Raw genomic sequence first — 57,671 nt, forward strand, 5'->3', positions numbered from 1 at the left:
ACATTTCAATGACCTCTTTAGTGTTTTCGAACCGACTTTTGCCGGTTCTATTGTTTGACTTTTAATTTTTCGGTAAAAATTTACCGAAGTATTGTGTAAGATAGAACAATAAACGAAATAACCTTTATATTTTCTAATTTAAATTCTTTTTTAAGAGAATCATTATAGTTTTTACGAATAATACTTATCTTTGCATTATTATCTGATTCAATTATTTATGAATTAATTAAAAACGATGCAATTATGAGCAAAATGAAATTCATGGTTCTGTTTATGAGCCTCGCTATTATCTTAGGCGGTTGTGCCAGTATGAATAATGCTGGTAAAGGCGCAGCCATTGGTGGTGGTTCGGGAGCAGCGTTAGGTGCTATTCTCGGTGGCGTTATAGGAAAAGGTAAAGGTGCTGCTATTGGTGCAGCTATTGGTACGGCAGTAGGTGCCGGGGCCGGTGCTGCAATCGGACATAAGATGGATAAAAAAGCTGCAGAAGCTGCCAGAATAGAGGGTGCTCAAGTGGAAAAAGTGAAAGATGCCAATGGACTGGATGCTGTAAAAGTGTCTTTTAGCTCCGGTATTCTTTTCCCATTTAACTCTTCTGCGTTGAGTAATAGCTCAAAGAATGCATTGGCAGAATTTGCCACAGTGTTGAAAGAGGACCCGACGATTGACATTGCTGTGTTAGGCCATACCGATAAAGTTGGAAGTTACGAAGCCAATCAAAAGGTTTCCAATAACCGCGCATTTGCAGTACAGAAATATTTGCAGCAGTGCGGAGTATCTCCTTCGCAGTTTAAAGCAGTAAAGGGGATGGGCTATTCCCAGTACGACGAATCTAAAGCTGCCGATCAAAACCGTCGTGTAGAAGTTTATATGTATGCCAGTGAACAAATGATAAAGAATGCGGAAGCCGCTAATTAAAAAGTACCCGACATGTGTACAAGCAGCTGATTTTCTTATACCATTCTGGCAGTTCTTGATGTACCGTTTCAGGGTGGTTTATGTTAAGTCCGCTTAGGGTGGTTGTAGTGCTCAGTAACAAATTATATCAGAAGATAACCCACGTGGATGCACACGTGGGTTTTGTTTTATAAATACATAATATTGGGGGGGATAGGCTACGGCTAAGTATGAGTTTGGTACAACATTGCGATTTCATTCAGCAAGACTGTCGTTTCATATTGTCAAACAGAAAGAACCAGATTCTCTGATTAATGAATCTGGTTCCTGTTTTCCACTACTGAAAGAAGAAACTAAATCTGGAAGAAAAAGAAAAGCAATCAAGCGGACTTTTCACATCTCTCGATATAAGCCAATACATCCCCTTTCTTTACAGCTTCTCCCTGTTTCACGCAAACCTCAATGATGCGTCCGTTGAAATTTGCAAATATTTTGTCATAAGTGTTCCATGGCGTGGCAATATAACAGAAAACATCATCCGGGCTATATTTACGCCCTATCTCAGGAACCATAGAAGATGTTTGTACATCTATTTCCCAGATAATCTGACCATTTGCTACAGCAGTTATCGGTTCGGCCTTGGCACGCTTCAAACGTTTTACATCTTCATCCGAAAATCCTTGTTTGGCAAGAGCCGCATCTTTGGCACGTTGCAGATCTTCCTCAAAACGTTTTTTGGCAATTCCCGATTTATAATCACGATATTGGCGATCGTGCATTGCCAACTCGAACAACTCTTCATCATCCTGTCCAAAATCCCAACCGTTTTCTTTCATTTCTTTTTTATATTCATCCAACTGGTCAGGATAATTCTTTTGCGGATCTTCTTCTGTAAATTTATATCCTTTCGCTTCGGCCAATGCTATAATTTCAGGAGCAAGAGATCCGGGCAATCGTCCACTCTTGCCAAGAATCATGTCCCAAGTATGGTTGTCGATCATGCTCCAGCGTTCTTCTCCTTTTATAAGGGCCATGACATTCATTAAAGCCACATTTTTCACGTATTGGCTGAAAGGAGTCACTAAAGGAGGATATCCAAGCTTGGGCCAAACATATTCCACTTCATCAAACAGCATCACTAAAAGATCGTCAATGCTGAGCTCCGGCTCATTTTTACTTCTTAAAATCATGTTGATGCCGGAATGTACACCTTTCAAGTCCGCCATCATAGAGCCCATCATACCACCTGGCAAACCACTCTTCAACAATAAAGATGAAGTATGCTTATTGGTAGGATCCATAAAGTAACCCAGAAAGTCATCAATGAACTCCTGTGTCATGGCGCGTGCTTTCATATAGGCTTTCATATTAATTTCCGGTACTTGAAAACCGGCATCTTTCAACATCGCTTGTACAGATATTACGTCCGGATGAACTTTTCCCCATGACATAGGCTCCATTGCCACATCGATGATGTCAGCTCCATTTTCGCAAACTTCAAGAATAGAGGCCATCGAGAGGCCGGGACCGCTATGCCCGTGATATTGAATGATTATTTCCGGATATCGCTCTTTAATTGCTTTTGTCAGTTTGCCCAACATTTTAGGCCGGCCGATTCCGGCCATGTCTTTCAGACATATTTCCGAAGCTCCTGCCTCTATCAACTGAACAGCGATATCAGTATAATACTCTACGGTATGAACCGGAGAAAAAGTAATACATAAGGTTGCCTGAGGAATCATCCCTGCTTCAAGAGCGTAATGGATGGAAGGAATAATATTTTTTACTTCATTCAAACCGCAGAAAATTCGCGTAATGTCTACGCCCTGAGCATGCTTTACTTTGTACATCAGCCGGCGTACATCTGCCGGAACAGGATACATCCGCAAAGCGTTCAGCCCGCGATCGAGCATGTGAGTTTGAATCCCGGCTTCACGGAAGGGTTTAGTAAAAGCTCGGACTGCTACATTAGGGTTTTCGCCATACAACAGATTTACTTGTTCAAATGCGCCTCCATTTGTTTCTACACGGGCAAAACAGCCCATTTCGATAATTAGCGGAGCGATTCTTACCAACTGGTCAACACGCGGTTGATACTTTCCGGACGATTGCCACATATCCCGATAAACGAGACTAAATCTTATTTCCTTTTTCATAGCATAAATCAGAATGTTTTTTATACAATAAGGTTAACTAGTCTTCGCAAATATACAGAATCATTTGACATTATGATAAAAAACCGGGAAATATTTATAGAAAATGGAGTAACGAAATATCTCGATACTCCATTAAATTATATATCCGCGAATGTTGTTTTTACATAAAATCTTTCAGCTCTTGCTGTAAACGCTGACGAGTGAAAAATATCCGGCTTTTTACCGTGCCTAACGGTAAACCTAATTTTTCGGCAATTTCCCGATATTTAAAACCGGATGCGTGCATAGAAAAAGGTATTTTATATTCTTCTGGAAGCGAATGTATAATCCTGTACATTTCTTTAAAGTCATAAGCACCCTCGGTACTGTCAAATCCCGAGTTTTGTGGAAGGTTTAAATGATATAAATTGTCGGTCCGGTCTACATAGGTCTGATCGCGTATTATTTTCCGATAATTATTGATGAAGATATTTCGCATAATCGTATACATCCATCCCTTAAAATTTGTATCGGGCATGTATTTTTCTTCATTGTCTAAAGCTTTCAGAGATGTTTCTTGCAACAGATCGTTTGCCTCATCCCGATCGGCTGTTAGTTTATATGCAAAACGCAATAATTCATCTTGAACTCCAATAAGATCTTTTCTAAAACTTAAACTTTTCATATAGATAAGAGTTTATGGTTAATATTTTTTTCTTTATTTGTGCAATTTAGACATTTCATTACAATGCTATGGGGTAATTTTTATCATTTTTGAATAGAAAAGTTGTCAATTAGGGCTTATTATAGATTTTTCATTCATCTTGGAGTAAAAAAAGCATCTTTTTTATATAAAGAATTGTTATTAATATGTATATTTACTGAAACATCACAAAGATGGAAATAAAAATACAAATTCCGATATTGTTGTTGGTACTATGGGCTGGAATAGCATCGCTTCCGGAGCAAAATAAGAAAGAAAAAATAGAAGCCCAAAGAGAAGGTTGTCACGTTGGCAAACTACTAGATAAACGTCCTCACGGCATTACCAATGATTGGTCAGTATATTCTTCTTGTCATGCTTTATTCATTGGAAGTTAAAAATGATTTTCTGTTTTCTTATCTTCCATAGTACGGTCAGGCATACAATATCCTTTACGGGGGTGGGAAGGGGTTGATTTTTAATGCGCCAATAGAGAATTACCGAATGGCTATCGATCAGAAAGGCAATGCTGTTATAAAATTCTTCACCCGTAATTCGGAGGACCGCTACAATTTTATTATAAAGGTGTTTAATAATGGCTCGACAGCGGATTGACGCAACAATGCAAAACCGACAGGCTATCGGCTTTCGTGGAGAAATAGCCGTTAATGATCAATATGTCTGCTTATTTTATGTGTGCTTAATTAGACCGCGTCTTCTCCTCCCTTCAGAGTAGGCAGGCAAATGTGATATTTTACGGCCAGAATACGAGAAAGAAAAACCGTTATTCCGGTTATTATCTGACAAGCATACGATTCTAAATGTATTGCATCGCATATCCAATATGCCACTCCTCCGAGTATACATGCCATGGCATAAATTTCCTTGCGGAATATCAACGGAATTTCATTGATAAACACGTCGCGAATCACTCCGCCTGCAGATCCGGTCATTCCTCCCATGATTATGGCCACCCAGAAAGGATACCCCAACGCCAGACTTTTTCCTACGCCTACAACTGTAAAAAGGGCCAGACCGATAGTGTCGAAGATAAAAAAAGTATTGTTGAGACGTATTAACGAACGGCTAAAGCAAATCACCCATAGCAATGCCAATCCTGTACATATTAAATAAATGGGATTTGTCATCCAGCCGGGAGTGACATCGAGTAAGACATCCCGGATCGTACCGCCTCCGATGGCAGTAACAAACCCTACAACATACGCTCCAAACCAGTCGAAGCGCTTGGCAGAAGCCAAGCGAATACCGCTGATGGCAAAAGCAAATGTACCGATAAAATCCAGAAATTGAACGAATGTGAGCATATATTTGTTATTTTATGTGCAAAGTAACAAATAAATTCCGTAAGAAAATGTACATTTGCTTCGCGAAAAGTATAGAAAATATATGAAAATAACAATTGTTGCCGGGGCACGCCCCAATTTCATGAAGATAGCCCCCATTACACGTGCTATCGAAGCTGCGCGGGCGCAGGGTAAAACAATCTCTTACCGGTTGATATACACGGGTAAACGGAATGACACCAGCTTGGATGCATCCTTGTTTGCCGACTTGGATATGAAAGCCCCGGATGCTTATCTGGAAGTGGAAAGCAGCAATCCCATCAATTTGGCCGCCGGAATAATGATTGCTTTTGAAAAAGAGTTGACGGAGAATCCCACTCATGTCGTTCTTGTAGTCGATGATTTGACCGCAACCATGAGTTGTGCTATCGTGGCTAAGAAACAAGGTATCAAAGTAGCGCATCTGGTAGCCGGAACCCGTTCTTTCGACATGAATATGCCTAAAGAAGTCAACCGTATGATAACAGACGGACTATCCGATTATCTGTTTACGGCAGGAATGGTGGCCAACAGAAACCTGAATCAAACCGGAACGGAAAAGAAAAACGTTTTTTATGTAGGAAATATATTGATAGACAGTATACGTTATAATCGAAACCGCCTGTTGAAACCGGTATGGTTTTCAGTATTGGGGCTTCAGGAAAAAGAGTATCTGCTATTCACTCTCAATCGTCGAATAATATTGAATAATAAAAACAACTTGCGCCAATTACTGGAAGCTGTGGTCGATAAATCTGCAGGAACACCGGTTGTGGCGCCGCTTCACACCTATGTGCGCGACACCATTAAAGAAATAGGTTTCGAAGCGCCGAATTTTCATATTATGCCGCCGCAGAACTACTTGTTTTTCGGCTATTTGGTGAATAAGGCGAAAGGAATTATCACAGACTCCGGAAACGTGGCTGAAGAGGCGACATTCCTGGGTATTCCATGTATTACTCTGAACACATATGCAGAACATCCTGAGACATGGCGGATGGGAACCAATGAGCTGGTAGGAGAGGATCCCGAATCTTTGGCGCAGGCTGTCGACAAATTGATAAAAGGCGAATGGAAACAGGGCGAACTACCTGAGCGGTGGGATGGACGTACGGCAGAGCGTATTGTGCAGATACTGACGGAGCAATAGCAATCTGTTTGTTTTTCCGTAATAAAACTTAAAGAGAGTTTTATTACGGAACGATGAGTAAAAAACGTTATATAAACCGGAGGTAGTCGGAGTAATTTGCTAACTTTGTAAATCTACTGCGAACGTTATGAAACAATTATACTCTAAAATAACGATACTTCTTTTATTTATGGCGGTCGCTCTGAGCGCTTTGGGGCAACAGATAAAAGGAGTTGTCACCGATTCGCTGACCAACGAGCCGTTGATGTATATCTCCGTTTATTATCAGGACAAGCGGGAGGTAGGAACCATTACCGATATCAATGGAGAATATAAGCTCGGCGCCCGCAGAAGTGGAGAAAAGCTGGTCTTCTCTGCTATAGGATACAGCAGCAAGATTGTAAAGATCGGGGCGGGAAATCAAACTATTAACGTGAAGCTGGCTCCGGATAATGTGTTGTTGAAAGAAGTTGTTGTAAAGCCGCAAAAAGAAAAATATTCCCGGAAAAACAATCCTGCGGTGGAGTTCATGAAAAAAGTCATTCAACATAAAAAGGCCCAGATTCTCGAAGCCAACGATTACTACCGGTACGACAAGTATGAAAAGATGAAGATGTCCATCAACGACCTGACGCCGGAAAAGCTCGAAAAAGGGATATATAAAAAGTATGCTTTCCTGAAAGATCAGATCGAAGTGTCGGAAACCACGCAGAAACTCATCCTGCCCATTTCGGTTCAGGAAACGGCTTCGCAAACAATCTTCCGGAAATCTCCCGAAAGCAAGAAGACCATTATTAAAGGGCGCAACTCCAACGGCATCGAAGAATTCTTTTCTACGGGCGATATGTTGGGGACAGTGCTCAAAGATGTTTTTTCCGATATCAACATCTATGACGACGAAATCCGACTTCTGCAACAACGTTTTGTCAGCCCTATCGGAGTCAATGCCATTTCATTCTACAAGTTTTACCTGATGGACACATTGATGGTAGACAACCGGGAATGCGTTCACCTCTCTTTTGTTCCTCAGAATTCTCAAGATTTCGGTTTTACCGGACATTTATATGTATTGAAAGATTCTACTTATGCGGTACAGAAATGTACGATGAATTTGCCTAAGAAGACCGGAGTGAATTTCGTCAACCAAATGGACATTGTGCAACAGTACAAACAGCTCCCTAACGGCAATTGGGTGTTGGTCAACGACGATATGACCGTAGATCTCTCATGGAATACGAATAAATCCAACGGAGGGGTGCAAGTAGAGCGGGTGATAAAATACAGCAATTATAACTTCGATCCGATAGAAGCCCGTTTGTTCCGTTTCAAAGGTTCTGTCATCAAAGAAGCCGATATGCTTTCAAAGAGCGACGAATATTGGGCAAGCGTACGGGAAGTGCCTCTGACCAAGACGGAAAGCAACATGGATGTCTTCATCAACCGCATCGAGCAGATTCCGGGTTTCAAATATATCATCTTCGGGGCGAAGGCTTTGATTGAAAACTTTGTGGAGATAGGAGGAACCAAAGAGAATCCGAGCAAGTTCGATTTAGGTCCTATCAATACGATGATTTCGGGCAACTATATCGACGGAACCCGCTTTCGGTTGAGCGGAATGACCACAGCCCATTTTCATCCTCACTGGTTCTTGAGCGGATACGGGGCTTATGGCTTGAAAGATCGACGTTGGAAATACCGAGGCACGGTGACCTATTCTTTCAATAAACGGGATTACGTAGTGTGGGAATTCCCCAAGCATCATATTTCGGCTTCATATAGCTATGATGTGATGTCGCCGATGGATAAATTCCTGTTCACGGATAAAGACAACGTTTTTGTTTCGTTCAAAACCACTACCGTAGACCAGATGTCGTATATCCGTGACGCTACCCTTAATTACGAATTGGAATCGCAAACCGGCTTGGGAGTGAAAGCGATGTTCCGGTGGAGGAACGACGAGCCCGCGGGGAAGTTGGAATATTTACCCAACGTGGAAAATACCGTTCCCATTCATGACATCACCACTTGCGAAGCCAGCGTCACCCTTCGTTATGCGCCGGGAGAATCTTTCGTCAACTCAAAACAGAGGCGGGTTCCTGTGTCATTAGACGCTCCGATTTTCACTCTCAACCACACCATCGGCATCAAGGGTGTCTTAGGCGGAGAATACAACTTCAACCGTACCGAAGCAAGCGTATGGAAACGTTTCTGGCTGCCTGCCTCATGGGGTAAGATCGACATGAGCCTTAAAGCCGGCGCAGAATGGAATACCGTTCCTTTCCCGTTCCTGATTCTTCCGGAGGCAAATCTTTCCTATATTACGCAACGCGAAACGTTTTGCCTGATCAACAATATGGAATTTCTGAACGACCGCTTTGCCTCTCTTTCTTTATCTTACGATATGAATGGCAAACTTTTCAACCGCATTCCTTTATTGAAGAACTTGAAATGGAGGGAAATGTTCCGTATCCGCACGCTGTGGGGGAGCCTTACCGATAAAAACAATCCTTTCAAGAGCAATAACCCCGAATTGTTCCGTTTTCCTGCGCGAAACGGAGAATATACCAGCTTCGTGATGGATTCTAAGATTCCTTATATAGAAGGAAGTGTGGGTATCTACAATATTTTTAAATTACTACATATAGAATATGTGCACCGCTTTACCTATCGCGACAAGCCGAATATCAATAAGAACGGCATCCGGTTTATGGTATTGATGGTGTTTTAAAGACTTTTGATATGCAACCTCTTGCCGAACGGCTACGCCCTAAAACGTTGGATGAATATATCGGTCAGAAACATCTGGTCGGACCGGACGCGATTCTGCGGAAAATGATTGAAGCGGGGCGTATCTCGTCATTTATTCTTTGGGGACCTCCCGGAGTAGGGAAAACAACGCTGGCCCAGATTATCGCCAACAAACTGGAAACGCCGTTCTATACGTTAAGTGCGGTGACGTCGGGCGTGAAAGACGTAAGAGAAGTCATAGAGCGTGCCAAAAACAACCGTTTTTTCTCGCAAGCCAGCCCCATTTTGTTTATCGACGAAATCCACCGGTTCAGCAAATCCCAGCAAGACTCGCTTTTGGGCGCGGTGGAACAGGGTGTGGTTACCCTTATCGGAGCGACCACCGAAAACCCTTCGTTCGAAGTGATCCGCCCCCTTCTTTCGCGTTGCCAGTTGTATGTGCTGAAATCTTTGGAAAAAGACGACCTGCTCGAACTGTTGCAACGTGCGCTCACTGTCGACAACGTTTTAAAAACACGCGATATTCAACTGAAAGAAACGGATGCCATGTTGCGCTTTTCGGGAGGAGATGCCCGCAAATTACTCAATATTCTGGAACTTGTCGTAGAGTCGGAAGCGAAAGATCCCGTTGTGATAACCGACGATATGGTGACCGAACGCCTGCAACAAAACCCGTTGGCCTACGATAAAGACGGAGAGATGCACTACGATATCGTTTCCGCATTCATCAAATCCATCAGGGGAAGCGATCCGGACGGAGCAATTTATTGGCTTGCCCGGATGGTGGAAGGAGGAGAAGATCCCGCTTTCATTGCGCGCCGGCTGGTAATCTCGGCGGCCGAAGACATCGGTTTGGCAAACCCCAACGCTTTGCTTCTGGCAAATGCCTGCTTCGACACACTGATGAAAATTGGCTGGCCCGAAGGGCGTATTCCTTTGGCGGAAACAACGATATATTTGGCCACCAGCCCCAAAAGCAACTCTGCCTACACTGCCATTAACGACGCAATAGAGTTGGTGCGTTCTACCGGCAACCTTCCCGTACCGCTTCATTTGCGCAACGCGCCTACCAAGCTGATGAAGCAATTGGGCTACGGTCGGGAATACAAATACGCGCATAGTTACGAGGGGAATTTCGTAAAGCAGCAGTTTCTGCCCGATGATTTGAAAGAAACAAGAATATGGCACCCTCAAAACAACCCGGCGGAGCGAAAACATGCGGAACGGATGAAACAGTTGTGGGGAGAAAAATTTGAAGAATAACACTCAAAATTATAAGTAAGATAAACATGAAAATAGTAGTTTTAGACGGTTTTACCGCCAATCCCGGCGATTTGTCATGGGAAGCATTGAAGGTTCTGGGAGAATGTACGATTTACGACCGCACAGCCCCTGAAGAATTATTGGAACGTGCAGCGGAAGCGGAAGTTGTTCTGACGAATAAGGTGGTGATAAAGGCAAAGCACATGGAGGCATTGCCTGCATTGAAATATATCGGGGTATTGGCTACCGGATACAACGTCGTGGATGTGGCAGCAGCCAAGGAACGGAGAATCGTTGTCACCAATATTCCTGCCTACAGCACCTCGTCCGTAGCGCAAATGGTGTTCGCGCATATTTTGAACATCACACAGCGAGTGGGATACTACTCCGAAGAGGTTCATAAAGGGCGGTGGACCCAAAGTGCCGACTTCTGCTTCCGCGATACGCCGCTCATCGCTCTGCGCGATAAGAAAATCGGCTTGATAGGCTTAGGAAACACCGGATATACCACCGCCCGCATTGCTATAGGTTTCGGTATGCAAGTATATGCTTTTACTTCGAAATCTCCTTTCCAGCTGCCGCCCGAAATCAAGAAAAAAGAGCTGGATGAGCTATTCAGCGAGTGCGATATCGTCAGCCTGCACTGTCCGCTTACCGAAGAAACGCGCGGATTGGTAAACGCCCGCCGCTTGGCGCTTATGAAACCCACGGGCATCCTCATCAACACCGGTCGGGGTCCGTTGATCAACGAGCAGGACTTGGCCGACGCCCTCAACAGCGGAAAAATTTATGCCGCCGGCGTGGATGTTCTTTCTACCGAACCGCCACGTGCCGACAATCCGTTGCTGACGGCTAAAAACTGCTATATCACACCTCATATAGCATGGGCTACGACAGCAGCCCGTGAACGGCTCATCAATCTTGCCGTGGGCAATTTGCAGGCATATATCAACGGCAAGCCGGAAAACGTCGTAAGCAAATAGACTAATGTCCGTTGATTTTAGAAGATAGGAATTGCCTGAAAAAATCCCACTGAACTCTGAAATAAAAGTCTGCGGGAACTCTGAAGAAAACCCTGCCGGACTCTGAAAAAAAGCCCGTCGGACTCTGAAAAAAAGCCCGCGGGCTTTGAAAAAAAGGCGGCGGGCTTTGAAACTAAACACGGCGGGCTTTGAAATCAAACACGGCGGGCTTTTTTAAAAAGGTGGCAGACCTTTCAAACCCACACTGTGTGATTCGTTCGATATGTATTAATATATTACTATTTCAAAAGCATTTTTTCCGGAACGTTTTCGCAAATGTTCCGGATTTTTTTAAAGCATTGAAAACGACAAAAAGCCAAAATGCCACTATGACTGTATTTTTGTTCAACTATTTTTGCAATGTATTGCATATATTGCTCATTGATAGTCTTATACGCCCTTTTGTTTCATCTCGGGAACGATGTGTTTTATGCTACTCATTTCCGCCTGTTCACAACGCTTGTTAAACTGACAACAGGGAGAAGAAAGATGGAAAAAGAATCTGTTTGTGTAAGAAATATTCATAAACAATCAAGTCTGCTTGCCGTTGTCGATAAAAAACTCAGCTCAAGCATATTGTTTACTCCGGTTTTTGCCTATCTTTGTGAATATGAGAATACGAAATACTATATTCTTATTGATGATAAGCATGATTGGTTATGGCTGACCAAGTAGGGAAACCGACTTTCTTAAAATGCTGCAAACATGATAACAACGATTGCCCCTTGTGGAATGAATTGTGAATTGTGCCATTCACTCCAGAACAGAAAAAAGAATTGCCCCGGATGCAGGAAGAAACCAACCAACTGTGTCATTCAGAATTGTCAGCAAAGAGGAGTGTATTGTTATGACTGTTCCAAGTTTCCGTGCAGAAGGTTAAAACAACTGGATTTGAGATATCGGACAAACTATTCGATGAGTATGCTTGAAAATCTTGTCTATATTAAAGAATATGGAGAAACAGCATTCTTGCAACAGCAGAGAAAGAAATATACCTGCCCCGATTGCGGTAAACTCCGTACTGTACACCATGATTACTGCATCTATTGCAAACAAGATAAACGGAGCGGGAAGAGCGGGACAGGGATGAAAAAAACAAAAGAATAAAAGATGCCTGCTAAAGACAGTATCTTGGAAATAACCGACAGATTATTCTAAGAATATTTTAAACAAACAATTAAAGAAGAAGGCGGCAGAATATTGCAAACTTTCTCCATCCCCGTATCGTTTCGGTTCGAGTTCACCGTTTGTAAAACAGTCATAGTGGCATTTTGGCTTTTTGTCGTTTTCAAAATAACCTTTCCGTAGGCTGTATGATTCGATTATTAAATTGATAATCTTTTGAAAATCAAGCAAAAGAGCTGCCTAAACATCTTTACGAACGAGGAATATTACCCCATTTTCGGCCAAAAAACAGCGTAATGTGGCTTTATCGACACATTGCTTCTGCCAGGCTTCAAAAGCCGGGTGGGAGAGAGCCAAAGGAAACTTTTCCTACGTCTTTATTTTTAAGAAAAGATATGACGTAAATCCGCCCGGTCGCATATCGCGCCTATAAACAATGAAGGATTCTTTTCCGGAAGCAACGAAGCGTTTCGTCACGATTGGCGAGACGCCATGTGCGATATTAAATATTTTTTCCGGATAATCATAAACCACCCCAACAGAATCAATCCTTTGGCAATGGTGGTGACACAGACCGCCCACCAGATTCCTTCCACACCCATTCCCATGTTTACGAACAGAATAGCGAGCGGAATCCGCATATAATTGCATCCGATGCTGACAATAGCCGGAGGAACGGTACGCCCGAGACCGTAAAACACTCCCTGCATTGTAATCTCGAGCATCATGAACAATTGCGAATAACCGTCTATGCGGAGAAAAACTCCGCCCGCTTCGTAAGCGGCTCGCTCCGGCACGAAGATTGAGAAGACTTCGCTGCCGTAGCATACGAACAAGAATGTACAGAATGTGCCGAAAATACCCGTCATCCACAGGGTTGTCTGCCAGGCTTTAAGCACGCGGTCTGTTCTTCCCCCCGCGTAGTTTTGAGCAATGAAGGCACTGAGGGCGGTGGAAAAGCCTTGAGAAGTATTCCACGTAATCGCTTCAATCTGTCCTCCGGTGGTGAACGTCATCAGCCCTATATGCCCGCCCTGCTCGGACGCCGTGCGGCAAAGAAACATATTCACGAAAGCAAAAAGAGTATTTAATGCGGCAACGGGAAAACCCAATTTGAAAATACGATGAGCGTATTTCTTTTTGAGAGCGGTAAAAAAGGGGAATCGTCCCAATAGCACATCCCTGACGCGAAGCTGATAGATGAAGATCAACAACACAGTAGCTTCCGAAATCCATGTGGCATAAGCGGCTCCGTTTGTTCCCAGCTTAAGCCCGAAAATCAGCAAAGGGTCGAGAAGCATATTCAATACCAGTCCCGCGCTGCTGATATAAAAAGGAACTTTGCTTCGTCCCGCCGCATTGTAAATACCGGTGAAAGCAGCGGAGAGAAAGACGAAAGGCAATCCGGTGGAAATGATCCGCAGATACTTCACAGCGGCGGCGCTGATAGGAGCTTCCAGCTCGTAAATGCTGATGATGGGGCGGGCGAATATGAACAGCAAGCTGCCCAAACAAAGGGAAATAATTAATGCAAGCGTAATATTATGCGAAGCGAATTGCCGGGCGTCGTCCTGATTCTGCGCCCCGATAGATTGCCCCACACTTACTTCCGAACCGACTTTATTTAAAAGCGAGATAGAACCCGACATCCATGCCAGAAGACTGACGGAACCGATGGCGGCTACCGCCTCGCTGCCTATTCTTCCTACCCAAGCCATGTCCGTAAGGCTATACGCCATTTGAATGAACGATGTAGCCATGATGGGCATGGCCAGATTAAAGAGTTGTCGATTGATAGGACCGTACGTCAGATTCTTGATTCCTTGCATACAAATAATTTCTATTGTGAAAAAGTTTGCAAAGATACATAAAAATCCGGTTTTAACTATAGCTTATTCCGTTATTTCCGGCAAGCAGGAATAGAGCGTATCACACTTTATGTCTTATTTTGACTTCCGGTATTCCAACGGTGTCATTCCGGTCATCCGCTTAAAGAATTTGCAGAAAAAGGAGGAATTTGGAAAATTCAGTTCGTCCGAAACCTGATAAATCACATAGTTGCTGTGTTTCAGCAATACTTTGGCCTTGAGCGTGACGGAACGGTTTATCCACTCCATCACTGTCTGCCCGCTGGTCTGCCGGATAACGGTGTTCAGATAGCGCGGAGTCAGGCATAGCTTGTCTGCATAAAAAGCAACGTTGCGCTCCGTACGGCTATGGGCATTAGCCAAAGAGATGAAGCGCCGGAATATTTCTTCCCGCCGTGTCATGCAATTGCTGCCCGATTGATTTTGAGGACGGGCAATGTGTTCGATATGATGCAACAATCCTTCCAAGAGATGTTGAACAACCTCTTTGTGAAACTCTTTATTCCGGACAATATTCCATATTAATGTAAAGAAGTCTTGGATAAGTATCCATTCTTCGGCTGTCAATAACAACAAAGATTGGGGATACTGCTGAAAAAATAATTCAGAAAAGTTTTCTCCATCTGTTCTGAGAAGGAAATCACCGTTAAAGGCAATCATCTGCGCTTCGAAGTCCGGTGAGACTTTAATTAATTGGGCGATAGAGTCTGGCGGCACGAGAAACAAATGATTGGATTGAGGCTGATGTTCCAACAGATTGAGAGAAACATGAGCCGAGCCTTGTCGCACCAGAATAATACGCGCTCCTATAATGCGATAGAGTTGTCCGTCAGTGAGAAAGGTTTTCGTCCGGTTAAGGTTTTTGATAAAACCGAAATCAGAGTTGATGAAATGTGTTTGACCATGCTGGGGCATTTGCATCTCTTCAAATAAACGAAGACTTAAATCCAAAGGTTCTTTTTGTTTCATGCTTCCTGTTCTTTCCTGCAAAGATAATAAAATAGCAGCTATTTAAGGGATTATATCTTTTTCTCGAACTAATAGAGCATTTCTGCCAACTATCGGAATATGGTTGTGCATCGGGAACACTTACCTTTGCATTGTAAAAAACTAATTGAAGATATATGAAAGAAATCATGTTCAGTTTTTTTCTTTGGCTACCCGTTGCCGGAACGTATGCCCAAACAACTTTGGACGAATGCAGGCGCAAAGCGCAGGAACACTATCCGTTGGTACGCCAGTACAGTTTGATAGAAAGGGCAAAAGCATACAATATAGAGAATGCGTCGAAGGGGTATTTGCCCCAATTCGCTTTTTCGGCCAAGGCAACTTATCAAAGTGACGTTACGGAACTGCCGCTGAAGATTCCGAATATCGACATGAAAGGAATTCCGAAAGACCAGTACCTCGTGATGCTGGAGTTGCAACAGAATGTTTGGGACAGCGGGAAAATACGGATACAGAAGAAGCAGGCGGCAGCAGAGGCCGAGATAGAACGGCAAAATGTAAATGTGGAAATGTACGCTTTGAATAGCCGGATAAACCGCCTTTTCTTCGGCATTTTGTTGTTGGACGAACAGTTGAAACAGAACATCTTATTGCAAGAAGAGTTGAAAAGGAACGAACAGCAGATAACAGCCTATCGAAAATACGGTATTGCCAACCGGTCCGATCTGGATGCCGTGAGCGTGGAACTGCTGAACACACGCCAAAAACAAATGGAGCTTTCGACTTTGCGTGCGGCTTATTTGAAAATGTTGTCGCTGTTCGTAGGAGAGGAGCTATTGCCCGAAACGGTTTTAGAGAAGCCGGTACTTGTAAAACCTTTTTCGGACACGGAAGAAATTTACCGGCCGGAACTTTTGTGGTTCGATGCTCAGAAAAACGGAATCCATGTACAGGAAAAAGCGTTGAACATAAGACATCTTCCGCATTTAAGCCTTTTTGCGCAAGGCGCTTACGGAAACCCCGGACTGAACATGCTGAAAAACAAATTTTCTCCTTTTTACGTGGCAGGGCTCCGACTCGTCTGGAATTTCGGAAGCCTGTATACGTTGAAAAACGACCGCAAACTGATATCAGACAGATATCGGCAGATAGACAACAGCCGGGATGTTTTTCTTTTCAACACCCGCTTGCAAATGGTACAACAGCGGCAGGCAATCCGTTCGCTGGAACAACAAATGCAAGATGATGATGAGATCATCCGCCTGCGCGGTAATATCCGACGGTCGGCCGAAGCCAAAGTAGCTAACGGCACACTCACGGTAACGGAGTTATTACGCGAGTTGACTGCCGAAAGCCTTGCCCGGCAAACGAAAGCATTGCACGAAATCCAATGGCTTATGGCTATTTATGAATTAAAACATACGACCAATCATTAATATTTTCGGATTATGAAACAAACCTTAAAAGCCGGAATCCGGGGAACGGCATTTTTAATGTTCTTTGCTTGCGGCAATAAAACACCGGATTATGACGCCACCGGAACATTCGAGGCTACGGAAATAGTTGTTTCCGCCGAAGTTACCGGTCGATTGCTCCGCTTGGATGTGGAAGAAGGAGCCCGGCTGCAAGCGGGTGAAGAGGTCGGTTTGATAGACACAGTGCAAATCTATCTTAAGAAGCTGCAACTCGAAGCGGGAATGAAATCGGTGGAAAATCAACTCCCCGACTTGCCTAAACAGATTGCCGCCATCAAGCAGCAAATTTCTACCGCCCGCCACGAGAAAGAGCGAGTGGAGAATCTGTTGGCGGCAGGCGCTGCCACTCATAAGCAGTTGGATGACCGGAATGCCCAAGTCGAATTGCTCGAAAAGCAGCTTGCTGCACATGAGTCTACGCTGAGAAAGAATGTGAACAGCCTGACGGAACAAGGAAATTCTGCGGCTATTCAGGTAGCGCAGGCGGCAGATTTACTCGAAAAATGCCATATCCGCGTCCCTGTGGGCGGAACGGTTTTGTCAAAGTATGCCGAAGCCGGGGAATTGGCGGCAACGGGAAAGCCGTTATTTAAGGTAGCCGAAATGCAGCGTATGTATCTGCGGGCTTATGTTACTTCGGAACAGTTGTCGCAGGTGGCGTTGGGTGACAGTGTGAATGTGTATGCCGACTATGGAGGATCGTGTCAAAAAGCTTATCCCGGCGTGCTTGCATGGATTTCCGAGCGGGCGGAATTCACTCCCAAAACCATCTTGACAAAAAATGAACGTGCCAACCTTGTATATGCCGTAAAAATAGCGGTAAAAAACGACGGAGAATTGAAAATCGGAATGTATGGGGGAGTAGTGTTCCGGTGAACGGGAATAAGACAAAGAGTCAAACGCAGAGTTTTGATGGTATGGATAAAAAAGAAACAATAGTAGTTGTCAGGGATATCTGCAAAAGATACGGAGAATTAGAAGCGTTGAAAAATGTTTCGTTCTCGGTGAAACGCGGAGAAATATTCGGACTAATCGGTCCGGACGGAGCCGGTAAGAGCACCTTGTTCCGCATTCTCACCACATTGTTGCTTGCAGATTGCGGAGTAGTGGAAGTAGATGGATGCGACACAGTAAAAGACTATAAAAAAATCCGTACACGAATAGGATATATGCCCGGACGTTTTTCGCTCTATCAAGACTTGACGGTGGAGGAGAATATTGAATTCTTCGCAACCCTCTTCCACACTTCGGTTCAGGAGAATTATCAACTGATTAAAAACATTTATGAGCAGATAGAACCTTTTAAAAAAAGAAGGGCAGGAGCCTTGTCGGGCGGAATGAAACAGAAATTGGCGTTAAGCTGCGTGCTGATTCATAAACCGAGAATTCTCTTTCTGGATGAACCGACTACGGGAGTCGATCCCGTATCTCGCAAAGAATTCTGGCAGACGCTTCATTATCTCCGTGAAACGGGCATTACCATCATCGTGTCTACTCCCATTATGAACGAGGCCCGGCAATGCGACCGGATAGCTTTTATCAATCATGGAGAAATTGAAGGCATCGATACGCCCGAACATGTGCTCCAGCAGTTTTCCGCTATCCTTTGTCCGCCACCGTTAGATCGAACAGATATTAAGTGTAATACCGCTCCTGCAATTGAAGTGGAGCGACTGACGAAACGTTTCGGCGAGTTTACGGCCGTAAACCATATTTCTTTCCAGGTAAACAAAGGCGAGATTTTTGGTTTCTTGGGAGCAAATGGTGCAGGAAAGACAACTGCCATGCGCATGCTTTGCGGCTTAAGTCGTCCGACTTCAGGTGTCGGTAAAGTTGCCGGTTTCGATATTTATCGGCAAACGGAACAAGTGAAAAAACATATCGGCTATATGAGCCAGAAGTTTTCGTTGTATGAAGACTTGAAAGTATGGGAGAATATTCGTCTTTTCGGTGGAATATACGGAATGAGCGATATGGAAATAAAACGGAAAACCGATGAGATGTTGGAATATCTGGGCTTTCGGGCAGAACGGAATGTTGTTGTGAAAAGTCTGCCGTTGGGCTGGAAGCAAAAGCTGGCTTTCTCGGTATCGATATTCCACGAACCAAAAATCGTTTTCCTAGACGAGCCTACAGGAGGTGTAGACCCTGCTACCCGACGTCAGTTTTGGGAGCTGATTTATCAGGCTGCCGATCGGGGAATCACAGTATTCGTTACTACGCATTATATGGATGAAGCCGAATATTGCGACCGGATATCTATTATGGTCGATGGGGAAATCAAAGCACTCGATACGCCTGCCAATCTGAAGAAGCAGTTCGGCGCAGATACAATGGATGATGTTTTTCAACAACTGGCCCGTCATGCGGTACGAAAAGCAGATTGAATTATGAAGCAGTTTATGGCTTTTGTGAAAAAAGAGTTTCATCACATATTTCGCGATCGGCGAACTATGCTGATATTGCTGGGGATGCCGATCGTACAAATCATATTGTTCGGTTTTGCTATCCGTACGGAGGTGAAAAACGTGCGAATGGCAGTGCTAGATCCTTCGAACGACGTCGTGACTCAAAAGATTATAGAGCGGCTGAAGGCTTCGGAGTATTTTAACATAACGGAGAACATACACTCTCCGCAGGAAATGGAAACTGCTTTTCTGACGGGCTGCATAGATATGGCTGTGGTCTTTGGACCGAATTTTGCCGAAGGCTTATATACAGGAGATGCGAGATTGCAGTTTGTAACGGATGCGACCGACCCGAATATGTCGACAGCCCAAACAAACTATGCGGCAGGCGTTGTGGCAGCAGTGCAACAAGAAATGCTGTCTCCGGATTTGACGATGTCACGATTGACTCCGAATATCAAATTGCTGTACAATCCTCAAATGAAAAGTGCCTACAATTTTGTTCCGGGTGTAATGGGATTGATTCTGATGCTGATTTGCGCAATGATGACGTCCATTTCTATCGTGCGCGAAAAAGAAACGGGTACTATGGAAGTTTTATTGATTTCCCCCATCCGTCCGTTGTTTATTATCATAGCGAAAGCCGTACCTTATTTTACGTTGTCGTTTATCAATCTGCTGACGATATTGTTGCTTTCTGTGTTTGTGTTGGAAGTGCCGGTAGCCGGCAGTTTATTGGCGCTCGTCATGATATCCTTGCTCTTTATTTTCGTCTCTTTGTCACTGGGATTGCTCATTTCATCGGTTACACGCACTCAAGTGGCGGCAATGCTCGCTTCAGGACTGGTATTGATGATGCCCACAATGGTTTTGTCCGGAATGATTTTTCCAATAGAAAGCATGCCTTGGGTGCTCCGGGTCATTGCGAACATACTTCCTGCACGTTGGTATATCGAAGCCATACGGAAGTTGATGATTCAAGGGGTATCGGTGATGGAAATATATAGAGAAATCGTTGTCTTACTGGTGATGGCAGGTATATTGATTACTATAAGTATAAGGAATTTCAAGTATCGCTTGGAATGATGAAGTGTATCTATATTCGAAGAGAGATAAGCTATGATTAAGTTTCTTATAGAAAAAGAGTTCAAGCAGCTGTTTCGCAACACGTTTCTGCCGAGGCTGATTCTGCTTTTTCCTTGCATGAGTATGTTGTTGATGCCGTGGGCTGTAACCTTGGAAATAAAAAATATCCGGCTGAACATCGTAGATCATGATTGCTCCGCCTTTTCGCGGCAGTTAACGGACAAGATTGCGGCTTCTGCTTATTTCCACTTGACAGAACTGCCTTCTTCATATGCAAAAGGTTTGCAGCATATTGAATCGGGAACGGCAGATATAATCATGGAGATACCCCCAAATTTAGAACGAGATTGGATGAATGGTAGAGAAGTTCGCATTCTGATAGCAGCCAATGCGGTGAATGGGATGAAAGGAGGAATCGGTAGCTCTTATTTGGGCTCCATCATTAATGAATATGCTGCCGGATTAAGCTCAAAACATCCGAGGGAAAATTTTATTGGCGCGTCCCTTCCTTCTATCCGGATAAGTACACAGTCGTTGTTTAATCCGCATTTGAATTACAAACTCTATATGGTTCCGGCATTGATGGTTATGCTGCTGACTCTGATCTGCGGTTTTCTGCCGGCACTGAATGTCGTCAATGAAAAAGAAATCGGAACTATTGAACAGATCAATGTTACGCCCGTGCCGAAATTCATTTTTATTCTTGCCAAGTTGTTGCCGTATTGGCTGGTAGGTTTTGTTGTGCTTACCATCAGTTTCGGACTGGCATGGCTGTTCTATGGAATTGTTCCTGTGGGTAACTTTATAACTATTTACTTCTTTTCCCTTATTTTCGTATTCGCAATGTCCGGATTCGGACTTGTCATCTCTAATTATTCGAACACATTGCAGCAATCTATGTTTGTTATGTGGTTCTTCCTTTTGATTCTGGTATTGATGAGCGGGTTGTTTACCCCTGTAAGCAGTATGCCTGAATGGGCACAAATGATAACGGTATTCAATCCTCTGAAATACTTTATGGAAGTGATGCGGATGGTGTATTTAAGAGGAAGCGGAGTTTTCGAATTGATACCGCAATTGATTATATTACTACTCTTCGCTACAGGGTTTAATATATGGGCAGTAATAAGCTACCGGAAGAACCGATAAATCTATTGGGGCAGTTCGATATCCCAATATAAACGGCCGTATCATTGTCGGCATGTAACTTTCATTTTTAAGGTATATAAGTTCATAGCTAAAGAAAGAGGGACAAAGATGCGTTTTTACGTTCCTTGTCCCTCTGCTTCTTAATTGGTTACGCTTTTATTTTACTTCGATTCGCTTTTCCGCTTTCTTCACAGCTTCTTCTGAAAGTTTCGGCAATTGGATGTTCAACACTCCATTTTCTACAACAGCAGAAATATTCTCCTTATCTACATTATCGGGCAGAATCATAGTCTGTTGGAACTTCGAATATGAGAACTCGCGACGCAGATAGCGACCGTCTTTCTCCTCTTCCTTGTTTTCGACCTTTTTTTCCATAGTAATGACGAGGTTGCTCTCCTCATCAATGCAAACATTGAAGTCTTCTTTCGTCATGCCGGGAGCAGCCAATTCGACCTTATACTCTTTTTCTGTTTCGAATACATTGATAGCGGGCGCGGTTGCATTGGCCCTCACCATCCAATCGTTATCAAAGAAATCGTTAAAGATACTTGGTAACCAACCTTGATTTTTTCTTACAGGCATCATAATTTACTCTCCTATCTTTTAGTTAAACATTCTTTCCATTAAAAGAGATGCAAAATATGTGCCGGCAGTGTTTTATCGTAACAGATTGACTATTTGGCATCTTCGTATGAAAAAAATGCTCGAAACATGACAAAATGTACGTTTTCATTCGTTTTAAACAAGAAAGACGTTTGTTTATCTATTTATTGCCAATAAGTTTAAATCTTATCCGAAGTGTCTTCTCGTCTTCATTATAGTCATAACTGATAATTTTGAAAGTTCCAATCTCGGAGGTGTTTTCCACGTGTAACCCAATGCAAGCGCAGGCGTCATAATTTCCAATCCGCACGATGCGCAACATCCGGCAGGCATCGGCAGGCAATTTGCTTAAATCCACCAACTCTTTGGCTTCATCATATGTCACAAACTCCGTATTAACCGGCAGATTTCTTTTGATTGCTTCATTCACACTGTCCTCAATATTTTGTATCTGTTCGGGAGTAGGGCAGGAAGGAAGCTGGTAATCGCATTTGCTTTTCTTTCTTTCGATATGGGCGTTCCGTGAACGCGGACATCCGAAAGCCCGTACCATAGTTGCATTCAACAGATGTTCTGCCGTATGCATGGGAGGATACTCTTGTTTATTATGACCGTTTAGAATTGTTTTTTGCTCCATATGATTTTATCTTAGTATATGCCAAATGTAGTATGGGCATAAAAAAAGGAGTACCGCTGTACTCCAACCTTTGTTAACCTTAAATCTAATACTATGAAAAACACATTGCAAATGTAGGCACTTTTCCGAAAACCGCAAACTATACAAGCGAAATAATGTGTTTTATAACATATATTAAGAGGGGTGGGGTATTGTTCTATGTTTATTAATAATTTATCCCCATTTTTCTTTCATCAGATCTTCCAGTTTCAACAATTCGTCGCGATATTGCGCCGCTTCGATGAACTCCAATTTCTTAGCCGCTTCCTGCATCAGCTTGCGGGTACGCTCAATACTTTTTTCCATTTGCGCCTTATTCATGTATTGTACGATCGGATCGGCAGCGATATTCGGTGCGGCGGGTTCGACATAAGCACGTTTCTCTTTGGGAAGCTCGCCGGATTCCGCATCCGTATGTCCGAATACAGCCAGATTACGTGCCTTTTTAATTTGTTGCGGAGTAATACCGTTGGCTTCGTTGTACGCCAATTGTTTCTCGCGCCGGCGATTGGTCTCGTCGATGGTTAGCTGCATACTCTCGGTTATCTTATCGGCATACATGATGACTTTCCCGTTTACATTACGCGCGGCACGTCCGGCAGTTTGCGTCAACGATCGGTGCGACCGGAGGAAGCCTTCTTTGTCGGCGTCTAAAATGGCGACAAGCGAAACTTCGGGCAAGTCGAGCCCTTCACGCAGCAGATTCACACCAATCAGTACATCGTAAATTCCTTGACGCAGACTATCCATGATCTTCACGCGCTCCAGTGTGTCCACATCGCTATGGATATAGTTGCATCGCACGTCGTGATTCAAAAGATATTCGGTGAGTTCTTCGGCCATGCGTTTGGTCAGTGTGGTGACGAGTACCCGTTCTTCTTTTTCGATCCGGAGTTGAATTTCCTCCATCAAATCGTCTATTTGATTCATACTCGGACGGACATCTATGACAGGGTCGAGCAATCCGGTTGGACGGATAACCTGTTCAACAATAATTCCTTCCGATTGTGCCAATTCATATTCCGCCGGCGTGGCGCTGACGTATATCACTTGTTTGGCCATTGCCTCGAACTCTTCGAACTTCAGCGGACGATTGTCCATCGCCGCAGGCAATCGAAACCCATACTCCACAAGATTCGTTTTGCGGGCGCGGTCTCCTCCGTACATGGCGCGTATCTGCGGAACACTCACATGGCTCTCGTCGATAACGATCAGAAAATCGTCAGGAAAAAAATCGAGCAGGCAATACGGACGGGTTCCCGCTTCGCGCCCGTCGAAATAGCGCGAATAATTTTCAATGCCCGAGCAATGTCCCAACTCCCGAATCATTTCCATATCGTACGTGACACGTTCGTACAGCCGTTTCGCTTCATATTCCTTGCCGATAGACCTGAAATAGGCTACCTGTTTGGTCAAATCATCTTCAATCTGATGAATGGCGCGAAGGGTCGCTTCTTTCGTTGTCATGAAAAGATTGGCGGGATATATTTTATATGCCTGAAAAGGAGCGACGGTAACACCGCTTACGGGATCTACCTCCTCGATGCCGTCAATCTCGTCACCCCAAAAAGTCACCCGAAGCAAATGGTCGGAATATGCCAGATAGATATCCACCGTATCTCCTTTCACACGGAAATTTCCCCGATTCAGGTCTATATCGTTTCGTGTATACAAGCTATCTACTAACCGACGCAGAAAAACATTCCGGTCGAGCATACGCCCGCATTCGATTTCAATGACATTATTATAGAAGTCGGCAGGATTTCCCATACCGTAGATACAGGAAACCGAAGAAACGACCACCACATCCTTTCGCCCCGAAAGCAGGGCCGAAGTAGCGGCGAGCCGCAATTTGTCAATCTCGTCGTTGATGGCAAGATCTTTCTCTATATACGTATCGGTACTCGGCAAATACGCTTCCGGCTGATAGTAATCATAGTACGAAACATAGTATTCTACCGCATTATTCGGGAAGAATCCTTTAAATTCACTGTACAGTTGCGCAGCTAATGTCTTATTGTGACTTAAAATCAACGTCGGCTTATTAATATTGGCAACAACGTTGGCAATGGTAAATGTCTTTCCGGAACCGGTAACGCCCAACAATGTCTGCCCGGGAATGCCTTGACGTATTCCTTCAGTCAGTTGGGCTATCGCTTCAGGCTGATCACCGGTAGGTTTATAGGCTGATGTTAATTCAAAATTCATAGTCAATCGTTGAAAAGAAGGACAATATTCGGTAAAATAATCGATATAACAAATCATTTATCCAAATAAATCCTTTACTTTGCAGGATATTCAAGTCAGAAAATAATTTTGTACCACTAATAAAATACAGCGGAAAACATGATTTGGAATGAAGCGATTGAATGCATGGATCGTGAAAGTCTTCGTAAAATTCAGGACATACGTCTCAGAAAGATTGTAGAATATGTATATCAGAACACTCCTTTTTATCGGAGAAAGATGCACGAAATGGGATTGACCCCGGATGATGTACAATCGATTGACGACATCACAAAACTTCCCTTTACCACGAAACATGATTTGAGAGAGAACTATCCGTTTGGCCTTTGCGCCGTACCCATGAGTCAAATTGTTCGTATACACGCTTCTTCCGGTACGACGGGAAAGCCTACGGTAGTGGGGTATACCCGCAAGGACTTATCATCGTGGATGGAGTGTCTTTCGCGAGCTTATACGGCTTATGGGGCCGATCGCTCGGATGTTTTTCAGATTTCTTACGGATACGGATTGTTTACAGGTGGGCTGGGCGCACACTCAGGCGCCGAAAATATCGGAGCCTCAGTGATTCCCATGTCCAGCGGCAACACGAAAAAGCAAATAACTTTGATGCATGATTTCGGTGCCACGGTACTTTGCTGTACGCCTTCGTATGCTCTTTATCTGGCAGACGCTATCAAAGAGTCGAAGTTGCCCCGCGACGACTTCAAACTGAAAATCGGAATTTTCGGCGCGGAACCGTGGACGGAGAACATGCGCCGTGAAATTGAAGATAAACTTGGAATCAAAGCATACGACTTATATGGACTTAGTGAAATAGCCGGTCCCGGAGTGGGATATGAATGCGAATGTCAGGAAGGCGCTCATTTGAACGAAGATTATTTTTTTCCCGAGATTATAGATCCGGACACTTTACAACCGGTTGGTCCCGGAGAAACAGGCGAACTGGTTTTTACTCATCTCAGCAAGGAAGGCATGCCGTTATTGCGCTACAGGACACGGGATTTAACTTCTCTGAATTATGAAAAATGTTCTTGTGGGCGGACTTTGGTACGCATGAACCGAATTTTAGCACGCAGCGACGATATGTTGATTGTTCGGGGAGTGAATGTTTTTCCCACCCAGTTCGAATCGGTAATTCTAGAGATGGAAGAGTTTGAACCGCACTATTTATTAATAGTAGACAGAGAAAACAATACGGATACAATGGAACTGCGTGTAGAGATACGTCCCGATTTTTATTCGGACGAAATCAATAAAATGCTTGCGCTGAAGAAGAAACTGAGCGATCGTTTGCAAAGCGTGTTAGGATTGGGAGTAAAGGTGAAATTTGTGGAACCTCGAAGCATCGAACGCAGTACCGGAAAAGCCCAACGGATAATAGATAATAGGAGACTTTAAATGTGAGAAATAAAATCTAAATAGTTTAAGATCATGGTAGCAAAACAACTTTCTATTTTCCTGGAAAATAAATCGGGAAGGCTGACGGAAGTAACCGAGGTGTTGGCAAAAGAAAACATCAATCTTTCCGCGCTGTGTATTGCCGAAAATGCCGATTTCGGCATTTTACGGGGAATAGTATCCGATCCGGATAAGGCATACAAAGCTTTAAAAGAGAACAATTTTGCGGTAAATATAACCGATGTGATTGGCATTAGTTGCCCGAATATTCCCGGTGCTTTGGCCAAAGTGTTGAAATATCTTTCAGCTGAAGGTGTTTTCATAGAATACATGTATTCGTTTGCGAGCAATCATGTAGCGAATGTAGTGATCCGCCCGAGTAATCTGGAGAAATGTATTGCCGTGCTGAAAGAGAAGAAAGTAGACCTGCTGGCGGCAAGCGATTTGTACAAATTATAGCTTGCTTTGTGATCTATGTTTTGCTTTATCGGTCCATTTCTTTCGTCGTTTAACGCCTTTTATGTATTAAAAAAGGTAGATTAATTGGTTAATTCCCGACGAATAAGTAACTTTGCGCATTATTTTTTAATAGAATGAAGAAGAATATCCTTATAGTTTTGCTTGCAGCAGCCGCTCTGACTTCCTGCGGAGAGTATAATAAATTGCTGAAAAGCACTGATTATGAATATAAGTACGAAGCTGCCAAAAATTATTTCGCGAAAGGACAGTACAATCGGTCGGCTACTCTGCTTAACGAATTGATTACTATTCTGAAAGGAACAGACAAAGCAGAAGAATCGCTGTATATGTTGGGAATGTGTTACTACAATCAAAAGGATTATCAAACTGCTGCTCAAACATTTATCACTTATTACACTACTTATCCGCGAGGCACTTATACCGAATTGGCTCGTTTCCATGCGGGGAAATCGCTATTCTTGGATACTCCCGAACCGCGGCTCGATCAAACAAGCACTTATCAGGCCATTCAACAATTGCAGATGTTTATGGAATATTTTCCGGGAAGCAGCAAAAAGCTGGAAGCGCAAAATATGATTTTCGCCTTACAGGATAAATTGGTGTTGAAAGAACTTTATTCTGCGCGTTTATATTACAATCTGGGTAATTACATGGGTAATAACTATGAATCGTCTATCATTACTGCCCAAAATGCGTTGAAAGATTATCCTTACACCGATTATCGCGAAGAACTTTCTATTTTGATCCTCCGTGCCCGCTATGAAATGGCGGTCAATAGCGTAGAATCCAAGAAGCTTGATCGCTATCGCGAAACAATAGACGAATATTACGCTTTCAAAAATGAGTTTCCTGAAAGCAAATACCTGAAAGAGGCTGAAAAAATTTTCAGAGAATCGAAAAAAGTAACTAAAGACTAATTTTATTATAGATTTATGGATTACAAAAAAACAAATGCTCCCACAACGACGGTAACCCGTGATATGATGGATCTCTGTGCTGATACCGGGAATGTATATGAAAGTGTTGCCATTATAGGTAAACGGGCCAACCAAATCAGCGTCGAGATAAAAAGCGATTTGTCAAAGAAATTGGCAGAATTTGCTTCCTACTCGGATAATATGGAAGAAGTGTTTGAAAACAGAGAGCAAATCGAAATTTCCCGTTATTACGAAAAATTGCCGAAACCTACGTTGATTGCCACCCAGGAATATATTGAAGGGAAAATCTATTATAGAAATCCGGCGAAAGAGAAAGAAAAACTTCAATAACTTATTGTTTTTGACAAAAAATGGAAATAGTCAAGTAAGTAGGAGGAATGCTTATTCCGCTCCTTATTGCTTGGCTATTATTGTTTAACTTTACTTATTCATATATAAATTATGATTCAACGAATTCAAACAGTTTATCTATTAATCGTCACAGGAGCGCTAATTGCGGCGATGTGTCTGCCTATGGGATATTTTACAGATACGATGGGGGAGCATGTCTTTAAACCTCTGGGAGTAGATATGCATGATTCTTTTCAATCGACTTGGGGCTTATTCGGTATTTTGGCGCTTAGCGGTATCATAGCCTTGGGGACTATTTTTCTATATAAGAACCGTATGCTCCAAATTCGCATGACTATTTTCAACTCTTTGTTGTTGGTAGGTTATTATATTGCCTTTTTTGCTTTTTATACCGCATTAAAAGATAATGCCGGCATGTTTCGCATCGGATGGGCTCTCTGTCTCCCGCTTGTTTCGATTATTCTGAATATCTTGGCGATTCGTGCCATCGGGCGCGATGAAGTAATGGTGAAAGCCGCAGATCGCCTACGATAAATGCGTGTTCGTTTATCTATTGACAAAGGAGAGACTGTTCGAAAAGTAATCAGAAATAATTTTTCTTTTTGTCACAACCTTTTCATAATATTGATTGAGTATTCAAGCTAACCTTTCGGACAGTTCCTCTTTAATTTATTTTTTATCGTGCCTGTTTTTTTATACTTTTGGGTACTTATGCACGGAGAAATTCGAGCATTCTTAGTTGGGGCGGGTTTATTCGGGCGTTATTTCAAATCAAACAGATAAGTAATTTTCACACTGATTGTCCCGTGCGCAGCACGGGAGAAGTAATCTTTCTTGGTAGTGCTGTAAAAATCGGATAAAGCAAAGTAGTAACGCCCTTCGAGCAACAGATTGCCGGCTTTCTTTGTCTTAAGCTCTATACCTCCGCCACCGACGATTCCATAGTCGAACTTATTGTTGATCTTACCTCCGTATACGGCTTTTTGAGTATCGGTCAGAGTATTCATATCTATATTTTGTTTTTCTTCCGATTCTCCGATCAAGAATCCAATCTGAGGTCCCGCATGGATAAAAAACTGCAATCCTTTTTCATGACCGAAAGCCAGATGCGCAAGAAAAGGAACGTCTATGTAGCTCATTTTGCGTGTATATCCCCGTGTAGCATCTTTTACCGTTTGTCCTTTTTCATTTACAGTTTCAAACAATTCATCCCATCCGCGTTGCGAAAAGTTTACTTCAAGCTGCGCGCCGCAAATCATCGAGAAATATTTCTCGGAAATATAACGCGCGGTAACTCCGCCGGTCATTCCCAACAATGTCTTTTGCTTGATGGTAGGAGTGAAGAAACATTTGTTTAAATTAAGACCTCCGTTTACACCCACGGAAAAGTTATGGCGAAGTTCACCTATCTGAGCAATACTTGGAAGTGTGAGAACCGTCATTAGAATGAAGGCAATCAAAAGCGATTTCATTTTTATCATACTCGTCTTTCTTATTCGAAGTCAAGTTTTACTAATTCGAAATTTCTGGTGAAATGAATGAAGAATACTTTTTTATTGATAAATCCTCCCCAATTATTCACCCGTTCAAATTTAAATCCTGTTTGAATAGGTGTCAGATTCATTTTATCGAGATTTTTCTCCAATTCCGACCCATACCTTGTCAAACCTTTCAGGAAAAAGAATGCCGTATCGAAGCCAAGCATCCCGTAACTGGGATATTTACTCGCTAAATCTTTACTGTACCATTTATGATAAGCGTTTGTGAATTGTACGGCAGCAGGGAATAAAGTATTGGTATAGAAAGACGAATAAAAATACACATCCAGTTCAAAGAAGCTGTCCAAATGGTCGCGGGTGTAAGTTTGCCATTCCGGATAGCCGAACAAATGTATGTTTTGCTCCGTAGTTTCTCTAACCAGCAACGTCAGCTGCGGAAGAATCTTTATGAGTGTGATATTGCTTCCTGATGTCGGTATGAAAATATTCTCCTTATTTTCACGAACGGCAGCTTTAAGCGTGCTTTTATCGGCATTTTCACTGACAAAGCTCATCGTTACTCCTTTATTTTTCAAATCTTGCTTCATGCCGCTGATGAAATCGGCTTTTTCCTTGTCATCATTGGCTGCTTCCATGAATATGACGTGAGCATTAGGAAACTGACGGGTAAAATGTTCGTAAACCTCCGAATACAAATAAGATTGAGGCGTATTGATCTGATAGACGAGAGGATTTTTGAAAACTTCTTGTCCTCTGGAAGAGAAAGGAATCACAAGTCGGATATTATTCTTTTGGGCAAAAGCAGACAAAGGCTTGATTTGCTGCTGATGCATAGGACCGAATATGACATCCATCCTTTTCATCTCTTCTTTGGCCAGAATCACATTCAACGAAGAAGTCTCTTTACCGCAATCGTATACATACAAATCTATGGAAGTTCCGGTGCGTTTCAGGCTATCTATCGCCATCAGGAAACCTTCGTAATATTCCACCATTCGCTTGTCTTCCTGAAAAGGTAGCAGAACAGCCGCTTTTATGGTGGAAATTTCCCGAGGAGTTTCTCTATTTTCACGGAAAAGCTCGCTATTGCTTGGAGGAGTGGCAGGCTGACTCTCCGATTGAGAGGGATTTAGCAAGGCAGCACCCGGATAAGGAATACAAAGAAACTGTCCTTTTTTCATTCCTTCTTTCAATTCCGGATTGGCGGCAATCAACTCCTTTTCGCTGATTCCGTATTGACGGCTTACACTGAAAATCGTTTCTTTACGTTTTACCTTATGCATATCCTTGCATCTCGACTGCACCGGACCTTTAATCGGTTTACTTGCCGGCAACTCTTGTTTAACGGAGACCGCATCTTTCTCCAGCGGGATACGTATGACTTGCCCGATACGGAAATTCTCGGCGCTTAAGCCCGGATTGGCATCGCAAATGACCTTCGCCGACACGCCATATACGGTCGTCAGTTTATACAGAGTTTCTCCGGCTTGGATGGTATGAAACGTTTCTCCTTGCTGTATCTCCTTACCTTTGGGAATTTTGATAGTCTGTCCGGCGTATATTTTATCTTCACATCCCGGATTCAAACGGATGATGTCGGTTGTAGTGACGTTATACATACCGGATATGGAATATAAACTCTGACCTTTTTCGATAGTATGCAAAAAGTAAGATTGATTCTCCTGCGCATACCCCATCGTATATGAAATGCTTATAATTAGCAAAAGCAAGGATATTCGACTGATTAGTTTCATTAATTTATAACGGTTAGTTCTTTAAATTAAGAAACAAAGGTACGAATAAATGTATTATATCTTCATAAGTTTTGAGTTAAGAAAATAATATTGTGCTTTTTTAGGAGCATATTTCATGCGGAAACATTAATTTTGCAGCATTTATGAAAGAAAAGAATATGCAGGAAACGGAATATATCAACGTGTACGGGGCGCGTGTGCACAACTTGAAGAATATCGATGCGGAAATACCTCGCGACAGTCTGACGGTGATAACCGGATTAAGCGGCAGCGGTAAGTCTTCGTTGGCATTCGACACGATATTCGCCGAAGGGCAGCGTCGCTATATCGAAACTTTTTCGGCGTACGCCCGCAACTTTCTGGGAAATCTGGAACGCCCCGACGTGGATAAGATCACGGGATTGAGTCCGGTGATCTCTATCGAACAGAAAACGACGAATAAAAACCCGCGTTCTACGGTGGGCACTACGACGGAGATATACGATTATCTTCGTCTGCTTTTTGCCCGCGCCGGTATAGCGTATTCTTATTTGTCGGGCGAAAAGATGGTGAAATACACCGAAGAGCAAATCATCGAGCTGATTTTAAATGATTATAAAGGCAAAAAGATATTTTTACTCGCTCCATTGGTGCGTTCGCGCAAGGGACATTACAAAGAGTTGTTCGAACAGGTACGCAAAAAGGGTTACTTGTATGTCCGTGTAGACGGGGATGTGCGTGAAATAACGCACGGCATGAAAGTCGACCGGTATAAGAATCACGATATCGAGGTTGTAATCGACAAACTGGTTGTAGCCGACAAGGATGATAAACGTTTGAAACAGAGCGTGGCAACTGCCATGAGACAGGGAGACGGTCTGCTGATGATTCTGGATGCTCAGACCGAAAGCATCCGCCATTACAGCAAACGTCTGATGTGTCCTGTCACAGGGTTGTCTTATCGCGAGCCTGCGCCGCACAATTTTTCTTTCAACTCTCCGCAAGGGGCCTGTCCGAAATGTAAAGGATTGGGCATAGTCAACCAAATCGATATAGATAAAGTGATTCCCGACCGGGAGCTTTCCATTCATGAAGGAGCGATAGCCCCCTTGGGAAAATACAAAAACACAATGATCTTTTGGCAGATTGCCGCTTTGCTCGAAAAATACGACGCCGGATTGAAAACTCCTGTAAAAGAGCTTCCGGAAGATGCGCTTGAGGAAATATTACACGGATCGGACGAACGTATTAAAATTAAGAACTCGCTGATAGGGACATCTTCCGATTATTTTGTGAGCTATGAGGGCATTGTGAAATATATCCAGATGTTGCAAGAGAAAGACGCCTCGGCTACGGCCCAAAAATGGGCGGAACAATTTGCCAAGACGACTGTTTGTCCCGAATGCAAAGGAGCGCGCCTGAATAAAGAAGCGTTGCACTTCCGCATTCACGACAAGAACATCAACGAATTGGCAAATATGGACATCAATGAATTGTATGATTGGTTGATGAACGTCGATGCTTTTCTCTCGGATAAACAAAAGAAAATAGCCGCAGAAATACTGAAAGAAATCCGCACGCGCCTGAAATTTCTGTTGGATGTGGGGTTGGATTATCTGGCTTTAAACCGGAGTTCCGTAAGTCTTTCCGGAGGTGAAAGCCAGCGCATACGACTGGCGACACAAATCGGCTCACAATTGGTCAATGTGCTCTATATTTTAGATGAACCGAGCATCGGGTTGCACCAACGCGACAACCTCCGGTTGATTCATTCTTTGAAAGAACTCCGCGATATGGGCAACTCCGTTATTGTGGTGGAGCACGATAAAGACATGATGTTGGCGGCCGACTATATAATCGACATGGGCCCTAAAGCCGGACGACTCGGAGGAGAAGTTGTTTTCGCCGGTGTTCCGCAAGAAATGCTGAAGACAGATACTATGACTTCGCAATATTTGAACGGAAAGATGAAAATAGAGGTTCCCACCAAGCGTAGAAAAGGAAACGGCCTGGCAATACGGCTAAAAGGGGCGAAAGGGAATAATCTGAAAAATGTGGATGTCGAATTCCCGTTAGGCAGATTGATCTGTGTGACCGGAGTGTCCGGCAGCGGAAAGTCTACCTTGGTTAATGAAACATTACAGCCGATTCTTTCACAGAAATTCTACCGTTCGTTGCAAGACCCGCTGGAGTATGACTCCATTGAAGGTATAGAACATATAGATAAGGTGGTGAATGTCGATCAATCGCCTTTAGGCCGTACTCCACGCTCCAATCCCGCTACCTATACCGGTGTGTTCTCCGACATCCGGAACCTGTTTGTCGGCCTGCCCGAAGCGAAGATTCGCGGATATAAACCGGGACGTTTCTCTTTCAATGTTTCGGGAGGGCGTTGCGAAGCCTGTTCAGGAAACGGATATAAAACCATTGAAATGAATTTTCTCCCCGATGTCTACGTGCCTTGTGAGATTTGTCACGGCAAACGTTACAACCGAGAAACGCTGGAAGTACGTTTCAAAGGAAAATCGATAGCCGATGTGCTCGATATGACCATCAACCGTGCCGTCGAGTTCTTCGAGAACGTTCCGCAGATCCTGAACAAAATAAAGGTTCTGCAAGATGTCGGATTGGGTTATATCAAACTCGGGCAATCGTCTACCACGCTTTCCGGCGGAGAAAGCCAGCGTGTGAAACTGGCAACGGAGTTGGCAAAAAGAGATACCGGCAAAACGCTTTATATACTCGACGAGCCCACTACAGGACTTCATTTTGAAGACATCCGCATACTGATGGGAGTACTTAATAAATTGGTTGATAAAGGGAATACGGTGATTGTAATCGAACATAACCTCGATGTCATCAAAATGGCGGACTATCTAATCGATATGGGACCCGAAGGCGGAAAAGGCGGCGGTGAAGTATTAAGTTTCGGAACACCGGAAGAAGTGGCAAAAAGCTTGCAAGGATATACCCCGAAGTTTTTGAGGGAAGAGATTGGAGGTTGATTAAAAAACTATTATACGAACAACGAAAATGAAAATCAATAAAACGAATGCCGCCCGCTTGCTCGACAAGGCCCAAATTCCTTATGAACTTATCGCTTACGAAGTGGATGAAAACGATTTAAGCGCAGTGCATGTAGCTGCCGGTTTGGGAGAGAACATAGAACAAGTATTCAAAACGCTTGTGTTGCATGGTGATAAAAGCGGTTACTTTGTATGCGTTATTCCCGGAGAGCATGAAGTCGACCTGAAACTTGCCGCCAAAGTATCCGGAAACAAAAAATGCGATTTGATTCCTATGAAGGAGCTTCTTCCACTTACCGGATATATACGCGGAGGCTGTTCGCCTATCGGGATGAAAAAACATTTTCCCACATATATTCACGACACTTGCCTTCGGTTTCCACACATCTATGTAAGCGCCGGTGTACGGGGATTACAGATAAAAATATCTCCGGGTGATTTGATCAGGGAATCGAAAGCGGAAGTCTGCCGCTTGTTTGAATGACAACTTTTGTTGATAATTGCTGAATAATTCAGGAAAAAGTATATATTTGCAGGAAATAATCATTTTTATTAATCTAATATTTATTTTTATATGTTTGAAGGACAACCGAAAGGTTTATATGCTTTGGCTCTTGCCAATACCGGAGAGCGCTTTGGCTATTACACAATGCTTGCTATCTTTACACTCTTTTTGCAAGCAAAGTTTGGCTATTCGGCCGCTGAAACTTCTACCATTTTTGGATCATTCCTGGGCGCTGTGTATTTCATGCCGCTTGTCGGGGGTATTTTAGCGGATAAGTGCGGCTATGGTAAGATTGTTACAATCGGCATCGTAGTGATGTTTGTCGGTTATTTGCTCTTGGCAATTCCTACGGCTGCCAATTCTACCGGAAAAATGATGATGTTGGGGGCTCTTTTCCTGATAGCTTGCGGTACCGGCTTTTTTAAAGGTAATTTGCAAGTAATGGTAGGTAATCTTTATGACTCGCCTGAGTACAGTTCAAAAAGAGACACGGCTTTTAGTTTGTTCTATATGGCTATCAATGTGGGCGCTTTGTTTGCTCCTACAGCTGCGACCAAAATGACTAATTACGTGCTCTCCGGCGCCGATTTTACATACAATGCGCAGATTCCTTCATTGGCACATCAATTTCTGAACGGCACAATCAAGCCGGAAGGAAGCGCCGCTTTGGAAGGATTGAAAGCAGCGCAGGGATTCACCGGTGATATGGCTTCATTTTGTTCGACCTACATTGAAAAGCTTTCTGAAGCTTATAATTACGGTTTTGCTGTAGCATGTATTTCATTAATTGCTTCTATGGCTATTTACCTTGGTTGCCGGTCAATGTACAAACACGCCGATTATAACTCCAAACAAGCCAAAACATCCAACAACCATAATGAACCGGAACTGACTCCCGAACAGACGAAACAGCGTATTGTTGCTTTGCTACTTGTTTTCGCGGTGGTTATTTTCTTCTGGATGGCATTCCATCAGAACGGTTTGACGATGACATTCTTTGCGCGCGACTATACGACTCAATATGTTACCGGAATAAACCGTATCGGTTTTGATGTATGGAACCTTGTTCTCATCATCATTGCGGTATATGGATTGTTCTCTTTGTTCCAATCTAAAACCGGAAAGGCTAAAGTTATTTCCGGAGTGGTTGTATTGGCCTCGTTGATCATATTGGCAGGAAGTTATTATGCAATGGATGACACCATAGAAATTCTGCCGCAAATCTTCCAACAGTTCAATCCATTCTTCGTAGTTGCCTTAACGCCGGTATCTTTGGCTGTATTTGCTCATCTGGCAAGTAGAAAGAAAGAGCCTTCCGCTCCTCGTAAAATCGGTATCGGTATGGTAATTGCAGCCTGCGGTTTCTTAATTCTGGCGATAGGATCGATAGGATTGCCTACACCTACCGCGATAGCTGCCAAAGGAATCGACCCCGATACATTGGTTTCTCCCAATTGGTTGATATCCACTTATCTGGTATTGACATTTGCCGAGCTGTTGCTTTCTCCGATGGGAATCTCTTTTGTATCTAAAGTGGCTCCTCCCAAATATAAAGGAATGATGATGGGGGGCTGGTTTGTGGCCACAGCCATTGGAAACTATATGGTTTCTATCATCGGCTATCTGTGGGGTGACATGCAACTTTGGATGGTATGGAGCGTATTGATCGTATGCTGCTTGTTGTCCGCATTGTTTATCTTCTCGATCATGAAGAAGCTTGAGAAAGTTGCTTAACTGAAATAGTTCGTTATATAGAAAAGGCGGTAGCAAGAAACAAATTTGTTACCGCCTTTCTCTATATAAACCGTTATGCTTATGCTTGTATGTTTTCCATTTTCATAACCTGATTGTTCATATGGCGGGATAGGCGTATCTACTCAGAATATTAATTGTTCTTAAAACATAGTACTATGTTATACATGGTACTATTGAAATATATATTTTTGCTGAACAAAATTTGAATAATATGAATATAGAAAATGTAAAGTCTCAGATGCGAAAGGGGTTGTTGGAATATTGCATCCTGTTGTTGCTCCATAAAGAACCGTTTTATGCCTCGGATATTATTCAGAAACTGAAAGAAGCCAGGCTGATTGTGGTAGAGGGAACCTTATATCCATTGTTAACGCGTTTGAAAAATGACGATTTATTGAGTTATGAGTGGGTGGAATCGACACAAGGTCCGCCGCGCAAATACTACCGGCTGACTGCGAAAGGAGAGGAGTCTTTGTTGGAGTTGGAGCTTTCGTGGAAAGAATTGAATGAAACCGTGAACCATATTGCAAACAGATAATCTGAAAAAAGAAATAACAATGAAAAAGACACTGACTGTAAATTTAGGCGGAACAGTTTATCACATCGATGAGGACGCCTATCGTTTGCTGGATAATTATTTAAACAATCTTCGTCTGCATTTCCGGAAACAACAGGGGGCGAATGAAATAGTGGATGACATGGAAAACAGAATCTCCGAACTCTTCTCGGAGAGAATCTCCCTGAGCAAACAGGTGATAACTGTATCCGATGTGGAGGAAGTCATCGCACGAATGGGAAAACCGGAAGATCTTGCAGATGCCGAGAGCGGAGATGAACCGGGAGAAAATCCGAAAGAAAAGGGGAAAAGACAGAATAACGACCGTTCGGGCGGCAGCAGGCGCTGTTTTCGCGATCCTGACAATAAAATGTTGGGCGGTGTAGCCGCAGGCCTGGCCGCTTATTTGGGGTGGGACGTTACGGTGGTGCGCCTTTTAATGATTGCTTTAATATTTCTTCCTTATTTCCCGATGGTCATTATCTATCTTGTATGCTGGTTGCTTATTCCCGAAGCACGCACGGCTGCCGAGAAGTTGAGCATGCGGGGCGAAGCCGTCACGGTAGAAAACATCGGTAAGACCGTTACAGACGGGTTTGAACGGATGGCGGACGGAGTAAATAACTATATGAGATCAGACAAACCGCGTACGCTTCTTCAGAAGATAGGGGACGCTTTCGTAGCGGTGGTAGGATTTATACTCAAATTATTCTTAATCGCTCTGCTGATTGTCTGCTTTCCTGTACTGTTCGTATTGGCTATTCTTTTTGTCGCGTTGGTGATAGCCATTATCTCCATAGCGATTGGCGGCGGAGCATTGTTGCTCGAATGGATCCCTACGATTAACTGGGAACCTTTGGCTTCGATATCTCCTATAATGACTGTAGTCGGCACCATGGGAGGAGTACTTTTTATAGGTATTCCATTGGTCGGACTGGCTTATTCCATTCTTCGCCAGTTGTTCCATTGGCAGCCGATGGGAAGTGTGCTGAAATGGTCGCTGTTCATACTGTGGGTGACGGGATTGGTACTTTGCATCATTAACTTGTCCGCTTTAGGATGGCAACTGCCGTTGTATGGATTGCATCGGGTATGACAATAGCGCTTTTCCATGAAATTTTCCGTTTTGAGAATCATTCTTTTTCATTATGTTTGCAGCATAATGATGTATGAATAGAAAAAGTAAGCATGGGCGAACATATATGTTTCAGAAGAAATGAGCGTTTGGCCACGGTAAATCCTTATTGGAGAGGAAATCCCGTGGTACGCGGACGTTATTATAACCGGCAACACCGCTATCGTCCCGGCATGGGTAGTGTGTTGAAATGGCGTTTGTCTCCGAATCCGCAACGAAAAGAGAAGAAGAACACCAAATGGAATCCGAAAGTCTGCTATCTTCATTCATTGGATTCCGCCACCGGAAATTGCCTGATATGGCTCGGACACAACTCTTTTTTCCTTCAATTGGCAGGAAAAAGAATCATGTTCGATCCTGTATTCGGGAATATTCCTTTTGTACGCAGAAGGAGCGAACTGCCCGCAAACCCCGATATTTTCACGGGAATCGATTATTTGCTGATAAGCCACGATCATTTCGATCATTTGGACAAACGAAGCGTTGCCCGCTTATCGGCAAACAATCCGCAGATGAAACTGTTTTGCGGATTAGGCACCGGAGAACTCATAGAAAGTTGGTTTCCGCAGATGGAAACGATACAAGCATGCTGGTATCAGCAGTTGGAAGACGAGTCGTTGAAAATCACTTTTTTGCCCGCCCAGCATTGGAGCAAGCGTTCGATGCGCGACGGAGGGCAAAGACTTTGGGGAGCGTTTATGCTTCAGGGTGATGGAATTTCGATATATTATAGCGGCGATACGGGATATGCGGCTCATTTCAGTGAGGTTCCCGAGTTGTTCGGACCGCCGGATTATGCTTTGTTGGGAATAGGCGCGTATAAACCGCGCTGGTTCATGCAACCCAATCATATATCTCCCTACGAATCGCTCACAGCGGCGGAAGAGATGGACGCGGGACTGACCATCCCCATGCATTACGGAACATTCGATTTGTCGGACGAGCCTCTGCACGATCCTCCGCAGGTTTTTGCCGCCGAAGCGAAAAAACGAAAAATACGGGTAGAGATTCCTTGTTTGGGCGAAGTCGTCAAACTGAATAAAAGAAAATAAAGCTATTCAAGAAACCCGGCTTTGCAGACAGTTCTCACGGATGAGAAAATGATAAACCATAACCGAAAGAAATAAAAAGGGCCGTATCACACTCTGTTCGGAGTGAAGATACGGCTCTTTTTATTGTTCGTGAAGGCGCAAACTACGTTTTCTTTCAAACATTCATGAAGAGCGTTTTATTTTTTCAGCCATTTGTCGAGCCATTCGAAGAAAGTCCGTTGCCAGAGGATGCCATTCTGCGGTTTCAACACCCAGTGGTTTTCGTCGGGATATATCAGCAATTCCGCCGGAACTCCACGCATGATGGCCGCATCGAAAGCCGCCATCGCCTGATTGGCAAGGATACGGTAGTCTTTCTCGCCATGGATGCAAAGAATCGGAGTGTCCCAACGGTCGACAAAGCGGTGGGGTGAGTTGGCAAACGTGCGTTGCGCCACCGGATTCTGCTTTTCCCAGTACGCGCCACCCATGTCCCAGTTGGCAAACCATTTCTCTTCTGTCTCCAGATACTGCATTTCCATGTTGAAAATACCGTCGTGAGCAATGAATGCCTTGAAACGCTTATCGTGATGTCCCGCCAGCCAGTAGACGGAGAAGCCGCCGAAGCTGGCGCCCACGCACCCCAGACGGTCTTTGTCCACATACGGTTCTTTCGCCATCTCGTCGATTGCAGTGAAATAATCTTTCATGCACTGGCCGCCGTAATCGCCGCTGATCTGTTCGTTCCATTCTCTGCCGAATCCCGGCAAGCCGCGGCGGTTGGGGGCGACAATGATATAATCGTTGGCTGCCATGATCTGGAAGTTCCAACGATACGACCAAAACTGGCTTACAGGGCTTTGGGGACCTCCTTCGCAGAATAAAACCGCAGGATATTTCTTGTTCGGATCGAATTTCGGAGGATAAATCACCCAAGTCAGCATCTGTTTGCCGTCAGTCGTCTTCATCCATCGCGGTTCTACCTTACCTGTCTCCAGTTGGTCATAAATAGCTTTGTTTTCTTGCGTGAGTTGGGTAGTCGATCCGTCCGGCCCTATCGTATAAATCTCGTCCGCCATACTCATCGAATGTCTTTTGGCGATAAGTTTGTCGCCGCACAAAGCCACTCCTTCATAGTCATACATACCGGAAGTGATGGATTTCACCGAATCGTTTGTCAGGTCGATCGCGCGGATATGCGTTTCGCCGTGCCATACGCCCGTGAAGTAAATCGTTTTCGCATCGGAACTCCACACAAACGCGTCTACGTTCGACTCGAAAGCTTTGCTCGCAAAACGCTTTTCTCCGGTCGCCAGGTCCATGATAAAGAGACGGTTCAAATCGGCCTCGTACCCGTCGCGCTCCATACTCTGCCATGCGATGTATTTCCCGTCGGGAGAATAAGAAGGATTCGTATCGTATCCCTTGTTCTCTTCGGTAATGTTCCGGGTCTGTTTCGTCTTCAAGTCGTAAATGTAAATATCGGAATTGGTAGACACGGCATATTCCAGTCCGGTCTTTTTGCGGCAGGTGTAAGCCACCTCGTCCGAAGAAGGGTTCCAAGCCAGTTGTTCGACACCTCCCCACGGGCGCATCGGACTTTCGTACGGTTCGCCTTCGAGAATATCGACTACATTTGAGATTTTATCGCCATCGAAATCAGCGACAAAAGGATGCGGAGCGCCCGTTACCCATTCGTCCCAATGCTTATACATCAGATCGGTGACGATGATGCCCGTAGACTTCGGCAAGTCGGGATATTTATCGGCTGTGGTCTGCTTCGTTTTCACCTGTGAGACAAACAGCAACTTTCTTCCGTCGGGAGAGAATTTGAAACCCTCGATATCTTTGTCGTAATCGGTTAGTTGCCTGCGTCCCGTTCCGTCGGGATTCATTTCATAAAGCTGGCTGCTTCCGCTATCGTTGCTCAGGAAAGCGAGCTTGCTGCCCCCTTTGATCCAGGCCACCTCATTCTCCTGATAAACGGTGCGCGTGATTTGCCGGTTATCCGTTCCATCGGCATTCATCACGAATATCTCGCGGTTGCTTTTGTTCTCGGCGACACTGTAATAGGCCACCGTATACGCTACTTTCTTCCCGTCGGGCGATACCGCCAATCCACCGATCCGTCCCATAGCCCAAAGAGCTTCGGGAGTCATGCGCCTGCCTTCGATCTTGATATCCGATTTTCCGATAAGCACCTGGCCTTCTTCTGTTTTGCCCGCGTCTTTTGTTCCGCCGCAGGCAGCCAATAACATTGCTGCCGACATCATAAATAAATTTGCTTGTCTCATATCATTTATTAAAATGTTTATTTGCTTGCGAAGATAATGAAAAAAGAACAAAAAGCAATCATCGGGCACAACAGTCGGGGGAGATAATAAGGAACGGTTGCTGAGCGGGAGCATTTTCATGCGGATACAGTTTGAAAAATGGAGAAAACATCATATCCGCCGCAGTTTCTGCACGGTATATACAACGTATTATCCACGTTTTAAAGCAACCCGCAAGAAGTCGCGAAAAAAGCCCGCCGCCTTTAAAAAAAACACGGCGGGCTTTGAAAAAAAGGCGGCGGGCTTTGTAATCAAACACGGCGGGCTTTTTTTCAGAGGCCGCCCGTGTTTTTTCAGATGCCAAAGCCTTTCCGAGAACCGCCAGTTTCTCTTGAGAAACATATTTCTCCGATTCATTATAAAATACCTGAAACGCTGTGGCAAGAATCTGCCGTATGCAAAAATAAACGGAAAAGAATCTATGGCAGTTCGTTCATTTTTCGTATTTTTGCATCCTGTTTTGAAATGGAAAAACTTAAATAAAAAAATATAATGGCAAAAGAACTGAAAGATCTGACCAAACGTAGCGAGAATTATTCGCAATGGTACAACGATTTGGTAGTAAAAGCAGACTTGGCAGAGCAATCTGCCGTGCGCGGCTGTATGGTGATTAAGCCTTACGGATACGCAATCTGGGAAAAGATGCAACGACAACTGGACGACATGTTTAAAGAAACAGGGCATGTGAACGCTTATTTCCCCTTGTTGATTCCCAAATCTTTTTTAAGCCGTGAAGCGGAACATGTAGAGGGCTTCGCAAAAGAGTGTGCGGTGGTGACACACCATCGCCTGAAAAGTTCGCCCGACGGCAAAGGCGTCGTGGTAGACCCGGAAGCTAAGCTCGAAGAAGAGCTGATTATCCGCCCTACATCCGAAACCATCATCTGGAACACGTATAAAAACTGGATCAATTCATACCGCGATCTTCCCATCCTGTGCAACCAATGGGCCAACGTGATGCGTTGGGAGATGCGCACCCGACTGTTTCTGCGCACTGCGGAATTTTTATGGCAAGAGGGACACACCGCCCATGCTACCCGTGAAGAAGCGGAAGAAGAGGCAAAGAAGATGCTGCATGTGTACGGTGAATTTGCCGAAAAATACATGGCTGTGCCGGTTGTAAAGGGAGTAAAATCGGCCAATGAACGTTTTGCCGGAGCATTGGACACGTACACCATCGAAGCGATGATGCAGGACGGAAAGGCTTTACAGAGCGGAACTTCCCATTTCCTTGGACAAAATTTCGCCAAAGCGTTCGATGTGCAGTTTGTCAACAAAGAGAATAAACTGGAATACGTATGGGCTACTTCATGGGGCGTATCGACCCGCCTGATGGGTGCCCTGATCATGACACACTCCGACGACAACGGTTTGGTATTGCCTCCGCATCTGGCGCCGATTCAGGTAGTGATTGTTCCTATCTACAAAAACGACGAACAGTTGAAGCAGATCGACGCAAAAGTTGAAGGAATCGTGGCGCGCCTGAAAGCGTTGGGCATATCCGTGAAGTACGACAATGCCGACAACAAACGTCCCGGCTTTAAATTTGCCGACTATGAGCTGAAAGGTGTTCCCGTGCGGCTTGTCATGGGAGGACGCGACTTGGAAAACAACACGATGGAGGTAATGCGCCGCGACACTTTGGAGAAGGAAACGGTGACTTGCGACGGAATAGAGGCTTATGTAAAAGACCTGCTTGAAGAAATTCAGGCGAATATCTATAAAAAGGCGCTCGACTATCGCAATTCGCGCATCATCAGCGTAGATACTTACGAAGAGTTTAAAGAAAAAATCGAAGAAGGAGGATTTATTCTGGCGCACTGGGACGGAACTTCCGAAACGGAAGAAAAAATAAAAGAAGAAACCAAGGCGACCATTCGTTGCATACCGTTCGATTCGTTTATCCCGGGAGACAAAGAACCGGGTAAATGTATGGTGACAGGCAAACCTTCGCCCTGCCGCGTAATCTTCGCCCGCTCTTATTAGGAACAGCATCGATATAAAGGACGACCGCACGGACCGAAAACCTGCGGTCGTTTTTTTGTTTTTTATCTGCACAACGAAGGTTGCGAGTGTCGCTGATTCTTACGGAGACTATCGCTCTCTTTTCTTTTTCGTTTTTGCTCCTTCGGAGGCAACACTGTCTGTTTTCATTTCCGGCTGAAGGCCTTCGTGCCGTTTCCGCTTGTTCCGGAGCTTCCATTTGTTCCAGAAGAAAAGGTCGCTCCATTTATTGAAATCTTTCTTATACATGATTCCCACGCCTTGCGTGGTGAGGTTGGTTTTCGTATAATAGCGGTCGTTGGTCTTGTTATAGCCTTTCAGCCGGATATCACCGGAACGCGTGATCAGCCATTCCGCCTCAAAATCACCCACGAAGTTGGTATTTGCCAGCGGATTGTCGCGGTAACCGAAATTACCGTTAATCAACAGCCGGTTGTTTAATAACTGCCCCGACAAGATGCCTTCGAATTCCACATCCGTCCAACCCTTGTCACCGGTACTCAAATTGGTTCCTATATTCCAGTTGTTGGTTTCGAAAATCCGCGAAAGAGCATTGTTCAGTTGCCCGGAGAGGGTGGAGGAAAGAACGGAAGTCATCACGTAAGCGTTTTGATTTTCCCGCCGGACGTCTTCCGTATAGAATTTGCCCACACCCAGCAAATACAGGATTTGCATGTTCATCTGTTCTTCCGTGCTGATGTAGTTGCGCACCAACGACTGAATCTCGTCCCTCTCGTTCGGAAGTTCGATACCCAGCTTTATCGTGGGCTGAAGCAAGACGCCGCTCAAATTCATCATGCAATTCACCCGTACATTGGGTTGTTGAATAACGGTGGAGGCATCGGGTATCAAGTCATTCAAAGACGCCGAGTTTACCGTGTAAGAAGCCTGAATATCCATGTTCGCGTCAAGGGGGGGGCCATTGAAGTTTATCGTACTGCCGTCTTTTATCACGAAGTCCTTCCGTATCACGTCTTGCAGGCTGAATTTATAAACTCCCTGACTGATCCGGTAGTTGCCGAACATTTTCACGTCTCCCTTATTATAAAATTCCGTGCGAATGTTTCCCGTTCCTTTTCCGGTAATATAGTCGCCGGCTATCGGGTCCATGACGATCCGCACAGTGGCGTCGGGCGTTACATCGGCCAGAATATTCAGCCAGATGTCTGTATCTTGTTCCTTTTCAGACAGTTGCCGCTTCAATAATAAATCATCGTAATCGTCTGTCTGAACAGAGTCCCGGACAACACGGCGAAGTGTTTTATCTACAAACTTGATGAACTGACTGTTGGCAGCCGACGCTACATTTCCGTTAATATAGGTGAAGGAAGTATTCCGGTCTGTAGTCATCGCCACATTAACGTCGAGCCCTTGCGTCGCATTCCCCGTCAGCATGGCGTTTCCCGTACCGTATATTGTGCCGTAGAAAGGCATGTCGGGAGATTCTTTCGTATTCATCACCAACATATTGTTGGCCTGTATTTCAAAACGATAGCTCAAGTCTTTGAAATGCTGAAAGCGCAAATAGCCGTTCATTGTTCCCTGATGACCTTCCACATCGGCAATCCGCATGTTTTTAAACGTCAATCCGGTAGGGGCGAGATGAATCGTGTCATTGATGGCGAACCGTGTATTCAGTATATCAAACTTCATAGAAGCATTCGTCATGACAGCTCCATCGAGATTCAAGCCTTTGAATTTTCCATAAAAGTGTACTTTGCCGGTTCCTCTTCCTTTGATATCGTTTGCGATAGAACTCATATAATATTCGAGAAACTTCAGGTTCAGCTCATGGGCGTCAATATTCAAATCCAGTCCGCTTTCCGGTTTCAACGGATAAATGATGCCGCTGACACGGGATGGAGAATCGGCCATATCGCGAATGGAAGCATCCAGCAGGATTCCTCTTTTTTCATTATCCCATCCTCCGTTAATATCGGCATCTCCCAACCGCCCCTGATTAAGTGAGAAGTTTTTTACAAACAAACGCGCGTTTATCACCGGCTTCTTGAAAACCCCTGTCGCATAAGCGGTTCCGGTAGCGTCACCTCCAAAAGCAACATCGTCGGAGATGCCCACTATATCGAAAACGTACCCCAGATTGATTTCTTTTAAACTGATTTTCACCGTATCTGCAGGGAGTTCCGAAAGACGGCCGTTGACACGTATATGCCGGTCGGCATGACTGAAATAGAAGTTGTTTACGTCTATTCTTCCGGAGTCGGCCACAATCTGTGAAGGATGAACCTGCCAAAGCGTATCGTTCAGAATAATATCGGTAGGGCTTACGTCGACTACCGCTTTCAACAAAGGCTTTTCTCCTTCCGTGCGCAAAAACTTGGCGACAGCGCCCAATTGTCCGCTATAAGTGGCTGTCGCATTATTTCCCCAATTGAAAGTTGCGCTTACAACATCTTCTTTGGCTTGCGCGTTCAACGCAATGTTGACGGCATCCGCCTCTTTCAGATTCGTCAGCCGTAGTTTGATCTGAATATTGTCAGACGGATTTTCACAGAGAATCATCCCCGATTCAATCAGGTCGTTCTTATATTGCAGGCGGGGGAAATATCCTTCTACACGCAAACGCTGACCCGCATCGTTAAAATATCCTTTCACTGTGGAGTGAGCATGGATATGCAGGGGAATATTGAATATTGCAGATAAGATATCCGTGTTATATATATGTATATCGAACCGGAAGTTGTTATGAAGTTTTTCCTGATGCTTGAAAGGCGGCAGCAGAGAAGGAATATATCTGCCCGCAATGTTGAGCATGCTGGCAGGCAACGTGTGGTATTGAAAGTCTCCTTCCACGCTTGCCGTAAGGAACTCCGACGTCAACTTGAGTTGGTTCTCGTTATTTTGCCGGGTAGCCTGAATGTTCATGTTTCTCATGAAATATTCTTTTCCGGGAGCGTTGAATTCCAAACTGTCGATATTGATTTCTCCGTTCATTTCGTCCACCGACCCCCCGGTGAAGTTTGCCCTGAGTTTTACGGAGAATTCTGCATCTGCGTAATCCGATGTAATATTCAACTCGTGGGGGCGGATTTTGTCAATAACGGCAGAGAAATTGAAAGTAGGGACTTTGGAAGCCAAATTGAAATCGCCGTTCAGGTATACGGATCCGTTCGGATCGTTCATTGCCGCCTTCCCGTTAAAACCTCCTTTTTGATATTCGCCGTCCAGAGTGATGTTTTCGTACTTATAATCGCTGTATTCTACAGAAGACACCAGACCTTTCATTCCAATGGAAGGATATTGGTTTTCCACATGGCGTCCGTGTACATCCAGGTTCAGTGTCACTTTCCCAAACAACTCATTTCCCAGCAGTTTCCCCAATTCAAAATCTTCAGTCTTCACAGCGCCCGAATAAGAAAAAGCCTTTTTCTCTTTGTCCGAACTCAGTTTCAAGTCTGTTTTTACGGCTCCAAGACTGGTTTGAAGCAGTCCGTAAGTTACCAAATCGGTAAAGTATCCCGATATTTCTCCGCGGAAAGCGATATTTCCCAAATGCTCCAGAAGGGGAGGAACCCCATTGTAATTATCGCTCAGGTTGCGTACCAAAAAACCTACTTCCCGGGAACTGGCACTCAATTCCGAAAGCTTTCCGAATATGTAAGCGTCTTTGGGATGGGAGAGATCTTGAACAGATACTTCTCCCAAGAGTCTGAATTGCCGGCCTTCGGCCGTAATCTCCAAATGAGGGCAGGAAAATTGGTCGACTGTACCGTTCACTTCCATGTTCAGCGTCACCGGCTCTTTGAAGTGCGATAATGCGGGGATAAAAGGAGAAATGTCTTTCGGCGTAATTTGGGAAGGTAAAATACGAAAAGAACAATGAGCCTGCTTAACAAACTGTTCGGCAGTCTTCACCCCGGCGTACATCAAGTGGATGGTATCCATTCGTAAAGAGCTTTCGGGCAATTCGATGGCAAAATTATCGATACTCATGCGCTTTTTGTTAGCCACCAGCTTCAGGCTCATCTTCTTCAACGAGAATCCCGAAGCTGCTTCATCCACACTCAAACGCTTTATCCCTACGTTGAGTGAGTCTTTGGTCAAAGCTTTCAATGAAAGGTTACCTATGATATTCTGAAATTGAAGATGCCGCGAATTGAATTTTCCGGGTGTTTCGGGCTCCGATAATAAATGATAGGTGACCTTCCCGCGACGGATTAAGACGGAATTGATACGAATATCCAACGAACTTTCCCGCTTCACAGTATCTTTAGAAGCAAACGCGTCCAGCACGAATTGGAAATTCGGCGGAGAATCGGGCGTTTCTTGCCTGAGATTCATGTTAAGACCGAACAGTTGCACACTGCTTATCGAAATTTTTCCTTTGAAAAAAGGGATAAAATCAAATTTGGCCGATAGACGGGGAATCTTCAGCAGTTCGTTCCCTTTCTGATCGTTCAGTAATACATCGTCAATAATGATCCGGTTCAATAATCCGATATCGATTTTGCCGATGGCAACCTCCGTGTTGAGAACCTTCGATAGCTCTTTCGATGCAAGCACACTCATGAAACGTTGAATACCCGGTATATTCAACAAAACAATAGTTCCGATATATACTCCCAGTACAATACCCACTATCCATCGTACAGTTCTTTTCAGTGCTCTTATAAGTTCTCTTTTTTTATTTTACGACAAAAATATAAAATAGTTCGTTATGAATCGTAGTTTTATCATTACTTTTGTGCCGTTTAATAGTTTATGACATATGAGTACAATTATATTAGGAATAGAATCTTCGTGTGACGATACCTCGGCCGCTGTCATTAAAGACGGTTATCTGCTGTCGAATGTAGTATCCGGCCAAGCCGTTCACGAAGCTTACGGAGGTGTAGTTCCCGAACTTGCATCCCGGGCGCATCAGCAAAACATTGTGCCTGTAGTACATGAAGCTTTGAAAAGAGCCGGCGTCAGCAAAGAAGAATTGAGTGCGGTTGCGTTTACACGTGGTCCCGGGCTGATGGGTTCGCTATTGGTGGGAGTCTCTTTTGCCAAAGGTTTCGCACGTTCTTTAGGCATCCCCTTGATTGATGTTAACCATCTCACAGGACACGTTTTAGCTCACTTTATTAAATCGGAAGGCGAAGAAAACAAACATCCCGAACTCCCGTTCCTCTGCCTGTTGGTATCGGGAGGAAACTCCCAAATCATTTTGGTAAAAGCATACAATGATATGGAGATTCTGGGACAAACAATCGACGACGCGGCAGGAGAGGCCATCGACAAATGTTCTAAAGTGATGGGGCTTGGTTATCCGGGCGGTCCGATTATCGACAAGCTGGCGCGTCAGGGCAACCCGAAAGCGTTTACATTCAGCAAACCCCATATATCGGGATTGGACTACAGCTTCAGCGGACTGAAAACTTCATTCTTGTATTCTCTCCGCGATTGGCTGAAAGAAGACCCCGATTTCATTGAGCATCATAAAGCAGATTTGGCAGCATCGCTCGAAGCTACGGTCGTAGATATCCTGATGGATAAGCTGAGAAAAGCGGCCAAAGCGTATAAAATCAAGGAAATTGCCGTAGCCGGCGGAGTTTCTGCCAACAATGGATTGCGAAACGCCTTTAAAGAACATGCCGAAAAATATGGATGGAATATATTCATCCCAAAATTCAGCTACACGACCGACAATGCTGCAATGATCGCTATTACGGGATATTTCAAGTATCTCGATAAAGATTTCTGCTCCATAGATCTTCCTGCATATTCGCGAGTTTGCCTTTAAAGGCCCGATACACTTAAAACAATATGCCATTGCGAAAACAATAGAGCGGGAAATATGGATGGTGAAACGGAAAGTGTTAATTAATAAGTAGAAAGTAATGTTTGCCGAAATCATAACAATTGGAGATGAATTGTTGATAGGACAAGTTGTCGATACCAATTCGGCCTGGATGGGACAGGAGCTGAACAAAATAGGCATAGAAGTATTGCGTATCGTCTCCATACGCGACCGGGAAGATGAAATAATGGAAGCAATAGATACTGCTTTCAGCAAAGTAAATATTGTTTTGGTGACAGGAGGTCTCGGCCCTACTAAAGACGATATCACTAAACAAACTCTTTGCAAATATTTCCATACCGAGTTGGTTTTTAATGAAGAAGTGTTTCAAAACATCAAACGAGTGCTTGCCGGAAAGATTCCGATGAATGCGTTAAATAAGAGCCAGGCAATGGTTCCGAAAGAGTGCACGGTCATTAACAATCCGGTGGGGAGCGCCTCCGTAAGCTGGTTCGAAAAGGATGGAAAGGTACTCGTTTCAATGCCCGGAGTCCCGCAAGAGATGAACGCCGTCATGAAAGAATCCGTATTACCCAAATTGCATAAAAGATTTCATACGGATGTAATCATACACCGGACTTTTTTAGTTCAGAACAATCCCGAATCCGTTTTGGCGGAAAAGCTGGATGCATGGGAAAGCGCTTTGCCGGAATGCGTCAAATTGGCTTATCTGCCCAAACTCGGATTCATTCGTCTTCGCCTGACGGCACGTGGAAAAAACCGGACGGAACTGGAAAAAACATTGGACACGGAGTCGGCAAAACTGAAGAGCATATTGGATAACGATATTTTCAGTGAAGAAGATATTCCCTTGGAAATAATCGTAGGAGATTTACTAAGGAAAAATAATTTGACCGTCTCCACCGCAGAAAGTTGCACGGGAGGGAGTATAGCCGCACGTATAAGCTCTGTGCCGGGTTGTTCGGATTATTTTCGCGGAAGCATAGTGGCTTATTCCAACGATATTAAAAACATGCTTCTTGGTGTTTCTGCGGAAACATTGAAAAAACATGGGGCCGTAAGCGAGGAAACCGTGACCGAAATGGTAAAAGGCGCGATGAAAGCGATGAAAACGGACTGCGCCGTTGCAACTTCCGGCATTGCCGGTCCCGGAGGAGGAACTCCGGAGAAACCGGTAGGCACGATTTGGATCGCCGTTGGTTATAAAAACGAAATTCGCACTTACAGGCAGGAGACAAATCGCGGAAGAAGCATGAATATGGAAAGAGCAGGCAATAATGCGCTACTTATGCTCAGGGATATGCTCAAATAAAGAAAAAAGAATACTTGGCTGTGAATTATTTAAAGAAATTCTTGTTTTATACGGATAAAAGTGCTTACTTTGCGTCCTGTTTGAAAGAAGTATAGATATAAAACTATAAAAATAAGATAGAAATGTCGAAGATTTGTCAAATTACCGGAAAGAAAGCCATGATTGGCAACAATGTTTCACACTCAAAGAGAAGAACTAAAAGAACCTTTGATGTGAACTTGTTTAAGAAGAAGTTCTACTACGTAGAGCAAGACTGTTGGATCAGCCTTAGCATCTGTGCTAACGGACTGCGTATTATCAACAAAAAAGGTCTGGACGCTGCGCTGACTGAAGCGGTGGCTAAAGGCTATTGTGATTGGAAAAGTATTAAAGTAATCGGCTAAAAGGTAGAGGAGAAAACTTACAATGGCAAAGAAAGCAAAAGGTAACAGAGTGCAAGTGATTCTGGAATGTACAGAACACAAAGATAGCGGAATGCCGGGAACATCTCGTTATATCACAACAAAGAACAGAAAAAACACTACCGAAAGACTTGAGTTGAAAAAATACAACCCGATTCTGAAGAGAGTAACAGTACATAAGGAAATTAAATAATTATAAGAACTATCACCCATGGCAAAGAAAACAGTAGCAAGTTTGCACGAAGGAACAAAAGAAGGACGTTCTTATACCAAAGTTATCAAAATGGTGAAATCTCCTAAGACCGGAGCATACGTTTTTGATGAACAAATGGTACCGAACGATAAAGTACAAGACTTCTTCAAGAAATAATTGAAATAGCATCTAAGCTAAATATGTAAAATCCCCCTGCCGATTAGTTGGCAGGGGGATTTTTTATTGTATTTTTTTACTTTTCCAATCCTTTATTATATCTTTGTAGGCATTATGTATTATACAAATTAACTATAAACATGGGATTATTCGGTTTTTTTTCAAAAGAAAAAAAGGAAACGTTAGATAAAGGATTATCTAAAACCAAAGAGAGCGTATTTGGAAAAATAGCTCGTGTCGTAGCCGGCAAATCGAAAGTTGATAATGAGGTGTTGGATGACTTGGAAGAGGTATTGATCACCTCTGATGTAGGCGTAGAAACTACGTTGAATATTATTAAGCGTATTGAGAAACGTGTGGCGGCGGATAAATATGTGAATACTCAGGAGTTGAATCATATATTACGCGATGAAATAGCTGCTTTGCTTACAGAAAACAACTCGGGAGAGATAGTTGATTTTGATATGCCGATTGAGAAGAAGCCTTACGTCATCATGGTAGTAGGCGTAAACGGAGTAGGCAAAACAACTACGATAGGGAAACTGGCCTATCAGTTTAAAAAAGCCGGTAAATCTGTTTATTTGGGCGCCGCCGATACATTCCGCGCGGCAGCCGTAGAACAGTTGATGATTTGGGGAGATAGGGTAGGAGTGCCTGTAATCAAGCAAAAGATGGGAGCCGATCCCGCTTCGGTAGCTTTCGATACGCTCAGCTCTGCGGTTGCCAACAGTGCGGACGTGGTGATAATCGATACTGCCGGGCGGTTGCACAATAAGGTGGGCTTGATGAATGAGTTGACTAAAATCAAGAATGTAATGAAGAAAGTTGTGCCGGATGCCCCCGACGAGGTGTTGCTGGTATTGGACGGTTCTACCGGACAAAATGCTTTTGAACAGGCGAAACAATTTACTTTGGCAACAGAAGTAACCGCTATGGCCATCACGAAATTGGATGGAACGGCTAAAGGAGGAGTTGTGATCGGTATATCCGACCAGTTTAAAATACCGGTAAAATATATCGGATTGGGAGAAGGAATGGAAGATTTACAGGTTTTCCGTAAAAATGAATTTGTAGACTCCTTGTTTGGTGACAACGCATGAGAAAAAAAGAAATAGATATCATCACATTAGGGTGTTCTAAAAATTTAGTAGATTCGGAGCAGTTGATGCGACAGCTGCAAGAGGTGGGGTACAATGTTACTCATGATACGGAAAATCCGAAAGGAGAAATAGCGGTTATCAACACATGCGGCTTTATTGGCGATGCCAAAGAAGAGTCCATTAATATGATTCTGGAGTTTGCTCAAAGAAGGGAAGAGGGAGACTTGAAAAAGCTGTTTGTAATGGGGTGCCTTTCGGAACGATATCTAAAAGAGTTGGCCGTAGAAATTCCTCAGGTAGATAAATTCTATGGGAAATTCAATTGGAAAGAATTACTACACGATCTGGGGAAAGCTTATCATCAAGAACTGCATATCGAGCGTACATTGACTACTCCGAAACATTACGCTTATCTGAAAATTTCAGAGGGATGCGACCGCAAATGCTCATATTGCGCCATTCCTATCATCACGGGAAAACATGTGTCCAGACCGATGGAAGATATTCTGGATGAAGTGCGCTATCTTGTATCCCAAGGGGTAAAGGAGTTCCAGGTTATTTCGCAGGAGTTGACTTATTATGGTATCGACCTATATAAGAAGCAAATGCTTCCGGAGTTGATAGAGCGGATTTCCGACATTCCGGGAGTAGAATGGATTCGTTTGCATTACGCTTATCCGGCACACTTCCCGACAGATTTGTTTCGCGTTATGCGTGAACGAAACAATGTATGCAAATATATGGATATCGCCCTGCAACACATCAGCGACAACATGCTGAAACTGATGCGTCGCCAAGTGACGAAAGAACAGACATACAGATTGATAGAGCAATTTCGCAAAGAGGTACCCGGGATTCATTTACGGACAACTTTAATGGTCGGGCATCCCGGAGAAAGGGAAAAAGATTTTGAAGAACTGAAAGAATTTGTACGCAACGCACGATTCGACAGGATGGGAGCTTTTGCTTATTCTGAGGAAGAAGGAACTTACGCTGCCGATCAATATGAGGATTCTATCCCGCAAGAAGTAAAACAAGCCCGTTTGGACGAATTGATGGATATCCAGCAACAGATTTCAGCCGAATTAAGCGCACAAAAGATAGGCTCTTGCATGAAAGTCATAATAGACAGGATAGAAGGAGACTATTATATCGGACGAACCGAATTCGATTCTCCTGAGGTGGATCCTGAAGTTTTAATCCGGCGCCCCGAAACTGACTTGTGCATCGGTGGGTTCTATTGGGTAGAAGTTACCGACGCGGATGATTTTGATTTATACGTAAAGATTGCAGATTATCATGAATAATAAGGAGTTCACTTCAGAATTAGCCGACAGGCTGGGATATACGACTAAGGACACTACGGACCTGATAACTTCTTTATTGGGGCAAATGACGCAAGAGCTTGAAAAAGGAAACAGTATTTCCATACAAGGCTTCGGAGCTTTTGAGGTAAAGAAAAAAGGGGAGTACATTTCTGTGAATCCGGTTACGAACCAACGAATATTATTCCCCCCCAAACTGGTGCTCGCATACAGGCCGAGCAATATTTTGAAGGATAAGTTTAAATAATTTTTTCTCCAACTATGAATGAAAGATTGACCATCCAAGATTTTACAGACTTGTTGGCTTCGAAGCACAATATGACTAAAAAAGATGCTGAAGATTTTGTCAAAGAATTTTTTCTATTGATAGAACAGGCCTTGGAAAATGAAAAATATATAAAAATCAAAGGCCTGGGAACTTTCAAACTGATAAATGTGGATAGCACGGAAAGTGTTAATGAAAGTACCGGAGAACAGTTTAAGACACAAGAGCATTCTAAAATATCATTTACCCCGGACACTAATTTAAAAGAAGCGATCAACAAACCTTTCGCTCATTTTGAAACAGTGATATTAAATGAAAATACATTACTGGAAGATACGCCAACGGATGAAATAGCAGCAGAGGAAGAGGATACAGAAGAAGAAAACTTAGCAGACATTGAAAATTATCCAAAAAAAGAACAAATAAACACGGAAAACCTCATTACAGAAACCATTCCTGCTAAAGAAGATAATCATAAAGAAATGAAAAAGGAGGAATTTGCAAAGAACGAAGACAAAACAGATGAATGTGCAAAGCTTGAGAGTTTGTCAAAAAGTGACACTCATCAACAAAGGAAATCCTATATTTATTACTTGACAGTCGGCATCGTTGCTATTCTGTTGCTATGCGGAGGAGTTGTTTTCTTCGTTTACTACCCTGATATATTTCCTCCCTCGCCAAGAAAGGAATCAATTGACTTGCCAATAAACGCCGGTTCGGCTCTGTTACCGGAACAAATAACCGATACTGTTGCGAAAAAAGACACAATATCGGAAGTTGCGCAAGAACTGAAAGATGAAGTGCGACATAGACAAACTGTGGAATCAAAAGAGCAAGCAAATCCTGTAAATGTGTACTCCGAATCTGTTGTATACCAAATAACCGGCACTAAAACAAGGTATACAATTCAGAAAGGGGAAACTCTGACAAAGGTTTCGTTACGCTTCTTTGGCACCAAGGCAATGTGGCCTTATATTGTAAAACACAATTCGGATGTAATAAAGGATCCTGACAATGTACCTTTTGGTACAACGATTAAAATTCCGGAACTAATTGAAAAATAAGAAACGAATTTACATGTAAAACAGTTTATGGTATAGGAAGCGGGCAATTCAGATAAAATGTTATGCAAGTACAAAACAATATGAAAGTACCTTAATCTAAAGATTTTACATTGTTTTTTAATAAAAATTAGTTGCGATGGTTAATTATATAGCTTACATTTGGGAGCAAAATAAAAAGCTGTGATTAGAATGGCTTAACAATTAAAATAAACGAGAATTCAATAATAAAACATTTAAGGATTTATGGCTGAATCAATTGATATCCGCGAGTTGAACGAGCGGATTGAAAGACAGAGCGCTTTCGTTACCAATCTGGCTGTAGGTATGAACCAAGTTATTGTAGGTCAGAAACATTTGATAGAATCACTACTTATCGGATTACTTTCGGACGGACATGTTCTTTTGGAAGGAGTACCCGGTCTGGCAAAAACATTGGCTATCAAAACTCTCGCCTCGCTTATCGATGCAAGGTATAGCCGCATTCAATTCACACCGGACTTATTGCCTGCCGATGTCATTGGTACCATGGTATATAGCCAGAAAGACGAAGCCTTTAAAATACAAAAAGGTCCTGTCTTTGCTAATTTTGTTCTGGCAGATGAAATCAATCGTGCCCCGGCTAAAGTACAAAGTGCATTATTGGAGGCCATGCAGGAAAGACAGGTTACGATTGGAAAAGAAACGTTCTCATTGCCTGAGCCGTTTTTAGTATTGGCTACTCAGAATCCTATTGAGCAGGAGGGAACTTATCCGTTGCCTGAAGCACAAGTCGACCGTTTTATGCTTAAAGTGGTAATCGATTATCCTCAATTGGAAGAAGAAAAACAGATTATCCGTCAAAATATAAACGGGGAAAGTTTCAATGTAAAACCCATATTAAAAGCGGACGAAATCATTGAAGCTCGCAAAATCGTTCGCCAGGTATATCTGGATGAAAAGATAGAACGCTATATTGTAGACATTGTATTTGCAACTCGTTCTCCTGAAAAATATGATCTAAAGGAATTGAAAGAAATGATTGGATTTGGCGGTTCGCCGCGTGCTTCCATTAATTTGGCTTTGGCTGCCCGCACTTATGCTTTCATTAAGCGTCGGGGCTATGTAATCCCTGAAGATGTACGCGCTGTGGCTCACGACGTACTGCGACATCGTATCGGACTGACTTATGAAGCAGAAGCCAACAACATGACTTCGGACGAGATAATCAGCAAAATTCTTAATAAAGTAGAAGTGCCCTAACCTGTAACTCTGATTTCAATTAGAACGTTAGAATGGAAACAAGTGAAATATTAAAAAAAGTTCGCCAAATTGAAATAAAGACGCGAGGACTCTCTAATAATATCTTTGCTGGGCAGTATCATTCCGCCTTCAAAGGTAGAGGGATGTCTTTCTCTGAAGTGCGTGAATATCAATTTGGCGATGACATACGCGATATAGACTGGAACGTGACGGCACGCTTCAACAAACCCTATGTAAAAGTGTTTGAAGAAGAACGTGAGCTGACTGTCATGTTGATGGTTGATGTTTCCGGAAGTTTGGAGTTTGGTACGGTGAAACAGTTAAAGAAAGATATGGTGACGGAAATTGCGGCCACACTTGCTTTTTCCGCTATCCAGAATAATGATAAAATTGGCGTGATGTTTTTTTCAGATCGAATAGAAAAGTTTATCCCTCCTAAGAAAGGACGTAAACACATTCTTTATATCATTCGAGAACTGATTGATTTCCAACCTAAAAGCCGTCGTACAAATCTCCGGATGGCATTGGAATATCTGACCAACGCAATGAAGAGGCGATGTACTGCTTTTATCTTATCTGATTTTATAGATCAGGAAAGCTTTAAAAACGCTTTAACCATCGCCAACAGAAAACATGATGTAGTGGCTTTGCAAGTATACGATAAAAGAGTAAGTGAACTTCCTTCCATAGGGCTGATTCGGATAAAAGACGCGGAAACCGGACATGAACAATGGATCGACACATCTTCAAAAGCTGTGCGTCGGGCACATCGTGATTGGTGGATACAACGGCAGGCAGAACTGGACGAAGCTTTTGCCAAAAGTAATGTAGACGCAGTGTCTGTGAGAACAGACCAAGACTATGTGAAAGCTTTGTTGAATTTATTTGCAAAACGAAATTAATGGAATCGAGCATGAATAAAAATATTGTTCTGATAATACTGTTATGTTTGTTATCTGTTAGTAATGCTGGAGCACAATCTGTCACGATAGAAGCAAAGATCGATTCTTTACAGATTCTAATTGGAGAACAAACAAAAATACGATTGCAAGCGGCTATGGATGCCAAACAACAAGCGTCATTTCCGGCATATATTGACACTCTCGTTAACGGAGTGGAGATTGTAGAAATTGCAAAGCTCGATACACAATACCTGAATGATCACCAGCGAATGTTGATGACTCAGGAATATACCATTACTTCTTTTGATTCGGCGTTGTATTACTTGCCTCCTATGCCGGTGACAGTTGACGGCAAGG

At 43.6% G+C, this 57,671-nt stretch carries 50 protein-coding genes (1 of these 50 running past the window's edge); 38 read left to right on the forward strand and 12 right to left on the reverse strand.

The window, feature by feature from the left end; genetic code table 11:
* Positions 1 to 243 precede the first annotated feature (243 nt).
* Positions 244 to 918: an OmpA family protein gene (locus GGR07_RS10125; RefSeq protein ID WP_021644104.1), complete on the forward strand. Its 675-nt coding sequence runs from the start codon at positions 244 to 246 to the stop codon at positions 916 to 918.
* Positions 919 to 1,277: 359 nt separating this feature from the next.
* Here GGR07_RS10125 and GGR07_RS10130 read toward each other — a convergent pair whose 3' ends face one another.
* On the reverse strand, positions 1,278 to 3,053 hold the full coding sequence (locus GGR07_RS10130) for a biotin/lipoyl-binding protein (protein WP_122056596.1): 1,776 nt from the start codon (positions 3,051 to 3,053) through the stop codon (positions 1,278 to 1,280).
* A 160-nt stretch (positions 3,054 to 3,213) separates the two neighbouring features.
* Positions 3,214 to 3,717 carry an RNA polymerase sigma factor gene (locus GGR07_RS10135; RefSeq protein WP_021644102.1) on the reverse strand — a complete coding sequence of 168 codons (504 nt, stop codon included), beginning with the start codon at positions 3,715 to 3,717 and terminating at the stop codon, positions 3,214 to 3,216.
* 212 nt (positions 3,718 to 3,929) lie between these two features.
* On the opposite strand from GGR07_RS10135, the gene GGR07_RS14085 reads away from it, so the two are divergent.
* Both GGR07_RS14085 and GGR07_RS14090 read left to right on the forward strand, forming a co-directional pair.
* Complete coding sequence (locus tag GGR07_RS14085) at positions 3,930 to 4,133, forward strand: hypothetical protein (protein ID WP_021644101.1); 204 nt, start codon at positions 3,930 to 3,932, stop codon at positions 4,131 to 4,133.
* A gap of 73 nt (positions 4,134 to 4,206) precedes the next feature.
* Positions 4,207 to 4,350, forward strand: coding sequence for a DUF4251 domain-containing protein (locus GGR07_RS14090; RefSeq protein ID WP_316928471.1), 144 nt, complete (start codon positions 4,207 to 4,209; stop codon positions 4,348 to 4,350).
* Positions 4,351 to 4,439: 89 nt separating this feature from the next.
* Here GGR07_RS14090 and GGR07_RS10145 read toward each other — a convergent pair whose 3' ends face one another.
* Positions 4,440 to 5,060: a trimeric intracellular cation channel family protein gene (locus tag GGR07_RS10145; protein WP_021644099.1), complete on the reverse strand. Its 621-nt coding sequence runs from the start codon at positions 5,058 to 5,060 to the stop codon at positions 4,440 to 4,442.
* A gap of 82 nt (positions 5,061 to 5,142) precedes the next feature.
* Between GGR07_RS10145 and wecB the strand changes: the two genes are divergently transcribed.
* From wecB to GGR07_RS10175, 6 genes are all read left to right on the forward strand, one after another.
* The gene (gene wecB, locus GGR07_RS10150; protein ID WP_021644098.1) at positions 5,143 to 6,228 is read left to right on the forward strand and encodes a non-hydrolyzing UDP-N-acetylglucosamine 2-epimerase; all 1,086 of its coding nucleotides are present in this window, start codon (positions 5,143 to 5,145) and stop codon (positions 6,226 to 6,228) included.
* 127 nt (positions 6,229 to 6,355) lie between these two features.
* Complete coding sequence (locus tag GGR07_RS10155; protein WP_021644097.1) at positions 6,356 to 8,935, forward strand: DUF5686 and carboxypeptidase-like regulatory domain-containing protein; 2,580 nt, start codon at positions 6,356 to 6,358, stop codon at positions 8,933 to 8,935.
* An 11-nt stretch (positions 8,936 to 8,946) separates the two neighbouring features.
* Positions 8,947 to 10,218, forward strand: a complete 1,272-nt coding sequence (locus GGR07_RS10160) for a replication-associated recombination protein A (protein ID WP_021644096.1) — start codon at positions 8,947 to 8,949, stop codon at positions 10,216 to 10,218.
* 26 nt (positions 10,219 to 10,244) lie between these two features.
* Positions 10,245 to 11,201, forward strand: coding sequence for a D-2-hydroxyacid dehydrogenase (locus GGR07_RS10165; RefSeq protein WP_021644095.1), 957 nt, complete (start codon positions 10,245 to 10,247; stop codon positions 11,199 to 11,201).
* Between the two features lie 528 nt (positions 11,202 to 11,729).
* Complete coding sequence (locus GGR07_RS10170; RefSeq protein ID WP_147298148.1) at positions 11,730 to 11,915, forward strand: hypothetical protein; 186 nt, start codon at positions 11,730 to 11,732, stop codon at positions 11,913 to 11,915.
* 277 nt (positions 11,916 to 12,192) lie between these two features.
* Positions 12,193 to 12,330, forward strand: coding sequence for a hypothetical protein (locus tag GGR07_RS10175; protein WP_155897755.1), 138 nt, complete (start codon positions 12,193 to 12,195; stop codon positions 12,328 to 12,330).
* A 508-nt stretch (positions 12,331 to 12,838) separates the two neighbouring features.
* Here the strand turns inward: GGR07_RS10175 and GGR07_RS10180 are convergent.
* A complete protein-coding gene (locus GGR07_RS10180) occupies positions 12,839 to 14,194 on the reverse strand; it encodes an MATE family efflux transporter (RefSeq protein WP_021644091.1) in 1,356 nt (451 codons plus the stop codon).
* A 114-nt stretch (positions 14,195 to 14,308) separates the two neighbouring features.
* Positions 14,309 to 15,202, reverse strand: a complete 894-nt coding sequence (locus tag GGR07_RS10185) for a helix-turn-helix domain-containing protein (RefSeq protein ID WP_021644090.1) — start codon at positions 15,200 to 15,202, stop codon at positions 14,309 to 14,311.
* Positions 15,203 to 15,357: 155 nt separating this feature from the next.
* On the opposite strand from GGR07_RS10185, the gene GGR07_RS10190 reads away from it, so the two are divergent.
* Genes GGR07_RS10190 through GGR07_RS10210 form a run of 5 tightly spaced genes read left to right on the forward strand, consistent with a single transcriptional unit; the run spans position 15,358 to position 21,299 of the window.
* Positions 15,358 to 16,617 carry a TolC family protein gene (locus tag GGR07_RS10190; protein WP_021644089.1) on the forward strand — a complete coding sequence of 420 codons (1,260 nt, stop codon included), beginning with the start codon at positions 15,358 to 15,360 and terminating at the stop codon, positions 16,615 to 16,617.
* A 12-nt stretch (positions 16,618 to 16,629) separates the two neighbouring features.
* Positions 16,630 to 17,532, forward strand: a complete 903-nt coding sequence (locus GGR07_RS10195; protein ID WP_021644088.1) for an HlyD family secretion protein — start codon at positions 16,630 to 16,632, stop codon at positions 17,530 to 17,532.
* 41 nt (positions 17,533 to 17,573) lie between these two features.
* Positions 17,574 to 19,043, forward strand: coding sequence for an ATP-binding cassette domain-containing protein (locus GGR07_RS10200; protein ID WP_039972320.1), 1,470 nt, complete (start codon positions 17,574 to 17,576; stop codon positions 19,041 to 19,043).
* 3 nt (positions 19,044 to 19,046) lie between these two features.
* The gene (locus tag GGR07_RS10205) at positions 19,047 to 20,150 is read left to right on the forward strand and encodes an ABC transporter permease (protein ID WP_021644086.1); all 1,104 of its coding nucleotides are present in this window, start codon (positions 19,047 to 19,049) and stop codon (positions 20,148 to 20,150) included.
* A 33-nt stretch (positions 20,151 to 20,183) separates the two neighbouring features.
* Positions 20,184 to 21,299 (forward strand): ABC transporter permease, encoded by a 1,116-nt coding sequence (locus GGR07_RS10210; RefSeq protein WP_021644085.1) that lies wholly within the window; start codon positions 20,184 to 20,186, stop codon positions 21,297 to 21,299.
* Positions 21,300 to 21,455: 156 nt separating this feature from the next.
* Here GGR07_RS10210 and GGR07_RS10215 read toward each other — a convergent pair whose 3' ends face one another.
* From GGR07_RS10215 to uvrB, 3 genes are all read right to left on the reverse strand, one after another.
* Entirely contained in the window at positions 21,456 to 21,884 is a 429-nt protein-coding gene (locus GGR07_RS10215) for an Hsp20/alpha crystallin family protein (protein ID WP_021644084.1), read from the reverse strand.
* A gap of 178 nt (positions 21,885 to 22,062) precedes the next feature.
* The gene (locus GGR07_RS10220) at positions 22,063 to 22,539 is read right to left on the reverse strand and encodes an alanyl-tRNA editing protein (protein ID WP_021644083.1); all 477 of its coding nucleotides are present in this window, start codon (positions 22,537 to 22,539) and stop codon (positions 22,063 to 22,065) included.
* A 213-nt stretch (positions 22,540 to 22,752) separates the two neighbouring features.
* Positions 22,753 to 24,786 carry an excinuclease ABC subunit UvrB gene (gene uvrB / locus GGR07_RS10225; protein ID WP_021644082.1) on the reverse strand — a complete coding sequence of 678 codons (2,034 nt, stop codon included), beginning with the start codon at positions 24,784 to 24,786 and terminating at the stop codon, positions 22,753 to 22,755.
* Positions 24,787 to 24,924: 138 nt separating this feature from the next.
* On the opposite strand from uvrB, the gene GGR07_RS10230 reads away from it, so the two are divergent.
* The 5 genes from GGR07_RS10230 to GGR07_RS10250 all read left to right on the forward strand — a co-directional run bounded on the left by GGR07_RS10230 (position 24,925) and on the right by GGR07_RS10250 (position 28,526).
* Positions 24,925 to 26,223 carry a phenylacetate--CoA ligase family protein gene (locus GGR07_RS10230; protein WP_034543333.1) on the forward strand — a complete coding sequence of 433 codons (1,299 nt, stop codon included), beginning with the start codon at positions 24,925 to 24,927 and terminating at the stop codon, positions 26,221 to 26,223.
* A gap of 33 nt (positions 26,224 to 26,256) precedes the next feature.
* Positions 26,257 to 26,682 carry an ACT domain protein gene (locus GGR07_RS10235; RefSeq protein ID WP_021644080.1) on the forward strand — a complete coding sequence of 142 codons (426 nt, stop codon included), beginning with the start codon at positions 26,257 to 26,259 and terminating at the stop codon, positions 26,680 to 26,682.
* Between the two features lie 134 nt (positions 26,683 to 26,816).
* Entirely contained in the window at positions 26,817 to 27,620 is an 804-nt protein-coding gene (locus tag GGR07_RS10240) for an outer membrane protein assembly factor BamD (protein ID WP_021644079.1), read from the forward strand.
* A gap of 15 nt (positions 27,621 to 27,635) precedes the next feature.
* Positions 27,636 to 27,971 (forward strand): DNA-directed RNA polymerase subunit omega, encoded by a 336-nt coding sequence (locus GGR07_RS10245; RefSeq protein WP_021644078.1) that lies wholly within the window; start codon positions 27,636 to 27,638, stop codon positions 27,969 to 27,971.
* Positions 27,972 to 28,082: 111 nt separating this feature from the next.
* Positions 28,083 to 28,526, forward strand: a complete 444-nt coding sequence (locus tag GGR07_RS10250; RefSeq protein WP_021644077.1) for a DUF4293 domain-containing protein — start codon at positions 28,083 to 28,085, stop codon at positions 28,524 to 28,526.
* 227 nt (positions 28,527 to 28,753) lie between these two features.
* On the opposite strand, the gene GGR07_RS10255 is transcribed toward GGR07_RS10250, so the two are convergent.
* Together GGR07_RS10255 and GGR07_RS10260 are read right to left on the reverse strand one after the other, a co-directional pair.
* Positions 28,754 to 29,473, reverse strand: a complete 720-nt coding sequence (locus tag GGR07_RS10255; protein ID WP_021644488.1) for a porin family protein — start codon at positions 29,471 to 29,473, stop codon at positions 28,754 to 28,756.
* 11 nt (positions 29,474 to 29,484) lie between these two features.
* A complete protein-coding gene (locus GGR07_RS10260) occupies positions 29,485 to 31,245 on the reverse strand; it encodes a muramidase family protein (RefSeq protein ID WP_122056595.1) in 1,761 nt (586 codons plus the stop codon).
* Positions 31,246 to 31,403: 158 nt separating this feature from the next.
* Here GGR07_RS10260 and uvrA point away from each other — a divergent pair, with 158 nt between their 5' ends.
* From uvrA to GGR07_RS10290, 6 genes are all read left to right on the forward strand, one after another.
* Positions 31,404 to 34,229: an excinuclease ABC subunit UvrA gene (gene uvrA, locus GGR07_RS10265; protein WP_122056711.1), complete on the forward strand. Its 2,826-nt coding sequence runs from the start codon at positions 31,404 to 31,406 to the stop codon at positions 34,227 to 34,229.
* 28 nt (positions 34,230 to 34,257) lie between these two features.
* Positions 34,258 to 34,734 carry a Cys-tRNA(Pro) deacylase gene (ybaK, locus tag GGR07_RS10270; protein WP_027325138.1) on the forward strand — a complete coding sequence of 159 codons (477 nt, stop codon included), beginning with the start codon at positions 34,258 to 34,260 and terminating at the stop codon, positions 34,732 to 34,734.
* Between the two features lie 90 nt (positions 34,735 to 34,824).
* Complete coding sequence (locus GGR07_RS10275) at positions 34,825 to 36,489, forward strand: peptide MFS transporter (RefSeq protein WP_122056594.1); 1,665 nt, start codon at positions 34,825 to 34,827, stop codon at positions 36,487 to 36,489.
* 232 nt (positions 36,490 to 36,721) lie between these two features.
* Positions 36,722 to 37,048: a PadR family transcriptional regulator gene (locus GGR07_RS10280; protein ID WP_021644483.1), complete on the forward strand. Its 327-nt coding sequence runs from the start codon at positions 36,722 to 36,724 to the stop codon at positions 37,046 to 37,048.
* Between the two features lie 19 nt (positions 37,049 to 37,067).
* Positions 37,068 to 38,162 (forward strand): PspC domain-containing protein, encoded by a 1,095-nt coding sequence (locus GGR07_RS10285; RefSeq protein WP_039972413.1) that lies wholly within the window; start codon positions 37,068 to 37,070, stop codon positions 38,160 to 38,162.
* Between the two features lie 92 nt (positions 38,163 to 38,254).
* Positions 38,255 to 39,253, forward strand: a complete 999-nt coding sequence (locus tag GGR07_RS10290) for an MBL fold metallo-hydrolase (protein WP_034543332.1) — start codon at positions 38,255 to 38,257, stop codon at positions 39,251 to 39,253.
* Positions 39,254 to 39,429: 176 nt separating this feature from the next.
* Here GGR07_RS10290 and GGR07_RS10295 read toward each other — a convergent pair whose 3' ends face one another.
* Positions 39,430 to 41,526 carry a S9 family peptidase gene (locus tag GGR07_RS10295; RefSeq protein ID WP_034543341.1) on the reverse strand — a complete coding sequence of 699 codons (2,097 nt, stop codon included), beginning with the start codon at positions 41,524 to 41,526 and terminating at the stop codon, positions 39,430 to 39,432.
* A 531-nt stretch (positions 41,527 to 42,057) separates the two neighbouring features.
* On the opposite strand from GGR07_RS10295, the gene proS reads away from it, so the two are divergent.
* Positions 42,058 to 43,551 carry a proline--tRNA ligase gene (proS, locus tag GGR07_RS10300; protein ID WP_021644479.1) on the forward strand — a complete coding sequence of 498 codons (1,494 nt, stop codon included), beginning with the start codon at positions 42,058 to 42,060 and terminating at the stop codon, positions 43,549 to 43,551.
* A gap of 108 nt (positions 43,552 to 43,659) precedes the next feature.
* Here proS and GGR07_RS10305 read toward each other — a convergent pair whose 3' ends face one another.
* The gene (locus GGR07_RS10305) at positions 43,660 to 48,099 is read right to left on the reverse strand and encodes a translocation/assembly module TamB domain-containing protein (protein ID WP_122056593.1); all 4,440 of its coding nucleotides are present in this window, start codon (positions 48,097 to 48,099) and stop codon (positions 43,660 to 43,662) included.
* A gap of 199 nt (positions 48,100 to 48,298) precedes the next feature.
* Here GGR07_RS10305 and tsaD point away from each other — a divergent pair, with 199 nt between their 5' ends.
* The 12 genes from tsaD to GGR07_RS10365 form a co-directional block, all read left to right on the forward strand.
* Positions 48,299 to 49,318, forward strand: coding sequence for a tRNA (adenosine(37)-N6)-threonylcarbamoyltransferase complex transferase subunit TsaD (gene tsaD, locus GGR07_RS10310; RefSeq protein WP_021644477.1), 1,020 nt, complete (start codon positions 48,299 to 48,301; stop codon positions 49,316 to 49,318).
* Between the two features lie 97 nt (positions 49,319 to 49,415).
* Positions 49,416 to 50,648, forward strand: coding sequence for a competence/damage-inducible protein A (locus GGR07_RS10315; RefSeq protein ID WP_034543330.1), 1,233 nt, complete (start codon positions 49,416 to 49,418; stop codon positions 50,646 to 50,648).
* Positions 50,649 to 50,770: 122 nt separating this feature from the next.
* Positions 50,771 to 51,031 (forward strand): 50S ribosomal protein L28, encoded by a 261-nt coding sequence (gene rpmB / locus GGR07_RS10320; protein ID WP_021644475.1) that lies wholly within the window; start codon positions 50,771 to 50,773, stop codon positions 51,029 to 51,031.
* Positions 51,032 to 51,053: 22 nt separating this feature from the next.
* Positions 51,054 to 51,242, forward strand: coding sequence for a 50S ribosomal protein L33 (gene rpmG, locus GGR07_RS10325; protein WP_002560155.1), 189 nt, complete (start codon positions 51,054 to 51,056; stop codon positions 51,240 to 51,242).
* Between the two features lie 18 nt (positions 51,243 to 51,260).
* A complete protein-coding gene (locus GGR07_RS10330) occupies positions 51,261 to 51,419 on the forward strand; it encodes a DUF4295 domain-containing protein (protein WP_081688133.1) in 159 nt (52 codons plus the stop codon).
* A gap of 140 nt (positions 51,420 to 51,559) precedes the next feature.
* Complete coding sequence (ftsY, locus tag GGR07_RS10335; protein ID WP_122056592.1) at positions 51,560 to 52,519, forward strand: signal recognition particle-docking protein FtsY; 960 nt, start codon at positions 51,560 to 51,562, stop codon at positions 52,517 to 52,519.
* Positions 52,516 to 53,826, forward strand: a complete 1,311-nt coding sequence (rimO, locus tag GGR07_RS10340; protein ID WP_034543328.1) for a 30S ribosomal protein S12 methylthiotransferase RimO — start codon at positions 52,516 to 52,518, stop codon at positions 53,824 to 53,826. Before ftsY ends, rimO begins: the two co-directional genes overlap by 4 nt.
* Positions 53,819 to 54,091, forward strand: coding sequence for an HU family DNA-binding protein (locus GGR07_RS10345; RefSeq protein ID WP_034543325.1), 273 nt, complete (start codon positions 53,819 to 53,821; stop codon positions 54,089 to 54,091). Before rimO ends, GGR07_RS10345 begins: the two co-directional genes overlap by 8 nt.
* A gap of 14 nt (positions 54,092 to 54,105) precedes the next feature.
* Positions 54,106 to 55,173, forward strand: coding sequence for an HU family DNA-binding protein (locus GGR07_RS10350; RefSeq protein ID WP_034543323.1), 1,068 nt, complete (start codon positions 54,106 to 54,108; stop codon positions 55,171 to 55,173).
* A 243-nt stretch (positions 55,174 to 55,416) separates the two neighbouring features.
* The gene (locus GGR07_RS10355) at positions 55,417 to 56,412 is read left to right on the forward strand and encodes an AAA family ATPase (RefSeq protein ID WP_034543320.1); all 996 of its coding nucleotides are present in this window, start codon (positions 55,417 to 55,419) and stop codon (positions 56,410 to 56,412) included.
* A gap of 32 nt (positions 56,413 to 56,444) precedes the next feature.
* The gene (locus GGR07_RS10360) at positions 56,445 to 57,314 is read left to right on the forward strand and encodes a DUF58 domain-containing protein (RefSeq protein ID WP_034543317.1); all 870 of its coding nucleotides are present in this window, start codon (positions 56,445 to 56,447) and stop codon (positions 57,312 to 57,314) included.
* Positions 57,314 to 57,671: the beginning of a hypothetical protein gene (locus tag GGR07_RS10365; RefSeq protein ID WP_122056591.1), read on the forward strand. It continues 728 nt past the right edge of the window; 358 of the gene's 1,086 nt are visible here — the first part of the coding sequence; the start codon lies at positions 57,314 to 57,316; its stop codon lies beyond the right edge, outside the window. Before GGR07_RS10360 ends, GGR07_RS10365 begins: the two co-directional genes overlap by 1 nt.

Source organism: Bacteroides pyogenes, from assembly GCF_014196225.1.
GTDB classification, from domain to species: Bacteria; Bacteroidota; Bacteroidia; order Bacteroidales; family Bacteroidaceae; genus Bacteroides; species Bacteroides pyogenes_A.

What these genes read in the sequence shown, in the direction of transcription:
- GGR07_RS10125 (WP_021644104.1), top strand. Translation starts at nt 244, where the DNA reads ATGAGCAAAATGAAATTCATGGTTCTGTTTATGAGCCTCGCTATTATC.
- GGR07_RS10130 (WP_122056596.1), bottom strand. Translation starts at nt 3,053, where the DNA reads ATGAAAAAGGAAATAAGATTTAGTCTCGTTTATCGGGATATGTGGCAA.
- GGR07_RS10135 (WP_021644102.1), bottom strand. Translation starts at nt 3,717, where the DNA reads ATGAAAAGTTTAAGTTTTAGAAAAGATCTTATTGGAGTTCAAGATGAA.
- GGR07_RS14085 (WP_021644101.1), top strand. Translation starts at nt 3,930, where the DNA reads ATGGAAATAAAAATACAAATTCCGATATTGTTGTTGGTACTATGGGCT.
- GGR07_RS10145 (WP_021644099.1), bottom strand. Translation starts at nt 5,060, where the DNA reads ATGCTCACATTCGTTCAATTTCTGGATTTTATCGGTACATTTGCTTTT.
- wecB (WP_021644098.1), top strand. Translation starts at nt 5,143, where the DNA reads ATGAAAATAACAATTGTTGCCGGGGCACGCCCCAATTTCATGAAGATA.
- GGR07_RS10155 (WP_021644097.1), top strand. Translation starts at nt 6,356, where the DNA reads ATGAAACAATTATACTCTAAAATAACGATACTTCTTTTATTTATGGCG.
- GGR07_RS10160 (WP_021644096.1), top strand. Translation starts at nt 8,947, where the DNA reads ATGCAACCTCTTGCCGAACGGCTACGCCCTAAAACGTTGGATGAATAT.
- GGR07_RS10165 (WP_021644095.1), top strand. Translation starts at nt 10,245, where the DNA reads ATGAAAATAGTAGTTTTAGACGGTTTTACCGCCAATCCCGGCGATTTG.
- GGR07_RS10170 (WP_147298148.1), top strand. Translation starts at nt 11,730, where the DNA reads ATGGAAAAAGAATCTGTTTGTGTAAGAAATATTCATAAACAATCAAGT.
- GGR07_RS10175 (WP_155897755.1), top strand. Translation starts at nt 12,193, where the DNA reads ATGGAGAAACAGCATTCTTGCAACAGCAGAGAAAGAAATATACCTGCC.
- GGR07_RS10180 (WP_021644091.1), bottom strand. Translation starts at nt 14,194, where the DNA reads ATGCAAGGAATCAAGAATCTGACGTACGGTCCTATCAATCGACAACTC.
- GGR07_RS10185 (WP_021644090.1), bottom strand. Translation starts at nt 15,202, where the DNA reads ATGAAACAAAAAGAACCTTTGGATTTAAGTCTTCGTTTATTTGAAGAG.
- GGR07_RS10190 (WP_021644089.1), top strand. Translation starts at nt 15,358, where the DNA reads ATGAAAGAAATCATGTTCAGTTTTTTTCTTTGGCTACCCGTTGCCGGA.
- GGR07_RS10195 (WP_021644088.1), top strand. Translation starts at nt 16,630, where the DNA reads ATGAAACAAACCTTAAAAGCCGGAATCCGGGGAACGGCATTTTTAATG.
- GGR07_RS10200 (WP_039972320.1), top strand. Translation starts at nt 17,574, where the DNA reads ATGGATAAAAAAGAAACAATAGTAGTTGTCAGGGATATCTGCAAAAGA.
- GGR07_RS10205 (WP_021644086.1), top strand. Translation starts at nt 19,047, where the DNA reads ATGAAGCAGTTTATGGCTTTTGTGAAAAAAGAGTTTCATCACATATTT.
- GGR07_RS10210 (WP_021644085.1), top strand. Translation starts at nt 20,184, where the DNA reads ATGATTAAGTTTCTTATAGAAAAAGAGTTCAAGCAGCTGTTTCGCAAC.
- GGR07_RS10215 (WP_021644084.1), bottom strand. Translation starts at nt 21,884, where the DNA reads ATGATGCCTGTAAGAAAAAATCAAGGTTGGTTACCAAGTATCTTTAAC.
- GGR07_RS10220 (WP_021644083.1), bottom strand. Translation starts at nt 22,539, where the DNA reads ATGGAGCAAAAAACAATTCTAAACGGTCATAATAAACAAGAGTATCCT.
- uvrB (WP_021644082.1), bottom strand. Translation starts at nt 24,786, where the DNA reads ATGAATTTTGAATTAACATCAGCCTATAAACCTACCGGTGATCAGCCT.
- GGR07_RS10230 (WP_034543333.1), top strand. Translation starts at nt 24,925, where the DNA reads ATGATTTGGAATGAAGCGATTGAATGCATGGATCGTGAAAGTCTTCGT.
- GGR07_RS10235 (WP_021644080.1), top strand. Translation starts at nt 26,257, where the DNA reads ATGGTAGCAAAACAACTTTCTATTTTCCTGGAAAATAAATCGGGAAGG.
- GGR07_RS10240 (WP_021644079.1), top strand. Translation starts at nt 26,817, where the DNA reads ATGAAGAAGAATATCCTTATAGTTTTGCTTGCAGCAGCCGCTCTGACT.
- GGR07_RS10245 (WP_021644078.1), top strand. Translation starts at nt 27,636, where the DNA reads ATGGATTACAAAAAAACAAATGCTCCCACAACGACGGTAACCCGTGAT.
- GGR07_RS10250 (WP_021644077.1), top strand. Translation starts at nt 28,083, where the DNA reads ATGATTCAACGAATTCAAACAGTTTATCTATTAATCGTCACAGGAGCG.
- GGR07_RS10255 (WP_021644488.1), bottom strand. Translation starts at nt 29,473, where the DNA reads ATGATAAAAATGAAATCGCTTTTGATTGCCTTCATTCTAATGACGGTT.
- GGR07_RS10260 (WP_122056595.1), bottom strand. Translation starts at nt 31,245, where the DNA reads ATGAAACTAATCAGTCGAATATCCTTGCTTTTGCTAATTATAAGCATT.
- uvrA (WP_122056711.1), top strand. Translation starts at nt 31,404, where the DNA reads ATGCAGGAAACGGAATATATCAACGTGTACGGGGCGCGTGTGCACAAC.
- ybaK (WP_027325138.1), top strand. Translation starts at nt 34,258, where the DNA reads ATGAAAATCAATAAAACGAATGCCGCCCGCTTGCTCGACAAGGCCCAA.
- GGR07_RS10275 (WP_122056594.1), top strand. Translation starts at nt 34,825, where the DNA reads ATGTTTGAAGGACAACCGAAAGGTTTATATGCTTTGGCTCTTGCCAAT.
- GGR07_RS10280 (WP_021644483.1), top strand. Translation starts at nt 36,722, where the DNA reads ATGAATATAGAAAATGTAAAGTCTCAGATGCGAAAGGGGTTGTTGGAA.
- GGR07_RS10285 (WP_039972413.1), top strand. Translation starts at nt 37,068, where the DNA reads ATGAAAAAGACACTGACTGTAAATTTAGGCGGAACAGTTTATCACATC.
- GGR07_RS10290 (WP_034543332.1), top strand. Translation starts at nt 38,255, where the DNA reads ATGGGCGAACATATATGTTTCAGAAGAAATGAGCGTTTGGCCACGGTA.
- GGR07_RS10295 (WP_034543341.1), bottom strand. Translation starts at nt 41,526, where the DNA reads ATGAGACAAGCAAATTTATTTATGATGTCGGCAGCAATGTTATTGGCT.
- proS (WP_021644479.1), top strand. Translation starts at nt 42,058, where the DNA reads ATGGCAAAAGAACTGAAAGATCTGACCAAACGTAGCGAGAATTATTCG.
- GGR07_RS10305 (WP_122056593.1), bottom strand. Translation starts at nt 48,099, where the DNA reads ATGAGTGTGCTTGCATCGAAAGAGCTATCGAAGGTTCTCAACACGGAG.
- tsaD (WP_021644477.1), top strand. Translation starts at nt 48,299, where the DNA reads ATGAGTACAATTATATTAGGAATAGAATCTTCGTGTGACGATACCTCG.
- GGR07_RS10315 (WP_034543330.1), top strand. Translation starts at nt 49,416, where the DNA reads ATGTTTGCCGAAATCATAACAATTGGAGATGAATTGTTGATAGGACAA.
- rpmB (WP_021644475.1), top strand. Translation starts at nt 50,771, where the DNA reads ATGTCGAAGATTTGTCAAATTACCGGAAAGAAAGCCATGATTGGCAAC.
- rpmG (WP_002560155.1), top strand. Translation starts at nt 51,054, where the DNA reads ATGGCAAAGAAAGCAAAAGGTAACAGAGTGCAAGTGATTCTGGAATGT.
- GGR07_RS10330 (WP_081688133.1), top strand. Translation starts at nt 51,261, where the DNA reads ATGGCAAAGAAAACAGTAGCAAGTTTGCACGAAGGAACAAAAGAAGGA.
- ftsY (WP_122056592.1), top strand. Translation starts at nt 51,560, where the DNA reads ATGGGATTATTCGGTTTTTTTTCAAAAGAAAAAAAGGAAACGTTAGAT.
- rimO (WP_034543328.1), top strand. Translation starts at nt 52,516, where the DNA reads ATGAGAAAAAAAGAAATAGATATCATCACATTAGGGTGTTCTAAAAAT.
- GGR07_RS10345 (WP_034543325.1), top strand. Translation starts at nt 53,819, where the DNA reads ATGAATAATAAGGAGTTCACTTCAGAATTAGCCGACAGGCTGGGATAT.
- GGR07_RS10350 (WP_034543323.1), top strand. Translation starts at nt 54,106, where the DNA reads ATGAATGAAAGATTGACCATCCAAGATTTTACAGACTTGTTGGCTTCG.
- GGR07_RS10355 (WP_034543320.1), top strand. Translation starts at nt 55,417, where the DNA reads ATGGCTGAATCAATTGATATCCGCGAGTTGAACGAGCGGATTGAAAGA.
- GGR07_RS10360 (WP_034543317.1), top strand. Translation starts at nt 56,445, where the DNA reads ATGGAAACAAGTGAAATATTAAAAAAAGTTCGCCAAATTGAAATAAAG.